At 46.8% G+C, this 57,671-nt stretch carries 42 protein-coding genes and 3 tRNA genes (1 of these 45 cut by a window edge); 26 read left to right on the top strand and 19 right to left on the bottom strand.

Going from position 1 to position 57,671, the window contains the following annotated elements:
• Window positions 1-239 precede the first annotated feature (239 nt).
• Complete coding sequence (locus WBG78_RS04870) at window positions 240-530, bottom strand: HigA family addiction module antitoxin (protein WP_337325253.1); 291 nt, start codon at window positions 528-530, stop codon at window positions 240-242.
• A gap of 6 nt (window positions 531-536) precedes the next feature.
• A complete protein-coding gene (locus WBG78_RS04865) occupies window positions 537-809 on the bottom strand; it encodes a hypothetical protein (RefSeq protein WP_337325252.1) in 273 nt (90 codons plus the stop codon).
• A gap of 285 nt (window positions 810-1,094) precedes the next feature.
• Between WBG78_RS04865 and WBG78_RS04860 the strand changes: the two genes are divergently transcribed.
• The 4 genes from WBG78_RS04860 to WBG78_RS04845 all read left to right on the top strand — a co-directional run bounded on the left by WBG78_RS04860 (window position 1,095) and on the right by WBG78_RS04845 (window position 3,811).
• Window positions 1,095-1,167: transfer RNA gene (locus tag WBG78_RS04860), tRNA-Asn, on the top strand.
• 233 nt (window positions 1,168-1,400) lie between these two features.
• Window positions 1,401-1,473, top strand: a tRNA-Ile gene (locus WBG78_RS04855).
• 6 nt (window positions 1,474-1,479) lie between these two features.
• A tRNA-Val gene (locus WBG78_RS04850) sits at window positions 1,480-1,552 on the top strand.
• A 1,158-nt stretch (window positions 1,553-2,710) separates the two neighbouring features.
• Entirely contained in the window at window positions 2,711-3,811 is a 1,101-nt protein-coding gene (locus tag WBG78_RS04845; protein WP_337325251.1) for a slipin family protein, read from the top strand.
• A gap of 251 nt (window positions 3,812-4,062) precedes the next feature.
• Here the strand turns inward: WBG78_RS04845 and WBG78_RS04840 are convergent, their stop codons facing one another.
• Window positions 4,063-5,418, bottom strand: coding sequence for a S8 family peptidase (locus WBG78_RS04840; protein ID WP_337325250.1), 1,356 nt, complete (start codon window positions 5,416-5,418; stop codon window positions 4,063-4,065).
• Window positions 5,419-5,960: 542 nt separating this feature from the next.
• Here WBG78_RS04840 and WBG78_RS04835 point away from each other — a divergent pair.
• Complete coding sequence (locus WBG78_RS04835) at window positions 5,961-6,380, top strand: hypothetical protein (RefSeq protein WP_337325249.1); 420 nt, start codon at window positions 5,961-5,963, stop codon at window positions 6,378-6,380.
• An 84-nt stretch (window positions 6,381-6,464) separates the two neighbouring features.
• Here the strand turns inward: WBG78_RS04835 and WBG78_RS04830 are convergent, their stop codons facing one another.
• On the bottom strand, window positions 6,465-7,217 hold the full coding sequence (locus tag WBG78_RS04830) for an SDR family NAD(P)-dependent oxidoreductase (protein WP_337325248.1): 753 nt from the start codon (window positions 7,215-7,217) through the stop codon (window positions 6,465-6,467).
• 105 nt (window positions 7,218-7,322) lie between these two features.
• On the opposite strand from WBG78_RS04830, the gene WBG78_RS04825 reads away from it, so the two are divergent.
• From WBG78_RS04825 to WBG78_RS04790, 8 genes are all read left to right on the top strand, one after another.
• Entirely contained in the window at window positions 7,323-7,697 is a 375-nt protein-coding gene (locus WBG78_RS04825; protein WP_337325247.1) for a winged helix-turn-helix transcriptional regulator, read from the top strand.
• 123 nt (window positions 7,698-7,820) lie between these two features.
• Complete coding sequence (locus WBG78_RS04820) at window positions 7,821-10,337, top strand: ABC transporter permease (RefSeq protein WP_337325246.1); 2,517 nt, start codon at window positions 7,821-7,823, stop codon at window positions 10,335-10,337.
• A gap of 405 nt (window positions 10,338-10,742) precedes the next feature.
• Entirely contained in the window at window positions 10,743-11,486 is a 744-nt protein-coding gene (locus WBG78_RS04815; protein ID WP_337325245.1) for a hypothetical protein, read from the top strand.
• 19 nt (window positions 11,487-11,505) lie between these two features.
• The gene (locus tag WBG78_RS04810; protein ID WP_337325244.1) at window positions 11,506-12,759 is read left to right on the top strand and encodes a hypothetical protein; all 1,254 of its coding nucleotides are present in this window, start codon (window positions 11,506-11,508) and stop codon (window positions 12,757-12,759) included.
• Window positions 12,760-12,789: 30 nt separating this feature from the next.
• Window positions 12,790-14,283, top strand: a complete 1,494-nt coding sequence (locus tag WBG78_RS04805; protein WP_337325243.1) for a hypothetical protein — start codon at window positions 12,790-12,792, stop codon at window positions 14,281-14,283.
• 33 nt (window positions 14,284-14,316) lie between these two features.
• Window positions 14,317-15,090 carry a peptidoglycan-binding protein gene (locus tag WBG78_RS04800; RefSeq protein ID WP_337325242.1) on the top strand — a complete coding sequence of 258 codons (774 nt, stop codon included), beginning with the start codon at window positions 14,317-14,319 and terminating at the stop codon, window positions 15,088-15,090.
• A gap of 52 nt (window positions 15,091-15,142) precedes the next feature.
• Window positions 15,143-17,005: a hypothetical protein gene (locus WBG78_RS04795; RefSeq protein WP_337325241.1), complete on the top strand. Its 1,863-nt coding sequence runs from the start codon at window positions 15,143-15,145 to the stop codon at window positions 17,003-17,005.
• Window positions 17,006-17,086: 81 nt separating this feature from the next.
• Entirely contained in the window at window positions 17,087-17,914 is an 828-nt protein-coding gene (locus WBG78_RS04790; protein WP_337325240.1) for an amidohydrolase family protein, read from the top strand.
• A gap of 62 nt (window positions 17,915-17,976) precedes the next feature.
• Here WBG78_RS04790 and WBG78_RS04785 read toward each other — a convergent pair whose 3' ends face one another.
• Complete coding sequence (locus tag WBG78_RS04785; protein WP_337325239.1) at window positions 17,977-19,287, bottom strand: sigma 54-interacting transcriptional regulator; 1,311 nt, start codon at window positions 19,285-19,287, stop codon at window positions 17,977-17,979.
• Window positions 19,288-19,716: 429 nt separating this feature from the next.
• On the opposite strand from WBG78_RS04785, the gene WBG78_RS04780 reads away from it, so the two are divergent.
• On the top strand, window positions 19,717-20,481 hold the full coding sequence (locus WBG78_RS04780; RefSeq protein WP_337325238.1) for an OmpA family protein: 765 nt from the start codon (window positions 19,717-19,719) through the stop codon (window positions 20,479-20,481).
• Between the two features lie 15 nt (window positions 20,482-20,496).
• On the opposite strand, the gene WBG78_RS04775 is transcribed toward WBG78_RS04780, so the two are convergent.
• Window positions 20,497-20,718, bottom strand: coding sequence for a cupin domain-containing protein (locus WBG78_RS04775; RefSeq protein WP_337325237.1), 222 nt, complete (start codon window positions 20,716-20,718; stop codon window positions 20,497-20,499).
• Between the two features lie 159 nt (window positions 20,719-20,877).
• On the opposite strand from WBG78_RS04775, the gene WBG78_RS04770 reads away from it, so the two are divergent.
• The 4 genes from WBG78_RS04770 (at window position 20,878) to WBG78_RS04755 (ending at window position 31,895) form a co-directional block, all read left to right on the top strand.
• Window positions 20,878-23,238: a TonB-dependent receptor gene (locus tag WBG78_RS04770; RefSeq protein ID WP_337325236.1), complete on the top strand. Its 2,361-nt coding sequence runs from the start codon at window positions 20,878-20,880 to the stop codon at window positions 23,236-23,238.
• A 329-nt stretch (window positions 23,239-23,567) separates the two neighbouring features.
• Window positions 23,568-30,305, top strand: a complete 6,738-nt coding sequence (locus tag WBG78_RS04765) for a carboxypeptidase-like regulatory domain-containing protein (protein WP_337325235.1) — start codon at window positions 23,568-23,570, stop codon at window positions 30,303-30,305.
• Between the two features lie 103 nt (window positions 30,306-30,408).
• Window positions 30,409-31,140, top strand: coding sequence for a hypothetical protein (locus WBG78_RS04760; RefSeq protein ID WP_337325234.1), 732 nt, complete (start codon window positions 30,409-30,411; stop codon window positions 31,138-31,140).
• Window positions 31,141-31,223: 83 nt separating this feature from the next.
• Window positions 31,224-31,895, top strand: coding sequence for a hypothetical protein (locus WBG78_RS04755; protein WP_337325233.1), 672 nt, complete (start codon window positions 31,224-31,226; stop codon window positions 31,893-31,895).
• Between the two features lie 172 nt (window positions 31,896-32,067).
• On the opposite strand, the gene WBG78_RS04750 is transcribed toward WBG78_RS04755, so the two are convergent.
• The 4 genes from WBG78_RS04750 to WBG78_RS04735 all read right to left on the bottom strand — a co-directional run bounded on the left by WBG78_RS04750 (window position 32,068) and on the right by WBG78_RS04735 (window position 43,930).
• Entirely contained in the window at window positions 32,068-37,170 is a 5,103-nt protein-coding gene (locus WBG78_RS04750; protein ID WP_337325232.1) for a LamG-like jellyroll fold domain-containing protein, read from the bottom strand.
• A 567-nt stretch (window positions 37,171-37,737) separates the two neighbouring features.
• On the bottom strand, window positions 37,738-38,832 hold the full coding sequence (locus WBG78_RS04745; protein WP_337325231.1) for a phosphatidylinositol-specific phospholipase C1-like protein: 1,095 nt from the start codon (window positions 38,830-38,832) through the stop codon (window positions 37,738-37,740).
• Between the two features lie 191 nt (window positions 38,833-39,023).
• Window positions 39,024-40,769: a RagB/SusD family nutrient uptake outer membrane protein gene (locus tag WBG78_RS04740; protein ID WP_337325230.1), complete on the bottom strand. Its 1,746-nt coding sequence runs from the start codon at window positions 40,767-40,769 to the stop codon at window positions 39,024-39,026.
• Window positions 40,770-40,855: 86 nt separating this feature from the next.
• Window positions 40,856-43,930 (bottom strand): SusC/RagA family TonB-linked outer membrane protein, encoded by a 3,075-nt coding sequence (locus WBG78_RS04735; RefSeq protein WP_337325229.1) that lies wholly within the window; start codon window positions 43,928-43,930, stop codon window positions 40,856-40,858.
• A 395-nt stretch (window positions 43,931-44,325) separates the two neighbouring features.
• Between WBG78_RS04735 and WBG78_RS04730 the strand changes: the two genes are divergently transcribed.
• Entirely contained in the window at window positions 44,326-44,553 is a 228-nt protein-coding gene (locus WBG78_RS04730; protein ID WP_337325228.1) for a hypothetical protein, read from the top strand.
• A 21-nt stretch (window positions 44,554-44,574) separates the two neighbouring features.
• Here the strand turns inward: WBG78_RS04730 and WBG78_RS04725 are convergent, their stop codons facing one another.
• Entirely contained in the window at window positions 44,575-45,000 is a 426-nt protein-coding gene (locus WBG78_RS04725; protein WP_337325227.1) for a hypothetical protein, read from the bottom strand.
• A 69-nt stretch (window positions 45,001-45,069) separates the two neighbouring features.
• Window positions 45,070-45,417, bottom strand: coding sequence for a VOC family protein (locus WBG78_RS04720; RefSeq protein WP_337325226.1), 348 nt, complete (start codon window positions 45,415-45,417; stop codon window positions 45,070-45,072).
• A 370-nt stretch (window positions 45,418-45,787) separates the two neighbouring features.
• On the opposite strand from WBG78_RS04720, the gene WBG78_RS04715 reads away from it, so the two are divergent.
• Window positions 45,788-46,534, top strand: coding sequence for a hypothetical protein (locus WBG78_RS04715; RefSeq protein ID WP_337325225.1), 747 nt, complete (start codon window positions 45,788-45,790; stop codon window positions 46,532-46,534).
• Window positions 46,535-46,807: 273 nt separating this feature from the next.
• Here WBG78_RS04715 and WBG78_RS04710 read toward each other — a convergent pair whose 3' ends face one another.
• From WBG78_RS04710 to WBG78_RS04695, 4 genes are all read right to left on the bottom strand, one after another.
• The gene (locus WBG78_RS04710; RefSeq protein WP_337325224.1) at window positions 46,808-47,362 is read right to left on the bottom strand and encodes a hypothetical protein; all 555 of its coding nucleotides are present in this window, start codon (window positions 47,360-47,362) and stop codon (window positions 46,808-46,810) included.
• A gap of 268 nt (window positions 47,363-47,630) precedes the next feature.
• Window positions 47,631-47,819, bottom strand: coding sequence for a hypothetical protein (locus tag WBG78_RS04705; RefSeq protein WP_337325223.1), 189 nt, complete (start codon window positions 47,817-47,819; stop codon window positions 47,631-47,633).
• Window positions 47,820-48,012: 193 nt separating this feature from the next.
• The gene (locus WBG78_RS04700) at window positions 48,013-48,585 is read right to left on the bottom strand and encodes a hypothetical protein (RefSeq protein WP_337325222.1); all 573 of its coding nucleotides are present in this window, start codon (window positions 48,583-48,585) and stop codon (window positions 48,013-48,015) included.
• A 115-nt stretch (window positions 48,586-48,700) separates the two neighbouring features.
• Window positions 48,701-49,615, bottom strand: coding sequence for an arginase family protein (locus tag WBG78_RS04695; RefSeq protein WP_337325221.1), 915 nt, complete (start codon window positions 49,613-49,615; stop codon window positions 48,701-48,703).
• 222 nt (window positions 49,616-49,837) lie between these two features.
• Here WBG78_RS04695 and WBG78_RS04690 point away from each other — a divergent pair, with 222 nt between their 5' ends.
• From WBG78_RS04690 to WBG78_RS04675, 4 genes are all read left to right on the top strand, one after another.
• Window positions 49,838-51,016 (top strand): MFS transporter, encoded by a 1,179-nt coding sequence (locus WBG78_RS04690; protein ID WP_337325220.1) that lies wholly within the window; start codon window positions 49,838-49,840, stop codon window positions 51,014-51,016.
• A 76-nt stretch (window positions 51,017-51,092) separates the two neighbouring features.
• Window positions 51,093-52,166 carry a sensor histidine kinase gene (locus WBG78_RS04685; protein WP_337325219.1) on the top strand — a complete coding sequence of 358 codons (1,074 nt, stop codon included), beginning with the start codon at window positions 51,093-51,095 and terminating at the stop codon, window positions 52,164-52,166.
• A gap of 6 nt (window positions 52,167-52,172) precedes the next feature.
• On the top strand, window positions 52,173-52,922 hold the full coding sequence (locus WBG78_RS04680; protein WP_337325218.1) for a LytR/AlgR family response regulator transcription factor: 750 nt from the start codon (window positions 52,173-52,175) through the stop codon (window positions 52,920-52,922).
• Between the two features lie 132 nt (window positions 52,923-53,054).
• Window positions 53,055-53,537 carry a cupin domain-containing protein gene (locus WBG78_RS04675; protein WP_337325217.1) on the top strand — a complete coding sequence of 161 codons (483 nt, stop codon included), beginning with the start codon at window positions 53,055-53,057 and terminating at the stop codon, window positions 53,535-53,537.
• A gap of 126 nt (window positions 53,538-53,663) precedes the next feature.
• Here WBG78_RS04675 and WBG78_RS04670 read toward each other — a convergent pair whose 3' ends face one another.
• Both WBG78_RS04670 and WBG78_RS04665 read right to left on the bottom strand, forming a co-directional pair.
• Entirely contained in the window at window positions 53,664-54,203 is a 540-nt protein-coding gene (locus WBG78_RS04670) for a cupin domain-containing protein (protein WP_337325216.1), read from the bottom strand.
• An 18-nt stretch (window positions 54,204-54,221) separates the two neighbouring features.
• Window positions 54,222-55,064, bottom strand: a complete 843-nt coding sequence (locus WBG78_RS04665) for a TapB family protein (RefSeq protein WP_337325215.1) — start codon at window positions 55,062-55,064, stop codon at window positions 54,222-54,224.
• 204 nt (window positions 55,065-55,268) lie between these two features.
• Between WBG78_RS04665 and WBG78_RS04660 the strand changes: the two genes are divergently transcribed.
• Together WBG78_RS04660 and WBG78_RS04655 are read left to right on the top strand one after the other, a co-directional pair.
• Window positions 55,269-56,429, top strand: coding sequence for a glycoside hydrolase family 15 protein (locus tag WBG78_RS04660; RefSeq protein ID WP_337325214.1), 1,161 nt, complete (start codon window positions 55,269-55,271; stop codon window positions 56,427-56,429).
• Entirely contained in the window at window positions 56,426-57,100 is a 675-nt protein-coding gene (locus tag WBG78_RS04655; protein WP_337325213.1) for a glycoside hydrolase family 15 protein, read from the top strand. Before WBG78_RS04660 ends, WBG78_RS04655 begins: the two co-directional genes overlap by 4 nt.
• 16 nt (window positions 57,101-57,116) lie before the next feature.
• On the opposite strand, the gene WBG78_RS04650 is transcribed toward WBG78_RS04655, so the two are convergent.
• Window positions 57,117-57,671: the final stretch of a hypothetical protein gene (locus tag WBG78_RS04650; RefSeq protein ID WP_337325212.1), read on the bottom strand. It continues 642 nt past the right edge of the window; 555 of the gene's 1,197 nt are visible here — the last part of the coding sequence; the start codon falls outside the window, past its right edge — the gene reads right to left on this strand; its stop codon occupies window positions 57,117-57,119.

The raw sequence follows: 57,671 nt of genomic DNA, 5'->3' as shown, positions 1-57,671 counted from the left end.
GGAAGGGAGGCTCGTATGAGTTTAAATGACCTTATTCTATATCATCATTCAGGCATACATAGTTCGTCCTCCCGTTCATTGTGTGACGGTTGTTGGCGATACGAACTGTGTGAATGCACTTTGATCATGACACAAATATACGATTGTCTTTTAGATTTGTTACCTATTAGGTAACAATATATTTCTTTATTCATCTATCGTCATTCAAATAATACCAATGTATATGAACAGGAAGCTGATCAGTCCTTGATCAACCTCTTCACTTTAATCTTACCCGCATCCCTGTACCCTTTCGCCAGGTCATAGTTCATCTGCGCCTGCAACCAGAATTCAGGCGTTGTATCGAATGCCTTGCTAAGTTTAAACGCCATCTCTACGGATATAGAGTAGTCTCCTTTTATTATCGCGTACAAATTCTTACGTGCAACGCCCAGCCCACTCGCTACCTCAGTGATTGTCAGATGATGCGTCTTGATGTACAATTCTTCAAGAATCTGACCGGGGTGCGCTGGACTGTGCATTCGTGGCATAGATACTTAGTTTAATTCCTGTTTGTAATCCAACTGTCGTATCTCTCCATCAATAAAGCGGAACGAAAATGTTCCCACTCCATGCACTTTCAGTCGATAGCTATTCGCACCTTTCTCAAGAATGCTCACATTCTTTATAGAGAGGTCTCGCACGTCCTTCGCTGCATGAATCGCGGAAAGCCATAGCAATAAAAAGTCCTTCAGCTCTTGCGATGCGCCGGCAGCTGTTCCTTTTTCGAAAAGGCTTTTTAGAACGCTATGACGAATTGATACGATCATCTACAACCTGTAACGCATTTTTTGCGTTAGGGATGACAAAGGTAAAAAATATTTGTTACCTGTTGGGTAACAATCGGAAAGTTGATTTACCTTTGTATCACAATAAGACAAAAATGAAAACGAGTATCAACAATATCAATCCTGTTTCACACCAGCACATATGGTTTGTTGTGAAGTTTGATTATTGGGTATACCCGGGAAGTTATATGCATTCATAGAATTGGATTCATTATAAATAGAAGCCCCGGGTAAATCTCCCGGGGCTTTTTGCTTTTATAACTATTCGGACGCATAGCTCAGTCGGTAGAGCAGGGCGCTGTTAACGCCCAGGTCGGTGGATCGTGCCCATCTGTGTCCTCTATTGTGTTTTGGATACTGGGGCTGCTCGGTGTGGCCACTGGATTGTCGCTCCAGAAAATCAGACGGGTTCGATGCCCGTAGTATCCGCATGGTGCCGTCGAAGAATTGTAAGTATATATAAATATGGAATCAGATAAGGAGGCCGCGAAACATTCCCGGCCAAAGCATTAAGGTGATGCTCCCGCCTTTTAAGCAGGAGAACACGGATCGTTACCGTGTGGCCGGACATTCTGTGACATAGCTCAATGGTAAGAGCACCATGCTTATACCATGTAGGTTGATGGTTCAAGTCCATCTGTCACAACGACATTGCACATTAGCGCAGCCGGTAGCGCACGGAGCTTACATCTCCGGGGTCGCAGGTTCGAACCCTGCATGTGCAACATTGGAGACTAAGCTAACTAAGTAGAAGCGTCCCGTTGAAAACGGGAAGGACTGGAGCGTTACCAGTAATCTCCACCAGGGCAAGTCCTGATTAAATAAGAATGAACTTTCTTTTAATGGACAGTGCCGGTAGCGCGATAGCATAGTCGCCGATAAATGCGTGGCGAGTTTCGCGCCAAGATCGAGGTTAAAGCCCTCCGCGCTACAGACATTAAAATAAATAAATTGATCTTTTTCCTAAAAGAATTCAACTACGCAAAAAGGCTGCGCAGCAAGCCTGGTACTTTGATTCATCATTCAAAGGAGTGATAAACACTCGACCCTCTCCGTCAAATTGGACGGAGAGGTTTGAAAAAGGCCTTATAGCGCCTGCCATACTGCCTGTAAAGAAATCTCAGTTCGAATCTGAGTAAGGCCACTTGTTCGTTGATCAAAAATATTGTTCTGGCAACAGGACTAAAAATCTTCCTCCAAGACTATGTCTGGAGTAAGCGCGGAGAAAACTGAAAGTAGAGGACCTGATGAGCGCTTCTGTATGGCGCCATAGTGTTGTACTTCATACTAAGTATAACATGCTGCCTTGCTTGATGTTGTTTTCCATCTTGTGGGTCGAAGGTTCGAATCCTTCTCCCGATTACATCGGGATAGCTCAATTGGGTAGAGCAACAAGCAATGGACTGTAAATCCATTCTTTAGCAGAAGTACATCGCTTCTATAAAAATGATGGCCACCATGAAAGTAGTTTGGGGCATGTCAGATGTAATACTAACTCCTAACCTTCGGGCGAGGAAACCAGGTATTGAACACCAGTCGTTTGAAAACTTGTAAGTGTAAGGATACCGGATAGTAAGTTCGTTTACTTTTCTGCACAAAAATCTTGTCTCTGCCAGGACCTCTCCTGAAGACCAAGTCCTGTGCCGAAAACTAAACCGATGCAACTGTCCTCAATTACACTCCCGTTATCAGATGATGATGTGTCGTGAACTACTTTCTTATTAGACTTAGTATTTAATTTTTAATAAAGATGAAATGCTCACGTGATCAATTAGCAAATGCACCAAGCGTTGCATGAGTATTCCATCGGTACGATAGAACGCTCACACTAAGTATGAGTCATTTTAATAGAAAGGTAAGTTTGAATTTAATTTATAGGATAGATGAAAAGGATCAGAATTAACACTGGCAAAATTGGCTTGGTGTTCAGAAACGGTGACTACAGAAAAGTAGTTACGGAAGGTGCGTATTGGTTGCTCCCTAATGAGGACGCGTACGAGTACGATCAAACAAAGCCTTTCCATCCTTCCATCGATCTGAATATCCTGTTGAAGGATGAGCTGTTGGCAGGCATGTTGACTGTAGTTGAAGTAAAGGATAACGAAATCGCCTTGCAGTATGAGAACGGCAACTTTAGAAACGTCCTGGCTCCCGGAAGATACGCGTACTGGAAAGGTGTGACGGATTACTCCTTCATTAAAGCTGATTTGAGCAAGATCGAGGTTACCGAAAAGATCGATACCAACACAATCACGCGGAAAGAGGTATTGCCATACATCAGAGTGTTTGCTGTCGAATCGTATGAGAAAGGAATCTTGTTGATCGATGGTAAGTTCTCTAAAGTATTGGATACCGGAGTGTATTACTTCTGGAAGAATGCTGTTGTCATTTCTGTATTGAAGGCGGACTTGAGACAATTGCAACTTGAAGTCTCTGGTCAGGAGATCCTGACGAAGGACAAGGCTGCATTGCGGCTCAACTTCTATACTCAATACAAAGTAGTTGATATAATCAAAGCTTTGATCGAGAACAAGGACTATGAGAAACAATTGTATATCCTGATGCAGTTGGCATTGAGGGAATTCATTGGTACGCTTTCACTGGATGAATTGCTGGAGAAAAAAGAATCCATCTCCGTCTACGTGTTGGCTACGCTAAAAGACAAAGCTTACAACCTGGGTGTTGAGGTGCGAGACTGTGGCGTGAGAGATATCATCCTGCCTGGCGAAGTGAAGGAAATCATGAACCAGGTCTTGGTGGCCCAGAAGAAAGCCGAGGCCAACGTCATCATGAGGCGGGAAGAAACTGCTTCCACAAGAAGCTTGTTGAACACTGCCAAACTGATGGAAGAGAACTCCATGCTTTTCAAATTGAAAGAGATGGAGTACGTCGAGAAGATCGCAGATAAGATCAACAGCATTTCGTTGTCCGGTGGCAACCAGATTATTGATCAGCTGAAGGATATCTTCGTACCAAAGAAGTAATGTAAAGGGCGCCGAAAGAGCGCTCTTTTTTTGCATTCAGATCCCGGAGGGATCTTCGGTCTGTAGCACGAATTGTCTTTGATGCCGTAGGCATCTCAGATCAATAGCAAAAAAATTTAATCGATCTTCCGCGCGCGACGTATAACGTTGTAATTGAAATTCAATCCGATCCCCGCGCGCAACGCACGCTTTGAATCGTTCAACATCTGCGCTAAACATTTGAATCCATCTGCCGCCACAAGCCATCATATCTACTGCCGATGAACCCCAAAATCAAAAGTAAATTCTCCAGCTGAATCAGGTTTCTTCTTCGGAATAACTTTACAATGAATCTTGTCCTTCTTCAACGGTCTTGCTTGTCGCAGATACACAACGCCAGACATAATACCGGTAGCTAACGACGTGCCCGATCCAACCATAAATTGCCACTGTGCTCCGTTCTTAAGATACGTCGAGAACACATCGGTACCCACAGCTACATAGTCCACCCTGTTACCATAATTGGAAAAAAGGGCACACTGCCTTCCGCATGTAGCGGCGCCAACCGTTATCATCTTGTTATTGTTGTTGGTAAGCCTAACGCAACCAGGAAAATTCCAGCGCGCATTTCGTCCGTCGTTTCCCGCGGCCATCACGATGAAACATCCTTTGTCGGCAAGACTCTGAAGAATAGCAGTGATTCCCGCTCTGTCTTCACACTCCTGAACTTTATCGTATTCGCCAAAGCTTAGATTGATTACATCCTTGGCCGATGCGAGGGCGTAAATGTGGTTGAGTGCCTGATAAACCGAAATCCAGTATCCCTCTCCTGAGTCATCGAGAACCTTTATGGGCACAACGCGCGCCCCGGGCGCAACGCCGGCGTTGATTTGTCGGACGGTGTCTCTTATAGTCCAGGTGATGGGTCGTGCAGCAGCTACTCCTGCAACCATGGTGCCGTGGCCATTGTTGTCGTCTGTGTTTGTAGTAACATCGCCTGGAACGAAGTTCGCGCCGCGGGTACCGTCAATAAAGAGAGAGGGGTTGCCAGTGGCTATGCCGGTGTCAACAATCCAAATCGACCTGGTCGGATGATCCATCTGAAGTGCGCCACCAGCTTTTGTCACGGCACAACTTGTATAGGTGGTTCGGTTTGTTCTGTCAACACCCCAGTCCTGATAGGCGGCATCCATCATTTCAAATGGATCGCCTTGTTGTATCGGCCTGCCTTGTTGAATGGGCCTGCCCTCGATCTTAGCATCTGCAATGAGAACAGAACCAGCTATTGCCTGACTTACCTGCATCGCAGAGTCGGGCGTTGTGGTGATCGTGCAAGTGGCGGCGGCATCAGCCGTCATATCCATCGAATCTGGTTCAAACCCAAGCGGCTTTAGTTTGTTAAAAATTTTGTCCAACACTTTCTGACGCGCGTCGAGCAGCATCTCGGGTGATTTGGCGTACCACGAAGTGTCAGCTGAAAGCGGCGCTATATCTGAAGGATCAAAGAAGAGGATAAACCTCTGTACGGAGTCCATGTTTGGGTTCACGTCAGAGGGAATCGAAGCCGGATTACTACAGGTGATCAGGCCAATGCCTAGCACGGCCAGAAGGGCAACATACTTTTGCATAACAAGAGGGGTTACTTTAAGTTAAGACTTTCGGTTACGAAAACCTATGAGATCACTAAGACTTATGATCTCGCGAGCTATAGAAGTGCAGATCATTGATCACAGTCATGTTCCCACTCATTCTCATTGTTTCATATTGAAACATCTATGCATCTTCAGACAAGATGGCAAAACTCGTTAACCCGGAATACACTTTTTTAAGCAGGATGGTGGCAAGCCCTACTTAATCATGTAACGAATTTGAACCAGGATGTGAGCCATCATATGCTTTTCAAACACAACAGAGGTCAGACCGTGTGAGCCATTATATGCCGTTCAAACATCACAACAAATATGTCAGACGTTTATATGGTTTGATTTACTCCGGGCCCGGCACTTGACTTCTCACGGTAGGAGAATTATCTTCAATTGGTGAAGCCACTATAAGGTGGGTTTTGGTAGAGTAGCGTTACGGGTAAGCGATCGTTAGCTGAAGAAGTTAAGCGGGCTATTCATCATTTGTCAATTGCCAGAAATTCTATTAATCAATAAACACCAATCCTATGAAATCATTTCCCTTTTGCCGGGCTTTCGTCCTACCCTTCTGCATTCTCCTTTGTCTTGCATCCTCCGAAAGTTTCTCGCAGGCTAAACGGGCAGCAGCTAAAGATACCGTATGGATTTACATCACCAAGGTAAAGCCTGGCAAACAGGCTGACTTTGAAAAATTCGTTCACGAAATCTTCTTCGACAAGGCGAGTAAGTTGAGCGCCAAGGAGCAGCGCGTGTTCAAACAAACCCGGGTACTCCATCCCATCAAGGCAGAGTCAGACGGATCCTATAATTATTGTTTCCTCATGGATCCAACGGTTCCGGGTGGCGACTACGACATTGAAAGTTTGATGAAGAAAATTTATGGTGCTGCTGAAGCCGAAAAATACTTGAAGATGTATAACGATGCTGTTATCAGACCGGTTATCTGATGACGCAATCCAGGCACTAGACATCACCAATCCCCAAGCAACAGTAGCCTCCTGTAGGTTACCGCATGGGGAAGTAGGGTGCTGTCAAAAGGGGAAGTGTCTCATGCCACCATCAACCACAGCAACCGTGCCCGTGATATAGCGGGCACGTTGCGACACCATAAACACAGCCATATTGGCAATATCCTGCGGATCACCAAAATCGCCCAATGGAATTTCCCGGCTGGCAAATGATTTTCTTTCCTCACCGGCGAAGAGAGGACGAATATTGTCGGTATCAATTAATCCTGGTTGAATGCAATTGACTCTGATGTTATGCGCGCCTAGTTGTCCGGCAAGCTGCTTCGCCCAAACCGTGATGCTTGCCTTAGCTACCGCAGAGGCGTTCACTGACCGCAGCTCATACGTACTTATGATATTGAGAATACTACCTTGTTTACGTCCAATAAAGTGTGGCAGGAACCGTTGCGTGAGCTGACGGTGACGATCGAAGTCCAGCGTCATTGCCTCTTTCCATTCATCGTCCGGTCCATCAACATCGAGTGGCCGGGTTCTTCCCGCATTGTTAATAAGTATGTCGATATTTGACAGTTTCGAAAACGCATTCGAGGCAATGTCGTCAGGTCCATTTGAAGCAACAAAGTCTTGCGCAAAGATGATTGGTTCCGGACCGCCCGATTCTATGATTTCATCTTTAAGACTGCTCAGCAGTTCCTCATTCCTTCCAGTGGCAAATACCTTTACGCCTTCCCTGGCCAGCTCTTTAGCGATCGCGCGGCCCATTCCCTTACTGGCTCCGGTAACTACAGCAGTCTTTCCCTTTAAATACAGATCCATACTTCCTTTTATTTGAGGTGATATTAAATTTCGACAAGAGTACCGAACTTCAATTAATTATATGTGTTCTACTATGAATTGTATGGAACTATAAATCCTGTAAGTATGGCCACCGAAAAAAAAGACACGACGTACGCACGCAATGAAAAACACGTTTTTAATTGTGACCTCACATATGTAATCGCAAAGATTGAGGGTAGGTGGAAACTGCAGCTACTGAGTAAGTTGGAAGAAGGTAAACTCAGATTTACCGACTTCAAAAAGGAATTTTCCTTTATCACTGAACGCATGCTTACTCTTCAACTTAAGGCTCTCGAGCAGGATGGACTCATTAAGCGAACCGCATTTGCCGAGGTGCCACTTCGCGTAGAGTATGAGCTCACTGAAATAGCCTCTGAGCTATTCCCGATTTTTAAACAACTGAGTGAGTGGGGAAGCAAACACCGGGAGAAGTACAATCATGCCCTGCGACAAGTATGATGTAATATTCATTATGTCCCGCCATGCCAAAAAGCCTTAACTTCTCACAAATTTCCCGTTCGCCAGCAAACTATTCTCCCAAATTAAACATCTCCCTCAGTAACATCATCGAATCCCTCTGCTATGATCAAATCATACCTTCTCGTCGCCTGGAGAAACCTCCTGAGAAATAAGATCTTCTCCTTCATCAACATCATCGGGCTCGCCATCGGCATGGCCGTCGTGTTCATGATCTATCAGTACATCCAGGCGGAACGTAGCTATGATCTGTTTCATGCAAACGCCTCGCGTCTCTATCGCGTGCCTATTCAATACGGCGGCGCACTCGCAGCCGGACCATCAGCCACCAGCCATCCTTCCATTGGTCCTGCGATGAAAGCCGAGTTTCCTGAGGTTGAAGACTTCGCCAGAGTGATGCGCGGATCACAGTTTTTCTCCGCCGCTACATTCACTTACGAAGGCAATCCCAACGGGCCTATAACCTTTAATGAAGAGGCCGTATTCCTCGCCGATAACTCACTACTATCGATGTTCTCCTTTAAGTTAGTGGAGGGCGATACCGGTGCGTTGAGGGATATGAAGTCAGTGGTGCTTAGGAAGGAGATTGCAAGAAAATATTTCGGTGACAAACCAGCTGTTGGCAATACATTATTATTGAACAGAATGCCAGTGAAAGTCGGGGCCGTGGTCGAAGTGCCTGAGAACTCTCATCTGCAGTTCAATGTGTTGTTGTCAACCAACTTACTGGGACCAAATTGGGGATACGACGAATGGTCGTGGCCCGAGTTCTACAACTATGTGTTGTTGAAACCAGGAACAAGTCGCGATAACCTGGAAGCAAAGTTGCCGGCGTTTATGGAGAAACACTCGGCAAAGATCTGGGAGCAGTACAAATTTAAATCGCACATCTGGCTTCAGCCGATCACGGATATTCATTTAAAATCGAACTTTACCCTGGAACAAAGTTCAAACGGAAGTGAAAGAACAGTTTACTTCTTGTCTCTTTTGGGGATCTTCATTCTCGTGATTGCTTGGATCAATTATATAAATCTTTCTACAGCAAAGGCGCTGGAGCGGTCGAAGGAAGTTGGGCTGCGAAAGGTTTCCGGAGCATCGAAGCTCCAATTGATGACGCAGTTCTTTTTTGATGCATTTTTGGTTAATGTATTCGCCATCGCACTGGCGACCGCCCTTGTCATTGTAGTAACTCCCTATTTTGAGTCGCTTGTGGGACGGAACTTCTTTCAGATGCTGATAGCATCCGGTACTTTTTACAGCCCATCATTCTGGATAACAGTAGTGCTGACGTTGCTCGTCGGTATCGCAGTTGTTGGGTTTTATCCCGCGCTGGTATTATCATCATTCAACCCAGCCATTGTTTTGAAGGGAAAGTTTATCAGGTCGGGCAAAGGATCAATGCTGCGTAAAGGTATGGTTGTTTTTCAATATGTGTTGTCAATGTTCCTGGTAGCAGGAACAGTTACAATGACGACGCAAATGAACTTTATGCAAAACCAGGATCTCGGATATGACAAGGAACAAATGCTTATCGTTCGCGCCTCTCCTTTTGGTGACTCAACTTATCGCACGCGTGTAAATGAATTTTTGAATTCCGTGCGACAATTGCCGCAGGTAAAACAGCTAGCCGGATCTACTGACGTTCCCGGTCATGTTATTAATGAACGGAACAACGTCCGTCGCGTTACACAAGATGAATCCGGTAACGTCGGCACTTTCTTTCTGAATACGGATGAGCATTTTTTCTCTACGTACGGGATGAAGATCCTGGCGGGAAGAAATCTGACAGATCAGGACAAGTTTATCTATGTCCCGAGGGATGTCGACCCGAATCAACCAAAGATTATCACTGACGATGGATACCTTATATCAGGCGCGCCGAACAGGATTATGATCAACGAAGAACTGGCACAAAGCCTCGGCTTTAAGAACCCGGACGATGCGATCCATGAAAAGGTTGTGTTTGAGCAGGGCAGAAAATTCGTTGGGGAGATCACGGCGGTAATCAGCAATCACAATCAGCTATCACTTCGCGAGAAATATCAACCTGTTATATATTACTATCCTGAGAATGACTTTTGGCCTTACTATTCCATAAAAATGAATGTAAGGGAATCGGAAGCGTCGGCGACGGTCAGTCAGGTTGGTAAACTATTCTCAGATGTCTTCCCCGACAGTGCCTTTGAATATTTTTTCCTCAATGATCACTTCAACAACCAATACAGGAACGACGTGCAGTTCACCAGCATATTTGGTGTGTTCACGATTCTCGCCATCATCATTTCTTCATTGGGATTGTTAGGCCTTGGAATATTCAGTGTATCACAACGAATAAAAGAGATCGGCATCAGAAGAGTGCTTGGCTCTTCGATCGGCGGCATTCTATTTCTGTTTTCAAAGGATTCGTTGTGGTTGCTGGTCATTGCATATGGAATATCGCTTCCTGTGATCATCCTGGGCATAAGCAAGTGGCTCGACAATTTTGCCTTTCACGTCGGATACGAATGGCAGATGTTCATATTTCCGCCAATGCTGTTGCTGGTGATTTCGCTCGTGACAATCATTTTCGTCACGCTGAAGTCTGCGGCAACAAGTCCGGCGGTTTCGTTAAAAACGGAATAATTGCATTTGGAGCCGTTTGCATTTCATTTCGATGCCATAGGCATCAAAGATCAATAGCAAAAGAAGTAGCATTTCGATGCCGTAGGCATCACAGATCAATAGCAAAAGAAAATCAATCGATATTCCGCGTGCGACGGGCAGCGTTATAAATGCAACGATTCTTTCGCCGCGCGCAACGCACACAACCAAAATCGATCGCCGTCTTTCCCGATCAATCCTATCCGCCCCACGCTAAACGAACCCGCGAAAAAAACTTCTTCCTACTCTACTTCACCGCTGCATAAACGAATTTTTCTTCGCCAGCTATGATCAAAATCCTCGAAATCAACGCGGATTCAACATGGCACGAAGTTTAGAACATAGAGAACAACACGCTTATGTTCTAAACACCAAAACGTTTTACGCATGCACAATCTACACAACCAATTCACTCAATCAGAGTTTGAATTAACTCCTGAGTATGTTAATGAATACGATCAGGAATATGGCTATGCCAATGAGTTCGAGGCTGAAATAACAAGTCAGGAAGGAACGTTTGGCGAAGCAAGCCAAATGGAACTTGCTTCCGAGTTGCTTTCCATCTCCAACGAGTTTGAGCTCGATCAGTTTCTTGGGAGCCTCTTCAAAAAGGCAAAGGGACTTATTAAGTCTGGAACAGGACGCGCGCTCGGAGGGCTGCTGAAGAGTGTGGCGAAGAAGGCTTTGCCCATTGCCGGAGGTGCTATCGGTACGGCATTGTTGCCGGGAGTGGGAACGGCTGTTGGCGGCGCGCTGGGAAATGCTGCAACCAATCTGTTTGAACTCGAGATGGAAGGCCTCAGTCAGGAAGACCGCGAGTTCGAAATGGCGCGCGCTTTCATCAGACTTGCCGGCAATGCCATTAAACACGCCGCGTCAATGCCGCAGAATGAATCCGATCAGGAGATCGCGCGTAAGGCGTTGGCGAAGTCAGCAAAACGTTATGCACCCGGATTACTAAGACGAAGAGGAAGGTCGGGCATATATTCCGGAAGAGGTTTTGGCGAGCTCGCAGACAGAATAAGCAGGCTGGAACATGTTATTCGTGACCTCTCCGAGCAGATCCAGGCAAGAGGCGGAAGCAGCACTGACACCGCTTCGTCGTCCGACCAGGAGTATTACAACTACTAGTCGATAGCCCTCACGTTGGATGCTGAATCGCAGACCATATCCATTGGCATTCCTGTTATCGGAATCCTATGCACTCCTGAGTCGTATGGAGCAGATGAAACCCTTTGAACTGACAATGCCGATGGTAAAAGGCGCATCCGTATCAACGGAAGCTTTAAAGCTTATCGGACAGTTGTTGCTGCACGGAAAGACCGAGCTGGGCAGAGGAATAAATCGCTTCATCAACTTACTCAGGTCTCGCAAAGCCGAGGAACAGTCTGCAGAAAATCTCCAGGGTGAGTTCACGGTCCTTAAACTCCGATACAACCAGATACTGGATCAGCTGGACATTTTTGCTGATGTCCTTTCACAGCGAAGTGAACATGAGGTTGGCATTTGGCTATCGGGGCTGGATGCATTAGCGGAGAATGGATTGGAGGTGGGCAGGAAGTATTACGAGATGCCCTCGTTGATGGTCTATCTTGATCGTGGGCACGGTGCAGCTATACGTCGCGCCCGTACACGACTACCTGGTGGAGATGAAAATCCCATTGCCGTTATTCAGATTCCGCGCGAGCGGATGGTCGGCAACGGAATAGCCTCATCACTGATTCATGAAGTCGGACACCAGGCCGCAGCATTGCTCGACCTTGTAACGTCCCTTCGCCACGATATCAACATGGTGAAACAGGACGCAGGTGATGCGCAGGATGCGTGGCTTTGCTTTGATCTGTGGATCTCCGAAATCATTGCCGACTTCTGGGCGGTTGCTCAACTCGGAGTGAGTGCTACCCTGGGGCTCATGAGTGTGGTGACACTTCCGGACTATTTCCAATTCCGCATGAGCATGACCGATCCACATCCTGTTCCCTACATCCGGGTACAGCTGAGTTGCAGAATGGGTGCACGGCTTTTTCCCGATAGTCAGTGGGATCGGTTATGGAAACTTTGGGAAACGTTCTATCCGACGAACAAACTACCACAGGAGAAAAGGATCATCCTTCAAAAACTTGATGATGAAATGGATCGCTTCATTGACCTTGTGCTAACGCATATGCCCGAAGCATTAAAGGGGAAACAACTCATTGATGTATTTGAGATTCAGCAAAGACAACCTCAAATACTACGGGAGACCTTCCAGCAGTGGAAGAAAACTCCGGCCTTGATCAGTCAAACGGAACCGCTATTGGTCTTCGCCATTCTGGGCCAGGCCAAAGCCGATCACTCCATCACTACAAAAGAGGAAAGTCAATTAATCAAACACCAGCTCAACCGTTGGGCGATGAACAGGTAAACAATTTAGAAAACCAAAATACGAAATACCATGGCAGACAAATCAAAGCCAACACCATTGGCAGATCCCTTGAACATTCAGACAAAATCCGGCAGTGCTGAGTCATCGGCGTGCAAATCGCCAGGGATGGATGTCAAATTTGGAAGAGAATATCCCGATCAGGACACAAAGCCTGCTGCCGTGCAAATCATGAAGCTGGCACCTCGCGATGAAATCGATCCTGAAATGAAACAATTCTATTGCTCAGTGGTTGCATCACAGCCGGACTTCCGTGAGTATCGGAAGGTTGTTGAAAGCATCTTCGATTGCAACCCGCTCAACGGTGACAAACTGAATACAGGAGCGAACCCTAAGTTCAGCAATCCCGGCTCTCCTGAGACGGAAAAATTCGTCGCCAAAAACAAAATACCACTTACCTCTTCCAACGCATTCAGCCTGTTGCAATACGTGACTGAAAAATACATCCACGCTCACAGCAACAACTATGGCGATGACGATGGCACACCCGTAATGAACGATTGGACGACCCTGCCGGGTGTAAACACATCTTACCTGCAGATCATCGGAGAACAGTTTCAATACTGGAGGAGACATCGATTCAACAACGGCGATCATGTCCTTGCTGGAAATACCGGCTCCTTCAATGACTGGAGGTCCCTGATGCCTCTCGAACTTATCTGGAGTTACTGGATGGAAGAAGGCATGCTGGTTCAAAGTATGAATGCCATCTCGAAGCGATTTCAGAATATTCGCAATGCGCATAGGGATCCGTTGGCAAACCTTACGATTGACCCGCTGAGACCTTTGAACAACTTGCTTTGGGGATACATTCAAACTTCTCAATTCCGTTTAACGATCGCCAGGAGAAATTATGAATACGAACACGAATACGGACTCCGCTTAATCGGAAAGGCTGTTCCTGATCATCAGCCAGCAGATCGGAGATCCAAATTCCTGGAGGCTTTTAACAACCTGCTTTATCAATGCACCATTTACTATAACGAGTTCAACGACCTCGATCGCCTACCTGAACCGTTCCCGCTGTTGGTTTCTCTCCAGGAAGTTCACCTTGTGATGACAGAAGGATCTCAAAACCAATTTGGCGATCTGCCAACCACGGCGAGGGTGGAGATGTTCGCCGAGCAACTCATTTTGTCAAACCCTGTTATGCAGCAATTCCTTGGAGGACGCCCGATGGTTGCCTACAGGCAACCCTGGATGGGAATTGTTGATACGATGAAAACCCTGCAAGGCTGGAACCCGACCAGTGTCACCTACTTTGATGACCTGGCAACAAATGGTGAGCGCATTCTGGTGTCGATCAGAAATCGTCCGTGGGGCAGCGTAACCAATGCCAACATCGCTGGCAACTGGGCGCAGGTGTTTCGAATGGAGATTCAAACCTACATTCACAGTTATCGTATTGTGACTGGCGTTGATTTGTCGTTCAAATCGACTACAGATGCGAGGACAAAAAATACGCTCCCATCTCTGTTAATTCAGAGCAAGCTGCAACAGGACTAATCTCTTTTGTCGTCACTCCAAATGTAAATCAACATGAAATTAAATTTCAATTCAGAACCGTCAGAAGAGCTCGAGCTGGATCCGGAGTTCTTCACCGAAGCAGAGTTCGAAGGAGGTGAATTCGAAACAGATGAATTCGAGGCAGACACTGAGTTAGATGGTGAAGTAGATCGGTCATCAATTCAGTATGGTATGTGGATACAAACATCCCTTAATAAAATCCTTGGACTGCGTCTGGACGTCGATGGGATTATTGGATCACAAACACGAAGCGCCATTCGCAGTTTTCAGCAAAAGCAGGGGCTGAGTGCCGATGGCATTGTGGGGCCGATCACCGAAGATGCATTGATTCGCTCCGGTGCCGGTCAGCCTCCTGAGAGTTCAGGTCCTTCGCCAACGCCGTCCACCGGCACACCTGATATTGTAAGTGTGAAGGGCATCCGCGTAGCTCGGCAAATAGCACCCCAGATAGACGCATTGCTAACAGCAGCAGCTAGGGAAGGTGTTTCGTTAAGTGGCGGCGGGTACCGCTCCGGTGATGAGCAAATTCGATTGAGAATAGCTCACTGCGGCGGCAACACGCAGTACAATATTTATGAGAAGCCTTCTTCTCAATGCACGCCTCCCACTGCTCCACCCGGACGATCGATGCATGAGCAGGGCCTTGCCATTGACTTCACTTACAATGGAGGAGGGATTAAAGACCATAGCAATCCCGGTTATATATGGCTTGCAAAAAATGCCGCGCGATTCGGACTATATAATCTCCCCAGCGAAGCCTGGCACTGGTCCGTTAACGGCAGATAGTGCAACATGTGAAACAAATCAAGTTTTAATATCACCATTAACCCGAATAACTATGTGCCGATGTGGATGCCAGGGACATGGCGAAGTTGAAGAACTGGAATTAGCTCCCGAACTATTCGAATTTAATTCGGAAGTTCCAGGAGGAAGCAAAACGAACAACAAACGTGGAGCAACGAGCGGACCAACAAATACAGGTACCGTTGTGACAGGTGGTGCCTTAGGCATCCTGGCGCCATCCGAACTTAAGGCGGTAAGAATTACCAGCACATTTGAAACAGGACGCGCAGGTAGCTTCGGCGGCCTGACCGGAAACTTCGATGGACAGGGCCTTTCATTCGGATTGATGAACTTTACAATCAAAGCCGGAAGTCTCATTCCTCTTCTGCAGGAATTTATCACGAGGCATCAGGCTCGGTATGCAGCTATCTTTGGAAAGGATGCGGAGCGATTCAGACAAATGGTCTTTGCCACTAAAGCTGATCCTGAAAAGCCATCTAAACGAATCCGCGACATCAGTGCGCAGATGAATTTCGTCACCAAACAGATGAACTCCTCTAACAGGATTATTGATCCATGGAAGACATATTTCAAAGGCCTTGAGAACGATCCGGAGTTTCAGAAAATACAGGTGAAGGCTGTTCGCAAAGCGCTCGATCGCGCACGGTACTGGTTCAACCATTTTGCTTTTAAGACAGAGCGAGGATTCGCATTTATGTTCGACCTGGTTTCCTCACATGGCGGGGCGTGGTTGAACGCGCCGAAGTTCAAAGGCAGGCGCATGGCGCTTATGCACAAGATGATGGAAGCCAGGAAAGCTAAAGTCGGTCGTGAACTTACAGAGCTCGAGAAAATGGAAGTGATTGCAAACATGATTGCCGATGTGTCACTTCAAAGTTGGCGGGAAAAAGTTCGTGTGCGAAAGCTGTGGTTTGTTCGCGGTAAGGGTAAGGTTCACGGCAGCGAGTTCGATATTGCAAAAAACTTTGGTGTCAGCGACAATGCTCCTGACTTCGGTGCTTCTTCAAGCACTTCCACCAACTTTTCTGCAGGCACTTCGATCAGCACTTCAAACAACAACACTTCTATCAACAACGCTTCTACAATTAACACTTCCACGAGTAGAGAGTTCGAGACATCCATCAAACCCGCTTCAATAACTACTGCTCCCCGGTTGATTCGGAAAGAATCAGTTCCTCCCGCGCAAACACTTTACGTTGGCATTCGTCTTGGAGCTGAAGCTCCTGCAGTGCCGATGACGGGCGTCTACATACCGGAGGGTTTTGTTCCAGGTGCAACTGTCGACGTCATTTTATACCTGCACGGTATTAAGACTAGTCCAACGCTGAACATCGCACAGTACTGGAATAAAAAATCAAACTCACACTTTGCATTTCGCGAACGCATGAATGAAAGCAAAGTCAACGCCATACTGGTCGCACCAACACTTGGACCACGCTCACAATGGCAAACAGGTTGGCTAACAAAACCAGGTGGTCTCGACAAGTATCTTGATCAGGTGCTAACGGCGTTGTCGCAGCATGGGCCGTATAGAGGTAACAAGCCTTCGCTTGGTAATATCGTCCTGGCGTGCCACTCGGGTGGTGGTCATCCGATGCGCGAACTGGCATTGGCTGCTAACAAATGCGCGTCCAGGATTAAAGAATGTTGGGGCTTTGACTGCACTTACTTTAAAGCCGATCCAACAGGTTGGCCACAGTGGGCAAGATCGCGCAACGACGCAAAGCTTTTTCTGTACTACAGGCCGAAGTCAGGCACCGCTGTATTTGCTGAAAAGATTCAAAAGGCGACGTTACCCAATGTCTTTGTATTGACTTCTGCAGTCGAACACAATTGGGTTCCCATAAAACATTGGTCGGAGCGATTGCAGGGAAGTTTTCTTACCAAAAGAACTTAGGTGACAACTTCTCACTTCTCAAGCAGAGACTACTAGCTTGCATTGGATTGTTGGTTTCCGGAGTAGCTAAAACATCATCTGATGATTATCGATGCACATTGCCACGCTGGAAAAGGCGACGGCCTTACGGGACCCTGGGACACGAACGCGGCGATCAGGGATTATCTGAAATGGGCCAGCGAGTATGGAATTTCCAAAACGGTCTTCTTCGCGGCTTTTCATTCGGACTATGCATTGGCAAATCGTGAGGTGGCCAAAATTGTGTTGGCAAATCCCGCGCGTTTCTATGGGTTTGCTTTCGTGCACGCCTCCAGAGACGCAGGACGAATCTCGTCGATGATACAGGAAGCAGTCTCCAGCTTCGGATTTTGCGGGATAAAACTTCATCGATATGATGCGCGCATCACACGGGAAGTCTGTGAAACGGCAAGGCTATACGCGTTGCCTGTATTGTATGACGTGATGGGCGAAATAGCGTCCGTCCATCTTTTGGCCAGAGAGTATCCCGACGTAAACTTTATCATACCGCACCTCGGTTCATTTGCCGACGACTGGAAAGCGCAACAAGCATTCATTGATCCATTGAGTCGTTTCCCGAATATCTATACGGATTCCTCCGGAGTTAGGCGATTCGATCTATTGAAAGAAGCCTTTTGCCGCGCGGGAGCAAACAAGATACTGTTCGGCTCTGATGGTCCGTGGCTTCACCCTGGTGTAGAACTTGAAAAGATATTTGCACTTCGGTCGGGTGAGAACGCACAGCGGCGCATGCTTTCCGAAAACTTCCTGGAACTCATTAGTCAGGTTAAGCTCCCAAAAACGAAAACAACGCGGTTGGTTACAAGGCGTACGAGCGGGCACGCATTAAAGGCACTTGTCCTCGAGCAACGTGACCCCTGGCTGCTCTGAATCGTTGCTCCGTTGCAAGACAGTCTTTGGCTACAGCACGCAACGTCATTCACGTCCGACAGTCATTCATGTACGGCAAAGTTCCTCTTCAGGTGCTGCTGCACCGCTCTTACCGTAACACTAAGGCGTTGCGCTGCCTTCTGCTTATCGCCTTGCTCAAGGTCGATGGCAACTTTGATGGCCAGATAGGCCGCGATGTTCTTAATGTCCATCAGACTTTCTCCCGAAATGATTGCCCTCTTGATTGAATCTTCCCATCCATCAATAACGTTTCCAAAGTCGTTCACACGATCGCTTGCAGGCCGCTCTGTAACAGGAATGCTTCCGAGACTGATGTAGGCACCGCCTGCATGACGCATGGCGGTTCGTCGTATGAATTGGCGCAGTTCACGAATGTTGCCTACGTATTCTTTGTGAACAATGAAATCGATAACAGCATCATCAAAACGCGGGACTTCCCTGATATTTCGTTCCTCAAAGAACTGCGTCAGAAAATGAGTAGCAAGTAATTCGATATCTGCGGAATGATCACGAAGTGCCGGAACCGAAAGCTGGACACCCGAAATCCGGTAATACAAATCCTGCCTGAATTCTCCTTTAGCAACAAGTTTCTCCAGGTCCTTGTTGGTTGCACATACCAAACGAAAATCAGTTTCTTTCCAAGTATTGCTTCCAACCCGCTTATAACTTTTCTCCTGGATCACGCGTAGTAACTCCGCCTGCAATGTCAACGGTAATTCGCTAACCTCATCCAGGAACAATGTACCCTTATCCGCAAGTGCGAACGCACCATCCCTTGTCGTAACGGAGCCGGTATACGATCCCTTCTCGTGACCAAAAAATTCGCTGCCCGATAATTCCGGAACCACTGTCGTGCAATCGAGAAGAACAAGTTTTCCCTTTTGTTCACGCTCATCGAGTGTATGGATCAATCGCGACACAAGTTCTTTCCCCGTTCCTGATTCTCCGTACACCAACACATTTGACTGTGAATAGATCGCGGCTTCAATAACATCGACAAGAAAACTATTCCATATCCGGCTCGCACCAACGAGGTTGTCTTTCACGACAGAAGAATTTAAAATTTCAGTGATCTTTCTCCACCGATTTTCATTGGCGTCAATCATGCGCATCAGCGGCTCAAGACCTTCCCATATAACAACATCGGAAAGACCGCGCGACATGAGCGCCCAGCACAAACCAGCCTGTCTGGGACTTTCAGCCAGGACAAGTATTGCGCGTGTCCCTTCTTCAATGAGGTTCCAGATAATACCAGGGACTTCCGTTTCCGTGGGGACAAAATCAGAAAAGATCAATACCATTCGGAAGGAGGCATCTGCGGATTTTACCTGACTTGCAGATAAGAGCTCCACAAGGGCTGAACTGCGGCAATGTTTTTTTATCCATTGCTTTCTCGAAATGTCTACAAAAAAGCAGCGAGACATAACTGATAACGGTGAGGAGATGTTCTAAACGAATTTAGAAAACGCACCTGAACAAGTCCACAAAAATACCAGCCAGAATACAGTTAGACGTCTACCATCTAACCATCGCACTCAAATCGCCTTTCCATCATCAAGGTATACTGAACGGAAAACGCGACCGCAGGTCGTGGCACCCAATTCTTAACTCTTAATTCTCAATTCAATTATCACCTTTTGCGTCTGGAGAATATCCCAGTAACAATATTATTCGCATCTTCCCGTTGAAATTTCTCGAGGTATAAAAGTGTCCTGGTTGGAAATTCGCGAGTGATCTGCACGGGCGTACCTGACGTAGTTGGTTAGCATCACTCCCATTCCATGAAAGCGCTCTTAGTCTCCATTCTTCTCTTCGGTTTCATTTGTGCCAGCGCACAAGAGGTCGGCCCCCCAAATAATGTAGGTCGTGAGTACGGCAATCCTAAGATGCCATTGATGGTGTCTCACCTCGCAGGTGCAAACAAGGAAAGATTGAAGCGAGCGAACAAAAACTCGCACCATTCAATCTTCGGCAAGGTATTGTGCTTTCGGAAATTGTGTCGGATCCAGTCAGGGCACTCGTCGTCGCTGCATGCGGTAAGTTTCAAAAAGCACCGGAAGAACGTAGCGAAGAATGCAAAGAAAGGCGCCTATCACAAACCGCTAAGCACACCATCCAAGCCTGTTACACCTGACACAGTACCCGCTGTTGTCGAACCCGTAACCAACAAGCCAGTTCCCGTCACTAAAGCAGCAGACAGTCTCATTGTGCTGGGTGCAGAATTGTTGTTTGAAACAAACAAGGCAACGCTGCGAAGTGAGCATTTCGCAACCCTTAAATCAATTGTGGACTATCTTCATCAGCATCCTGAACGATCTGTAAAGATCTCGGGGCATACGGATAACATCGGTGATGAAACTCAAAATCTGACCTTATCCAGGAAACGTGCCGACGTAGTGGCTGACTACCTGGTTAAGAATGGAGTCAACACCAATCGTGTCGAGACTTTCGGACTCGGCAGTGCAAAACCTATAGACGCAAACACCACCGACGCAGGACGAAAGAAGAACAGACGGGTAGAGTTATTGATCTACGACAGGGAATAGCAATGCAACCCATCGTTAAAATCTAACGGTCTCTATACTGGCGCGTTCAAAAGTGAGATTGACCGACCGTCCTTCTTTTGGACGCGTACGATGCTTTACATTTGCCGGGATCGTAAAGAGCTGTCCTGCTGCCAACTCGATGGTGTGATCCTCAAGATCGATGCAAAGCACACCATCAGTCACTAAAAAGGTCTCATCGCTGTTGGGGTGGTAGTGCCAGAAGAAAGGATCCGTCATGACGCTGAGCCGGAATTGCCCATGCCTCCTTCACTTGCACTTCGGTTTCTCAAACTCCTCATCTAAAAACAAGCCATTTGAAAAAAAATTACACTCGAGTAAGGGTATGTCGTCTCTGAGTTGTCATGGCAGTGTTAAAATCATAAAACCCTACCAAAAATGTTATCCCCCACAAGACGTTATCTCATTTTGTTTAGCCTTGTGCTCGCATTTGGCTACGCACCAATAGTATTCTCACAAGCAATTACGCAAACCGTAAGAGGTCGTATTATAGATGAAGATACGCGGATGCCATTACCCGGTGCAAACATTCTCGTGGTCGGTAACGACAAGTTTGGGACCACTTCAGATGCAGATGGATATTTTCGTTTGCAAAACATACCCGTTGGACGAATCTCGCTCATCCTAACCTTTATCGGATACGAGACTCGTACGATGCAAAACATACTCGTTACTAGCGGTAAGGAGGCGGTCGTTGAAGTGACCTTAAAGGAATCTCTGATGATGATGGATGCTATAGAAATCAAAGCAGACAAGTCGGAAATCGCAAATGAAATGGCTTTAACAAGCGCTCGTGGATTCAGTGTAGAGGAAACAAAACGGTACGCCGGTTCCTTTAATGATCCGGCGCGCATGGTGTCGGCCTATGCGGGAGTTGATGCCGACGTGAGCGGAAACAATTCGATTATCGTACGTGGGAACTCGCCCCGAGGAATCCAATGGAGACTTGAAGGGATCGACATCCCCAACCCAAATCACTTCGCTGACGAAGGCTCAACGGGCGGTCCCATCAACGCACTGAATAGTCAGATGCTGGCGAACTCCGAGTTCTATACAGGCGCATTTGCACCTGAGTTCGGCAACGCGCTCTCGGGAGTGTTCGACATGAATCTGAGAAAAGGCAATAACGAAAAAAGAGAGTATAGCTTCTCCGTTGGCGTTCTCGGAACCGATATCTCCGCAGAGGGACCATTCATAAAAGGTGGCAAGGCCTCCTACCTCGTCAACTACAGGTATTCAACGCTAAGCATTCTAAACGACCTGGGCCTCGTGGACTTCGATGGCGTACCCAAGTATCAGGATCTCTCTTATAAAATCTATCTTCCCACAAAAAAAATGGGGACGTTCTCCCTCTTTGGATTGGGCGGTAAGAGCAAGATCACAGAAGAAGAATTTGCCGAAGAAAATGAAGACCTGCTGTTACAGCGCGGCTATTACAACGCCGACATGGGCATAACCGGCATCACGCAGTACTGGCCTCTGTCCGATAAGACTTATCTGCAGAATAGCTTCACGCTATCCACCAATGGCAGCGGGTACGATGGATTTAAACCCAATGACAATAATAACTTGCAACAGGTAGACGACTTCTCGATGGACAAGAACTCGATCAAGGCCGCATCCTCGATCAATCACAAGTTCAACGCACGGCATACTGTACAGGCTGGATTCATCTTCACACGGCATTCGTTCGATTTCTACAGTAACTCCTATGAAACCGAAAGTGATTCATATGTAACCAGCCAGGATACGAAGGGAAAGGCAGATCAGTATCAGGGATATATTAGCTGGCGCTTCAGGCCGACGAATGATATTTCCCTTGTAAGCGGATTACATGTTCAGAAAGTAAGCCTCAACAGTGAGGTATCTGTTGAACCGCGGATAAGTGCAAGATGGCAGTTCCATCCGACGCAGGCGATCACTGCAGGCTTCGGTATTCATGGAAAAATGGAATCATTACCCAACTATTTTGCTATCGTCGACGACGGCAACGGAGGGACTACTATGCCGAACACCGATATGAAAATGAACAAGGCAAGGCACTTCGTAGTAGGATACGAGAACAAACTCTCAGACAACCTCTTCTTTAAAGTCGAAGGTTACTATCAGCAGCTATATCATCTACCAGTGGAAAACAATCCTTCCAGCTCCTATTCACTGGTCAACCAGGTTGAAGGATTTACGGACAGAGCACTCGTGAATAAAGGAACTGGCAGGAACATCGGCATGGAGCTAACGCTTGAACGCTACTTCGCCAACGACTACTATTTTCTCGTTTCTACCTCGATATTCGACTCCAAATACAAAGCTCTTGATGGTGTAGAGCGCAACACCCGCTTCAATAGCAACGTCATTGCCAATGTACTCGTCGGAAAAGAATTTCATCTGAACAGTAAAAAAGGTAAAAACAAAGTTATTGGCATCAATGCCAAAATCGCGAGTTTGGGCGCACGACGTTATACACCGATTGACGTCGAACAGTCTACATTAAAAAATGAGACGGTGTACTTCGAAGATCAGGCCTTTTCACTAAAGGGTGACAACGTGTTTCTTGCAAACCTCGCGATCTCTTACCGGATTGACAACCGAAGAATCGGCCAGGAGCTGAAGCTCGACATTCAAAATGTCACCAACAATGATGCTAAGCTTGGTTATTACTATAATGATAACACCCATGAAGTCGAGTCATCAAACCAGTTGCCGCTATTGCCGGTGCTCAGCTATACGATCCATTTTTGAAAAGAGACGAGCGTATTGCATCTAATCCTGGAGGCATGTTAGATCTTTAGAAATATTCGAACATTATTCTGCGCGCTGCGCAACGTGTTATGTGAAAGACAATTGATTGTATTGAGCGCAATGCACCGCAATACAATCAACTGTCTTTCTCGCACGGATTTCCCCTTGTCCGTCCCGGTGCGCAACGTACGCGACATCCGCCAACCTTATTTTGGAGACATTCTCCAAAACCCAAACGCCGTTTACCTCAACCCTGCCGTCAAAAAAATAATAACCAAACGTTATGGAATCCCTCTCCCGGCCGCATCTCAGCACAAACGGCCTAACTTATGAGATCAGCTCCCTTCCCATACTTCCTCGCTCTCACTCTCACTTTCACTCTTTGCATCATCCACTCTGCCTCCGCCCAGAAAGATTTTTACTCCAGGAATTGGAGTGACGTCTACAACAACGAAGTCAAAGACTTGCCCGCTTCCGCCCTGAAGATCGTTGACACAATCTACTATAATGCCAAAAAGGAAAAGAACATCACTGAAATCACCAAGTGCCTTTTATATCAATCAAAGTTCGCCCTTAACCTGCAAGAGGACGCAGAGCTCATCATCGTCCAAAAATTCAAGAAGGAGATAGCAGCAACCGAGGCACCACTGAAGAACCTACTCGAATCCATGCTCGCCCAGATATACTGGCAATACTTTCAGGCACATAGTTGGGTGTATTATGGCCGCTCAACGGTCACCCTAACTGCCAATCCCGCCGACTTCCGTACGTGGGACGCACCAGCCATGCTTGGCGAAATTGACCTGCATTTCCAGCGTTCGATGTTAAATCAAAACGTGCTTCAAAATACCCGACTGGAAACATTTGATGACATTCTTGCACTCGCCGAACAATCAAAGCGATATCGCCCTACGTTGTATGACTTTATCCTGAATTTCGCCCTCGACTTCTATGCGGCCGATGCAGAGGGACTGCAGGCGCCATCATTAGGGAAAGCTTTCATGGACAAAGAACTCTTCTCTCCGATCGACGATCTTCAGCTTGTCGATACCATCGTCACCGGAAAGTACGAAGCACTGAAGCTATTCCGCGACCTCCTCCTGTTTCATCGTCAAAGGCGCGATACGAATGCATATGTCAATCTGGAAATTGAACGGTTGAAGTTTATTCAGCAGCATTCATCGCTATCAAATAGCTACGAATTATATACAACGGCGTTGCGAAATCTCAAGCAGGCAAATCAACAACACCCCGCTTCTACGCTTATTGATTTTGAGCTGGCATCAGAACTTCTCAAAACAGGATCGGGCCACAGCAGAGACATTGCGCACAGGCTGGACAAAAACATAGCTATTACCATATGCAATGCCGCTATGTCAAAATTTCCCGACAGTGACGGAGCCAAACGGTGCAAAGGTCTGAAAGAATTTATCGTTCTTAAAAAACTTTCTCTTATGGCCGAAAGCTACCTGCCCATCGCTCGGCCATCGCGATTAATGGTGAATTATGCCAACATTTCAAACCTTCATTTCCAGGTCTATAGAGTTGCCCTTGATGCTGAAAGCGAATTCAGAAATCTGAATGACTCTTCCAAAGCACTATTTCTCCTCCGTCTGCAGCATCAAACAACCTGGCAGTCTGCATTGCCTGAAACTGATGATCATGACAGCCACAGTACGGAATTGATTTTGCCTGCTATGTCTTCTGGAAACTACCTGATAGTTGCTACTGAAGGCGAGTTCGTTTCATTAAGCGAAGCAATCTATGCATATACGACTGTCATGGTTACCGATTTGGTATTGCTGAAAGCAAACAGCAACAATTTCAACCAGTTCCAGGTAGTGGATCGGAACAACGGCAAGCCTATTGCTGGTGCCGGTGTGCATTTAAAGTCGACCAATATCGAACCTGGATACGTAGCGATTGATAAGCATTATTCAACAGACAGGCAAGGCTTCGTGAATCCCGATGCTCGCGACAATGTGAAGGTTGATGTCACTGTGACCAATGCTGGCGATACACTGTTCGTCTCCGACTATTACCATTACAGTCACCGCTATTATCGTGAACCTAACGACGCCATCACAGCGAAGGCATTCCTTTTTACAGACCGAAGTATCTATCGACCGGGGCAAACTATTTTCTTCAAAGGAATTCTTATTCAGCAGCGAGATCGGAAGTCGAGTATCGTCAAAAATGAGTTTGTCGAAGTATTTCTCGAAAGTCCAAACGGCGATGACGTGGGCTCATTAAGAGTGAAGACAAACGCCTATGGATCGTTTAGTGGAGAATTCAAATTACCTGCATCAGGGCTCACGGGAGAATATACGCTTTATGCAGACGAAGACTACGAAGAAGACAGCCGGTTCTACGACAATATCGAAAACTTCGAATACAGTGAAGCAGAAATTTCTGTTGAAGAATATAAAAGGCCAACTTTCGAAGTAAGCATCAGACCGCTTACCGGTACCGTGAAAGTAAATGACACGATAAAGGTGGCCGGCAATGCCATAGCGTACGCCGGATCTAAAATTTCAAAAGCGAAAGTTACTTATAAAGTAACGCGTAACGTACGATTCCCACGCTGGCACTATTGGGCCTTCGATCACAATTCATCCCCCGCCGAGATTATCGACGGCGAGGTAAAAACAAATGAGAAAGGTGAATTCATCATTCCCTTTAGAGCAACACCAGACGATAATGTAAAACCTGAATCCAAACCGGTGTACGCGTTTACCATCTCGGTCGACGTCACCGATATCAACGGCGAAACCCGAAGTTCTGAGTCCACGGTCAAGGTAGGCTACCACAGCTTGGAGGCAACGATTACAGCGCCACTGCAGATCGATGTTCAACAGCCAATCACTGAAATATCACTCACCACTGAAAATCTGAATGGACAATTCTTGCCTGCAAAAGGAACGGTCAAAGTATTCAAGCTGAAAGGCCCTGGTAAGCCTGTGAGAAAACGTCCATGGCCCGCTCCTGAAATACTATCTATTCAAAAAGCTGAGTTCGAAAAGCTATTTCCAAATGATCCATACGGTAACGATGCTGGCAACCCGATAACCTGGGAGAAAGGTCGACTTGTCAGCGACCTAAAGTTCGATACCAAAGTCTCGAAAGAGCTAAACCTTTTGGTTGCTAAGACATGGGATATCGGTTTGTACCTGATCGAGCTGAACACGACTGATTCGCTTGGCCAGATAGTGGAAGACAAAACAACCTTCGAACTAATTGACGCAAATGGAAAAGCAGTACCTGATAATTCGCTGTTCATCTTTCAGCCTGATAAAGCAACTTATAAGTCCGGTGATGTGGCCAGGATCAAGGTAGGCTCATCATTAAAGGATGTTTACCTCACGATAGCCATTGAGAAGGATCACAAGATCGTAAAAACAATGGTGGAGCGGGTGTCCAATGGTATACATGAAATAACGGTACCGGTGAGCGACGAATACGAAAATGGAATTTCAATTCATTGCAGCGCTCCAATGCTCAATAGTTTTATCCAGTATCACAAGACGCTCGTTATCGAGTCGCATAAAAGGGAGCTATTCATCGAAACCGGGACCTTCAAGGACAAACTTCAGCCGGGAGCAAAGCAAACGTGGAGCTTTACCATCAACGGAGAAGAGGGGCCGATGAAAGAAGCCGAGGTAGTTGCCTCGATGTACGATGCTTCACTAGATGCGTTCAAGCCTCACGAATGGAATTTCAATCCGATCGGGCAGCAATACCAGTACTCGCAGTACTATATCAGTGACATACATTGCTTCGGCACTGTTGACTTTGTTGTAAAAAATCTACAGCCCAACCGAATGAACGTTTCCCTGCAAAATTATGACGATCTCGACTGGTTCGGATTCAGTCTTACAAATCCCGAAGCAACAAAAAGGAAGTATCTGCAAAGAATGTATTACGGTACCATATCAACAGGCAAGCCGTCGAAAGTCACGCAGGCGCTCAGTAAAAACGGCCGCAAGGGTTTTGTCTATGGACGGATCACCGACGATACAGGAGCTCCGCTGCCGGGTGTTAATGTTTTGGTAGAAGGTACCACCAGAGGAACAACAACGAACGAAGACGGATTCTACAGTTTAGAGGCAGCCAAAGACGATGTGTTGGTGTACAGCTTCATCGGTTATATGAGCGCCAATGTGAAGGTCGCGCGAAAGAACATGATTGATGTAGCGATGGAGCCGGACGTAACTCAACTCTCCGAAGTAGTTGTGGTGGGCTACGGTGTTCAGGAGAAAAAAATGCTGGTCGGATCAGTGTCAGTTGTTACAAACGCAACAACGTCCGACGAAATCACTCTGGTGCAGGCGTTGCAGGGCAAGGTAGCTGGTGTTCAGGTGCGTACTTCAGATCAAACGTATAATATCACCATAAGAGGTTATTCTTCCATAGCAGCAGGCGCCCATCCGTTGTATGTCGTTGATGGCGTAGTGGTAGCAACTTCAACTATCGATCAGGACGATCTGGCAAGTGCCCAGGTACTCAAGGGCGACGCTGCAGTTGCATTGTACGGTGCCAGGGCAGCAAACGGGGTTATCATCATTACAACAAAATCAGGACAACAGAAACTCGATAACGCACTGGCTAAGGTAAATGCCCGAAAGAATTTCAACGAAACTGCCTTCTTCTATCCTCACCTCTCAACAGACGACAATGGAAGAATCAAATTCTCATTCACGACACCCGAATCTCTGACGCGCTGGAAGGTTCAACTGTTGGCCCACACGAAGGAGTTGCTCACATCAAGCCGGACTTTACAGACTGTTACTCAAAAGGAACTGATGATCACACCTAACGTGCCCCGCTTTGTGCGTGTCGGGGACGAGCTCATCATCTCTGTTAAAATTGTAAATCTGTCAGGTCGCAAACTCGATGGGAAAATTGCTCTTCAACTGACAAATCCGGCCACCAACGAATCGGTCGATCAGTTCCTCTCCAATATTGTAAAAAATCAAACGTTCAGGGTGACTTCGAAAGGTAACGCCGAGGTGTCGTGGAGCATCAAAGTGCCCAATGGCATAGACGCGATTCAATACAAGGTCGTCGCTAAGGCAGGTAACTTCAGTGACGGTGAACAGAACGTTCTGCCCGTTCTGCAGAATCATGTTCTTGTTACTGAAACAATGCCACTATACATCAGGTCAAATCAAACGAAGACCTTCAAATTAACAAAGCTCGAAAATCAGTCGTCACCTACGTTACAACATCATCAGCTCACACTTGAAATAACTTCCAATCCTGCGTGGTACGCCATCCAGTCGATGCCCTACCTCATGGAATTTCCCCACGAATGCGCTGAGCAGCTCTTCTCGCGTTTTTATGCCAACAGCATTGCGAGTCATGTTATTAACAGCAATCCGAAGATAAAAGCAGTGTTCGACAAATGGTCTGCCACAGGAGGACTAGTCAGCAACCTTGAGAACAACAATGAGCTTAAGTCGATGATAGTTGAGGAAACGCCCTGGCTACGCGACGCCGAAAGCGAAACTGAAACCAAAAAGCGTGTAGCCCTCCTGTTTGACCTAAATGCTATGAGCACACAGTTGAAAGATGCCGCCGGAAAATTAAAAGACATGCAATTTGGTTCGGGAGGATTTCCCTGGTTCGCCGGCGCGCAGGAGCCAAACAGATTCATCACTCAACACGTCGCATCGGGGTATGGTCATCTTATAAAAATGGGCATCACTACGGACCCCGGCATGAAAGAAATGATGACCCAGGCAGTTCAATACCTCGACGCTGAAAATGTTAAAGATTTTGAGTACCTCATGAAGGAAGCTGAAGCGTCAGCGGCAATTGCGAAAAGCGATGAGAAACAACAGCTCGCCAGGCAAAAATCCGGGAAACAGCAACCTGCGACACAACAATCGGTGAAGCAACAACTCATAGACCGTTACCTCGAAGATCACATCCCTTCAAGTACTGACGTGCATTATCTGTATATGCGTAGTTTCTATCCTGACATTTTTCCATCAGCAAAATCAAAGGAAGCGATCGATTACCTCCTAAAGCAGACCGCCTCGAAATGGCTTGAATATTCCTTATACGAGAAATGCCTGATCGCTCTGGCTCAGCAGCGAGATGGGAACAACGCTCTTGCTCGGGCTATCATCGCCTCACTTAAAGAAAATGCCATTGTCAGTGATGAGCTCGGCATGTACTGGAAAGAAAACGCAGGAGGATTTCGCTGGAATGAAGGGGCAGTTGAAACACAGGCCTTAATGATTGAGGCATTCGTGGAAATCGGCGAAAATGACCCGACACACAATGCCGAACAAAAGCAACATACGATCGACGAGTTGAGAATGTGGCTGCTGAAAAACAAGCAGACAAATTCATGGAAAACCACGAAGGCCACTACGGAGGCTATATACGCTTTGTTACTGAACGGCTCCGACTGGCTATCTCTCGACAACTCTGTTGATGTTTCAATTGCCAACGCGCCGGTCAATATTACGTCAACTGAACTCGAGGCCGGCACCGGATACTTTAAAACAACGTGGAACGGCGATAACGTTACACGCAACATGGCAACGGTGACGCTATCCAAAAAGGATGCAGGCATTGCCTGGGGCGGACTGTACTGGCAGTACTTCGAAGATCTTGACAAGATCACACCGGCAGAAACACCGCTCAAACTGAAGAAGAATGTCTACAAGGTGATCCGCACAGGCGGTGTTGAACAGCTCGATCTTATTGGCGATCAAATGTTGAAGCCCGGAGACCTTGTGCGAATCAGGATCGAATTAACGGCAGACCGTGCCATGGAATATCTCCACATGAAGGACATGCGCGCCGCTGGCTTCGAACCCGTTGACGTCCTGTCGGATTACCGCTGGCAGGAAGGGCTCGGCTACTACCAAAGCACACGCGACGCGGCAACTAACTTCTTTTTCGATCGTATAGCGAAGGGCGTATACGTTTTTGAGTACGATCTTCGGGTTAATGTGAAAGGGAACTTCTCCAACGGAATCACGACTATCCAAAGCATGTACGCGCCAGAATTTAGCAGTCATAGTGAAGGGATAAGGGTAAAGGTTGAATAAGCGCTCGTCAGACCGCCGCTAAAGCAGCCGAACCGATCTGCAACACCCTCCATTAATGCCGATCTTGTAAAACATTTCGCCCCCAAAATCAGTGGCACGCCAAATGACAAGTCTGGAGTTGATAGCACAGGGCCTGCTGCGTGCAGGCGACGTCAGGGAGAGGATTCACTACCTTCGTGTAACAGGGTTGACAACAATTGTCCCCGACTATCCCAAAAACGACGTGAAGCTTGCAAGCATTTTACGCAAGTTCGTAACCAACTCGATGGACGACGTTGAAGAAGTTCAATTCGAATCGTTCCTCAAGTCTTATCTCCGAAGCGACCACTTCCGCGAGTTTAAGGAAAACGGAGACTTTGAACGAGTGCAGCGCTCCATAGAGGAATGGAGGACGGCACGTGATTCCTACTTCGCCGAGGTAGAACCCGACGACCGAACGCTGACGCCAATCGTACCTGTTTACGACAGCGAAGACTCGCACGATCTTCGTTTTGAGAAACTTGCCAACTGCTTTCTTCGCCGCAGTTCAATGACTGCTGAAGAACGCTTTCAGTTTATTCACTTTCTTGGCTATGAGTATCTCGGAAAGGTAAACTTGTTTGTTGGCTTCAGGCTCGAGTTCATTGACCTACTGTACAGCCAGGACAATCTACAGTTGGAGCGCCTTGTAATGAGTTTCTTAAACCGCCAAATGAACCAGAAGAAATGGCATGCATTTGCTACCTATCTCGGCTATGATCCGGAGCATCCTGGTTGTTATGAGAACGTCGTACAAACACGCCGCATTATCGGCTCCGTTAAATATTGGAGGGAGCAGTACAGATCAGAACTCTGATTGTTCGATGCGGTAGGTATCTTCGACGATAGCTCACAAAATGTCGCATCTTTAGGCTCATGCCTTATTCAACCCTGAGCTTCATGAAACTCCACACGTTCCTGATTTCAATTCTACTCTACACTTCCAGTTGTTCCCGCGACGTCAGTACAAATGAAAGCTGTGTAAAGAAGATCATAGAAACAACCGAGTACCTGGTGCTTGACAGTGACTTCAACAAGCCCGATACAACACGCCACCAAAAGAACATTAAGAAGGTGGACGAGAACAATAACGTATTGGAAGAGGCAGACTTTTGGGGTGCTGATGAAGCACCTAGCGGAGGCCTGATTTTCAAGTATAACAATGAAAACAGGAAAGTCGCACAGTATCTCCTGAATGCCCGAAAGGAAGTAACGACAGAATACGCATTCGACTATTCAGAAAATACAGCGGTTCGATTTGAAGTGTCCGAACACAACGATAGAATAAAAAGAGGCATCGACTACCTCGACGAAAATGCCAATGTGATCAGAGAGACATCCCTTTATGGCGATGGTCGAATAATGACAGATTTCCATTACAAATACAATGCTGCCAACCAACAAACGGAGCGGGGAGGCAACATGGATGGAAAAAGTATCGGAACGAATTATATGATCTACGACAGTATCGGAAATCTGATACAACAACGCTCCACTGATTCGACGGGAGTTGTGTTGTCGGTCGAAAAATTCACTACACGAAAGTTGACAAGAACGGCGAATGGGAAGTGAGAGAAAGCACCATGGATGGACAGCCGCACTCAATTGCGTACCGGAAGGTGCACTTGAGGTAGACTGCTCATCTGGCTTGAACGCAACCTAACAATCGGCACAAAAAAGAGGTCGAAGCAAAATGCCTCGACCTCCATTCAAACCGAACTTACATTTTCTTCACTGCCTCACACTACTTCCTTACCATCATCCTCTTATATCCGACAACCTTTCCATCTGTCAACAGCGTGTAGATATAAACTCCAGAGTTCATTCCGTCCGATGACACTGCCACGCTCGTAGGTCCACGTCCCTCGATGTCGATGTTTTGCATCGTCCGACCCGTGAGATCAGCTATTGTAAGTTTTGCAACCCTCACGCTATGCGGTATGTTGACTTCGATGTTCGTTCCTGAGGCAAATGGATTAGGATAGTTCTGCGTCAAAGCAGGCTCGTCAATCGTCTCGTCCTGAATGAGTGGTTCGGGGGTCATGGCCAGGCGTGCATCACCGACCCCACCAAACCCTTGAATGTCTATAATCTGTTGCTTGGATAGTACAGAGCCGAATACGCGAATGTCATCGATCATGCCTCTGAATACACGGTCGAATGCAGGAAGATTGTTCCGCGTTGCATCGTTGAAGTTACCGATCGCAAGCTTGCCGGTATTAGTTCCGACAGCGCCACGACCAGGGTAACCAATTGCAACATCCAAATAGGCGACTATCGATGTAGTTCCAAAATAAAACTCAACAGTGCCGGCCTGGGTATACGTTACCGCAAAGAACACCCAGTTCGAACCTGGGGCACTTCCATTGGTGGTTACCTTATTCGCAGAGCTGGTAGCTGGAGAGGAGTCGGGCCATTGGTCAACGCCAAGCTGCAGGCTGCCATTGTTTTTATACACAAGATCAACACCTTCACCACCATTGTTGATCCATGACACGATGCGGTTTCCACCACTACCCATTACGTTGGATCTGTTGTTTACCCAACCAGTAATAGTAAAACCTGTCAAACCTTTTAAATCAGTGACCGATGTCGTGCTTTCAATGTAAGCATTGGCACTCGATGTCCCGTAGTCGGCCGACTTGACACTGGAAATTCCTGTTGGCACATTGTCACTTGCTGCCGGCACACCCGACGACCTTACGAATGAAGCCGCAGACGATCCCGAATTGCCTGCCACGGTACCTGTGTTCTCATCTAGTTTCAACCATACCAGCGGGATAGGCGAAACATCCGAAGTAGTCACCGTAACGGTGTTGGTAGGTGCAGAGTAATTACCTCGTGAGTCCCGGGCCTTCACGTATAGGTTATACGTGGTACCAGGAGTTAGACCGACGACAGTGTGATCCTGATAGTCATAGCCTTTAGGATATACCACCTCACGCGCGACAATAGTAGAGCCGTTAAAAATATCGTAACTCGTAACACCGATATTGTCAGTTGACAGCTCTGACCAATGTAATGCTATGGAGGTAGAAGTCACATTTGTAGTAGTTAGAAGACCTGGTGAAGTTGGAGCAATATTGTCTTCTGGACCATATTGAAAAGAACGGATGTCTTGAAGAGACAACGCTGAGTTGAATACTCTCACCTCATCCATGATGCCTCCCGCAGGCGCATTGAGATAGAACGACGATATGTTCGCACCTGTGGTACCAGGGCCTGGATAGTTAACAGTCACATCCAGGGAAGCGCTGACGTTGTTATTTCCGAAATAGAATTGCGTCTGTCCGTTCGCCTGATACGTTACAGCAAAAAACGTCCAGTTATTTGGTGATGCAGATGCGTCAACAGTGACTTTCCCGGCACTGCTGACTGCCGGTGAACTTTCGGCTACGCCATCGACCCCAAGCCTGAGTCTTCCATCAGCCTGAAGAAGGAGTTCAGCACCATCGCCGCCTCCGGTGGGCATCCAACCAACAATGCGATCTCCACCGCTGGCCGACGTTCTATTGACCCAGCCCATTACGGTGAATGCACTTAGGCTTTTGAGCTCATCACTAATATCCTCTGCGTTCAGTTTGGTCGCGGCTCCTGCCAAGGCAAATGCCCCTCCACCATTTGGTGTATTGGTGCTGGTCTCCAACGCAAGAAAGCTTCCTCCGATTGATCCGCGGTTAGGCATCATTGAAGATGGCTCATAGCTGAACGGTAAATAAATTAGCGGTACTGGTGGCGTATAAACATTAATAATACCGGCCGGCGACAGATTACCTGCCGCATCTCGTGCCTTAATATTGAATTGATAGTTTTGACCTGGTGTAAGTCCTGAGAGTATTTGACTACCATACAGGCCCTGGGTCGTAGCAATTAGTGTTGTGCCATTGTATATGTTATAAGCAACAACACCGACGTTATCCGTGGACTCAGTCCAATTCAACCAGACGGAGGTTCCAGTGTTTTCACTTGCCGTGAGATTTGTAGGAGCAGTCGGAGCCGTCACATCAGAATAAATGCCTCGCTGCACTGACCGGATATCGGTAAGACTCAAAACAGACCCATGAATCTTAAAGTTATCAATTAGCCCGCGGAACATGTTCGCATAGTTTGCGTCTGTCCGACTTGCATCGTTAAATGCTCCGAAGGCCAGGTCACCAATAACACTTCCAACGGCTCCCCTACCTGTGTAGTTTACTGTCGCGTCGAGTGAAGCATCGGTTGCATTATTTCCAAAGTAGAACTGAACCTGACCTGCAGATTGATATGTAACGGCAAAGAATACCCAATTCGATGCTCCCGCATTTGGATCAGTAGTAATTTTACCAATGGAGCTGACCGCCGGAGAAGCATCTGCCAGTTGGTCGACACCCAGCCTTAAACTGCCGTTACTCTGATAGACGAGGTCAACACCATCACCACCGTTGTTCGTCCATGACATAATCCTGTTGCCGCCGGTTCCCGTTGTATTGGATCGTGTATTCACCCATCCGGTCAACGTAAACGAACTTAGATTAGCCAGGTCTCCAATCAGGTAATTACTGGATATAGCGAAGTTTCCTGGGGTCGTACCGAAATCCACCGACCTCAGATCGTTCGGAACGTTAGGCACATTTGTAGATGATGCTGGCGTCTCGGGAGTTCTGGTAAGTGAGTAAGAATGAATACCTTCGCTAAGCGCATACGATCCGGTGACTTCTTCAAATTTTGTATCGATAATCGGGATCGGTACTCCTGTTGCATCCGTAGTTGCTGTGACGAGATTGCTGGCCGCGGAAAGATTGCCTGCGCCATCTACGGCTTTAAGCGTGAGATTATACGATGTTGACGGCGCAAGACCGGTCAGCACAAAGCTGTTATACTCGTTGACATTTGCGATAATGTTTCCATTGTTAAACAACTTGTAACCGTGTGTTACGTCAAGACCCACGTTATCAGTCGATGGCGTCCACGAGAGGGAAATGGTCGAAACAGATTTGCCAGTCACCATAAGGTTTCCTGGGACAGTAGGCGGTGTCACATCTGTTAAGTTCTTGCCCTGCACCTTGATGATGTCAGTCAATGGGAGCACAGATCCAAATACCTTGACGTCGTCGATTACTCCTCGGAACATCCTGTCATACGTGCCCGCATTTCGCGTCGCACTGTTGAAGGCACCGATTGCAAGCTTCCCGATATTACTTCCAGTAACACCAGGACCAGGGTAATTTCTCGTCGCATCAAGCGTTGCCTTGGCGGTATTTGTTCCAAAATAATACTGAACCTGACCATTCGATTGATAGGTCACTGCGAAAAACACCCAGTTGTTCTGCTGTCCGCTGGGATCAGTTGTTACCTTTCCCGCATTACTAAATGCCGGAGAGCTGTCGGGCCATCCATCCACACCCAACCGAAGACTACCATTATTTTGATACACAAGATCGACACCTTCTCCACCATTGTTGATCCACGACACGATTCGGTTTCCTCCGGAGCCCGCTGTATTTGATTTACAATTCAGCCAGCCAGTGATGGTAAATGAACTTAAGTTCTTGAGTTCATTGATCGGATTTTGACTTTCCACAAAGGCATTTGTCGGTGTCGTTCCATAATCAACTGACAAGTTTCCACCAACAAAGGGAGGCGTTTCCAGGCTAACACCGGGCAGAGTTGCTCCCGATGGTGCTGTTCCTGTTGTGAAAGTCAGTCCTGCAACGGTCCCACTACTGGTAGGAGGACCGTTGACCATATCGTCAAAAGACAACGAAACCAATGGATAGCCGGACACTAAGCCCGTGATATTTACTAACGATGGTGCCGAGAATGTTGAGAAGTTTCCAGCAGCATCCCTGGCACGGACCATGAATTTATAAGTTTTGTTCCTGTTAACGTCGGTCAGCGTATGACTGGTCACATTGCCAACAGTAGCAAGCCACTCCACGTCGTCAAAGATTTCATACCCAACAACGCCCACGTTGTCGCTTCCTGCATCCCACATGAGATTAATGGCAGTGTTATCGTTAACAACAGTAGCTCTCAAATTTGACGGCGGCGTCGGATTCGTTGTGTCTGTTGTGCCCGCCCTCTGCACATTCACAATATCAGTCGCACTTAGAGCCGATCCGTATACTCTCACATCATCGACCACACCACGAAACATCCTGTCATAAGTGCCAGAATTTCGAGTAGCATCATTGAACGCCCCGATAGCAAGTTTGCCAATGTTGCTTCCCGTAACACCCGGTGCTACATAACTTCTGCTCACATCAAGTACCGCATTGTTTGCAGTGTTGCCAAAATAAAAATTCACCTGCCCGTTCGACTGATACGTCACAGCGAAGAACACCCAGTTTGCAGCCGCTGCCGACGCGTTGGCAGTCACCTTGCCCGCTGAGCTGACAGCCGGAGAAGCATCGGGCCAGGCATCAACACCCAAGCGCATGCTTCCATTATTTTGAAGCACGAGGTCCACACCATCGCCTCCATTGTTAATCCATGAAATAATTCTGTTGCCACCGCTCCCAGCAGTTAGTGACTTCGCATTTAACCATCCGGTAAGGGTGAAGGCAGAAAGACTCTTCAGTCCATCCAGGGGAACGGTGCTTTGAACATAGTAGTTACCCGTAGTTGTTCCGAAGTCAAACGCGCTCTCACCCGCACCAGCATTCGGCGCCACGTTCGTGGTAACTGTGGGTATAGTGGTCGACCTGGTAAATGTAATTGGCAATGATCCTCCATTGCTTACAGATGTTGTGGATTCCGAGGTGACCTTCACTAGCGGCGTCCCCTGACCAAGGGCAGGTATCGATGTGAGTATGTATATACCCGGCGCCAGCATCCATGTTAAAAATCTTGATAAAAGTGTCTTCATGTGTGAGTTGGTTTTTTTATGGCTCTGGTTTAGTCCATTCGGCGTTGTTGAGTAATTAAAAGTTTGTTGTGTAACTGGTACACTAGGACGGTTCCCGTTGAAATTCTTCGGCGTTAAAATGTTATTCTCTTAACGTGCATGTCAATGGTCGTGGTTCTTATTTACGCATAAACATCGTGTAGCAAAATGCTCCGTTGAAATCGATGCTTGCCACGATTCGGCCATGTGACAGTTGCTGTATAGTCACAACAATTCAACTGTAATTCCATGGTAGCCGCTCTCCTTACTAATGTGGGTAATAAGAATTATCGGACTTATAAAAAAATAACGAGTCCCGACAAAGACTTCGCGCTGAACAAAAGCAGTACCCTGTATAACCTAAAATAAAAGCGTAACGACAGTTCTTTACCAGGCCTAACGCATTAACGCCAGCAGAAAGTGATAACCAAAGTATAGTGCATACCGATTTATGGTGATGACTAACGTCATCGATCACGCATGATTGATCTCATTAACATTGAATTTATGATGAACGGCATTGGATAGCGCGAATGCAAAATCTCCCGCCTATCTCAACTCACATCTTTCTGACTTCGCATTCACCGGATTGCACTCGCTATACTTACCATTAAAGGTGATTTCAAAATCCTTGTTCGGACTTAACGCTTTCAAATAATAGTCAGTTGTGATTACCTGCGCCCCCGAACGAATAGCGGCCTCAAACCTCGTCCTGTCTCCCGTTCTGGCTTCCTTCGTATCAGCATCCGAACGTGTGCGTATCATAAAGCCCTGCGAAACTAGTGCAGCAATTTCCTTTTCCTGCCTGACTGGATCGTTCATGATCAGGAATGCAGCATGCGTATGATCCGATGTAGTGTTGGCAAACATCGGCCTGGCATAATCATCATCGTTAGCTATGTACAACTCTGTAAGCTCCTTTCCCGCGTCAAACACGAAAAGCACTTTTCCTCGCGCACTGGTAAGTGACGGCCATCCCTTATCAACCACCGCGCTTCGAAGGGTTTTCAGCTTTCCTTTTACAGCCTTTGGAGTGATCAGTTCATCAGCGTTAAAAACTTCTAAAATCTCGTTATCCAGCGCATCCAACACATTTTTATCAAACGGAAGAACCTTTGCAAACCCCGGCCTGTCTAATCCCGATGTCTTGGGATTAATTGTAATGACAACTGGCAGATGATCACCATGCGCCTTCGACCATTCTTTGACATCGAACAAACATGCTTTGAATGTAGCGCAATGACTCCTGAAGTCTATATCTGGCGCATGAAGCACCTTAAAACCAGGCTTCAGCATAGCCTCAGCGTTGTAAGGCTTCGCTTCTACGCCTTTCGCGGCGAGCATTTCCAGTCCCTTTGGATGCGCAAACCGTCCCCCTTTAGGATCATACAACACATCTATCTCCAGTCCCCTGAGGCCCAGGTCCAACTGCTCCGCTATCGGCAGATGCATATAATCCAGCGCCGCTGCTTCAGGGCGATCCGCGATGATCATTTCCATCAACGGTCTTTCAATTCCGCTCTTATAGCTATTATGACTTCCAATGACCTGGGTCTGGTTCATCTTCAGATCCTGACCACAAACTGCACCAAATAGAAAACAAAGAACTACTGTTAGTGCACGATGGTTATTACTGAGATTCATTGTGTATCAATAGTGTTAAGGAATTTTCAATTGGAAATATAAAAGCTCTTCACAATGCCAACCAAAAAAGGTCGAAGGATTACTTATCCCCCGACCTTTTATCATAAGTTGCTTAAGTTGAACATTCAGGTTATTTGAACATTTTAACCGAAAAAATGTAAAACTCTAAATATAAAATGCAAACCAGAGTGTTAATATCCAGGGTTTTGCTCCAGGAAGCCAGGCATGCTAGACGCTCCATCCATAGCCCTTTGCGGGATCGGGAACAAACGCTTGTGAACATCAGCATCCGTCTTACCCGTCCAGCCTCCTTCGTACTTTCCAAACCTGATCTGATAAGTTCTGCGGAGTCCTTCCCAATAAAGCTCGAATCCACTCTCGCGGAAGAGAATATCCAAATCAATATTAGCCAGCGCAGGAGGAATCTGATTCACGCGGGCATTTCTTGAAGTTCTCAGTGTATTGACATCAGCCAACGCACCAGCAATATCACCATTTCTCAACTTCGCTTCAGCGCGCATCAGATAGATCTCACCCAAACGAAGCAATACAACGTCAACGCTACTGTACGAGCAGCAGTTCGTAGCGGTATGGCTGAATTGATATTTGGAAAATCTGTGACCTGTGTTGTGCAGACTACCCGCAGCGCTAAAATCAACTTGGAGAGTGTGATCAACATACTTCAGGTTTGCTCCACTTGTTCTTCTGTTGATAACAGGATAAATCTTTACAGATCCATCGTCGCACTTCATGATGTTACCAGCAGGATCCTTTCGGGGACCCCAGATGATACCACGTTGTATTCCACGGTCGATTTCGAAATCAGTAGCCTTAACGCAATAGTAGTGATTCACATCATTTGTGGGATTTATACCTGTGAGATCTTTGAGGTCCTCAGGTATTACGGTATTTCTCTTGAAAAAGCGTGCATCCGCTTCGGCAGCGTCAACACTTCCATAGGCATCGCTCCAGGTTGCAATCCAGTCGGGAGTAGCGGCCGTTGCGTCCGTACCTCTCGTGCTTGGGAACTCCGGTCTTGGAACCTGATCTCCGGAGATTGGCCAATATGCCCATCTGCTGTTCTCACTTTCAAGCACACCTCTTTGATCGAGTGCGAAAATTAGTTCTGTGTTGGTGTGATTGTTATCGCTGAAAATATCGAAGTATTCAGGAGACAACGCGTGATTTCCGCCAATAATGTTGTTAGTATACTGAATCACCTTATCCATATCTTCCTTCTTAAAGCTAGGAGTGCCATACGGATCGCGCCAAACGGCAGCGTTCAGATAAAGACGGGCGAGTAAACCACTCACAGCATCTTTAGTGAGCCGGCCTGGGTTGATGTTGTTGCTCATCACATCAACTACTGACAACAGCTTTTGCTCAATATAACTAACCGCTTCCTGTCCTCTCAAAATTTCAGATACTTCATCTGAACGTTCTTTCTTGAAAACGAGTCCCCAGTTGTCGAGTGCCAGCATGTTGAGGTAAGCATTCATGGCAATCATTTCATAAAGTGCATCCTGCGCATCAGGAGTGCCTTTCTCAGCTTCTACTCTAAGTCTTTCTTCAGCCAGAACCGCTCTTGACAGGCACAAGGTGATGTTCGTCCATGTATCAGATACAAGCGCATTGCTGGGAGTCATGAGATGCTGGTGAACAGCGATGAACTTACCTCCATCATACCAATCGGTACCGCCGCGATAGGGAAGGATGGCTTCATCCGAAGCAACTTCCTGAAGTCCGAAATTCACGGTATGAAACCATACGTTACGAAGAAGTCCATAAACAGGCGCGATCGAACCACTGACCACTTCCGCCTGACCGGTACCTGTCAGTGACTCATCGAGTATTTCCTCCTCCAGTGACGTACAGCCGACAAACGCTAGCAACACCATGGCTATGGGTAGTGCTCTATTGAATCTTATATTTTTCATATTAAACTATGTAATTGTTGGTTTTAGAAAAGTTGAGCATGTCATTCATCCTGGTAATCCGTGATGGGTGGATGCTCATCTCTGTTCTAGAATGTTACATTCAGGCTGACCAAAAATGTTTGCGCCTTAGGGTAGGTGAAGTAGTCTATCCCGAATGTAGAAATTCCGGATATAGCTGATCCTGTGTTGATCTCAGGATCAAAGCCGGAATAGTCTGTAACGGTAAACAGATTCTGGCCCGTCACTGCTACACGCACGCTTTGGAACACATTCGACAATCCGATCTTATCAGCAGATAGATTGTAACCAAGTGTCGCGTTGTTCAATCTCATGAAAGAGCCGTTCTCCAGGTAGCGCGTGGAAACCGTGTTGGAGTTTGAAGTAGACTCGTTCGGATACTGAATAGCAAAGTCAGTCGTGTTATTAGACTTGGCCAATTGCGCTTTGGTGAAAAGGCTCATAGCCGTATGGTTGTAGATTTTGTTTCCGGCTACGCCATTGAAGTTAATACCGAGATCAAAGTTCCTGTACTTGAAATTCAGGTGATAGGCATACATGAACTTAGGAATAGCGCTGCCTACAACGCTCCGGTCGTTATCGAGAATGGCGCCATCTCCGTTGATGTCCTTGAAGGCGTTGAGTCCATTGGCGCCAATGCCGTCGAACTGAAGCATATAGAATGCACCAATAGGCTCACCGTTAACATACCCGTTGATGGTTGCACCAGTCTGGCCGGCACCTTGCGCAGCACCCGTTGCCAGCACCTTGTAGGGCGAGTCCTTTACTTCGTTCTGTATGTAAGTAATATTACCACCTATATTATAGGAGAAGCTACCACCAGCAGTCCCGTTATAATCGAGGCCCAATTCGATACCATTGTTTTGGATCTTCATGTTGGGAATATTTCTCCAGTATGTGGCCGTTGGCTGAACAGGATCGGCAGGCGTAACTTCCAAAAGGATATTTGAAGATTCCTTATTGAAGTAATCCACACTACCACTCAGGCGATTCTCAAGGATTGCGAAATCAAAACCGACGTTGAACTGTGTCGACACTTCCCATTTCAGATTGGGGTTTGCCAAACGGGTGAATACAATTCCGTATGGGTAGCCAGAAATGGAAGTCGCGGTTGGATTAATCGGATAGGTATTGAAACTTTGATTACCCGTGATGAGTCTATCTTCCGAATAGCTCGCCTTGGTGATCTTGGCAGGAATGTCCTGGTTACCGGTCTGCCCCCAGCTTCCGCGCAACTTCAGGTTGTTGAAGAATGAGCCGCTGCTCATGAAATCTTCATTGGTGATGTTCCAGCCCACAGCAACCGAAGGAAAATAACCGTACTTGTTGTTCTCACCAAACTTGGAAGATCCGTCAGCACGCAGCGTTGCCGTAAGCAGATACCTGTCGTTAAAGGAATAATTCACACGTCCGAAATACGATTGCAGCTCGTTCTTAACCGCCGACGCATTCACCGAGGTTGGATACGTAGTTGAGCTGGTCTGGTCCTGATATTTAGGCTCGATATTGTTATTAGCGAATCCTGCGTAGTTAAAGGTTCTGTTCTCCTCAAGGAAGCTCTGGTACGAATGTCCGGCCAATAGGGTCACGTTGTGAACGTCCTTGTGCCAGTTGTAGGTAAGTGTGTTTTCTACCAGCTTATTGGTATTCGCGGCCAGAATTGTAGTCAATGCACCATTTGAAACGTTTGACTCGTTCACAACAGCCGGATAAGGCTCATACTGCTGATCCCGTGTTGTTGTTGAATAGTCGACACCAAGGTTGAGCTTATAAACAAGGCCGTCGAGAATCTCAATTGAAGGAGAAATGGCTGCAAGAATGCGGTTGTTGAGCGCCTTATCGCTGTAGATCTCGTACCGCTTCAACGGGTTGAGAGCGTTTGTTGTCAGCAGGGTAGGCTCACCGTTAGTATATGCCGGAATTGTTGGATTCAACGCAAGCATGTCGCTGATAGTCGAATTAATATTCGGCCGCAGGTTTTCAGTATGAGAGGCCACGAGATTGTAGTCGATGCTCAGGCGACCATTGAATGCCTTCTGATTCATGTTCAGCTTACCTGAATAACGTTTCAGATCGCTCGTCTTCAGAATACCTTCCTGGTCCTGAACGCCAACCGAAGCATAATAAGAGAACTTTTCAGTGGCTGCCCCGCCAATGGAGAAATCGATTTGGCTCGATACTCCTGTTTGAGTCAATTCCTTCTGCCAGTCAGTATCACCACCGAGGTCAACCAGGTTTCCGCCTTCCGCTGGAACAACGGTGCGGAACTCATCCGAAGAGAACACGGGAATTTTCTTTGACACAGAAGACCACGCAGTTGATGCCGACAAGTTCATTTGCGTCTTGCCTGACTTACCTTTCTTCGTCGTTATCACCACTACACCATTCGACGCTCTTGATCCGTACACGGCGGTAGCGCTGGCATCCTTCAACACGTCCATGCTTTCAATGTCGCTTGGGTTGAGAAAGTTAAGTGGGTTGGTGTCGAAGCCCTGCGATGCGTTGTCTAGCAGGAAGCCATCGATCACATAAAGCGGCTGTGTTCCTGAACGCAAACTGCCCACACCACGGATGATCACGTTTTGTGCAGAACCAGGCTCGCCACTTGCAGTGGTAACGTTTACGCCAGCAACTTTTCCCTGCAAAAGCTGACCTGGGTTTGTAACAACACCCTGATTGAAGCTTTCACTCTTTAAAGAAGAGATGGCGCCCGTCACATCTGATCTCTTCTGCGTACCATAACCAATAACAACGACCTCCGACAAAGACAACGCACTGGCAGGCAACGTCACAGAGATCTCCGACTGATCACCCACAACAACTTCCTTTGTTTCAGCACCAACGAAGCTGAAAACCAAAACAGCATTCGATGATGCCACATTCAGCTTGTAGTCACCGTTTGCATCACTCACTGTTCCATTCGTAGTGCCCTTTTCAAGAACGTTCACTCCTGGCATCGCTACACCCTGTTCATCGATAATTCTTCCGGTCACAATTTTTGACTGAAGATACACGGAGGCTTTCGCCATCACGCCCTGCGATGGCAGGATGAGAACGAGGAGCAGTCCAACTACCAATGAGGATGTTAACCCAAATGGCGGTAGTGGTCGGCATGCACAAAGCAGCTTGTACAATTTTTTCATACTAAAGTTTTAAAGGTTTGATTGGATGTATTCCCGTTACGCCGAACGACGGCTAAACGAGGCCCAAAACTAAAGAGGAGGAGAGTATGGAAATGACTATCTCTGTTAAGCTTAGGTTAGCAGAGCACTAAGTTTTCACGAGATAAGTTAACAATCAATCAAATCCCTTTAGGATCATAGGTGAATAGCATCTAACGTTTATAAGATTCAATAGGAATCTTCAATCAATTACACAAGATTCGATTACACGCCATGCGTGTGCCGTATGCAGCACTAATAAATCCAACCTTTCATCATGCGCAACCCATACACAATTGAAGAATCACGAATTCACAGGACCCGAATTCCTTTCCTCTCTATGCCAAAACATCTACCTTCGTTCAAACTTTTCTCTAATGGCACCAGCAAAGAAAACTTCGCGTAAATCAAGGAAGTCAGCAAAGCCAAAAAGATCATCCACAAAATCGGCTGCCACGAAGAAAAACAAACTCGGTGTAAAGAACTCGCTGGTCAACAATATCAATGCGAAAAAGAAAAGCGGAACTTCGAAAAGTAAAAAGAAGTCTACGGTCTCAAAGGCCGCTTACAAAAAGATGGAGAGCAACTGGGGTAAGAAAAAATGAGAGTGACATCAAACTCACCATCTATGTCAAATCCTCCTCCTTTGCAAAAAGCAAGCTCAACAGATATCCAATTTGCGATAACGCATACAGGACTACAAATCCCGCGACCGACCCGGACTCAAATTCAGTCCAGATGTAGTAAGACTTGCCGCTGAACTGCGCGTAACTTTGAAATACTTTAAATGCAATCCCGGCAACTGAAATTATTGTACCCGCCAAATAAAACAGGGCTAGATATTTATTAGGAGATCTCTTTGTGCTTATTGCTCTGGTATAGACAATTCCCTGCGCCAATAATAAGATCATCGCGGGAATTGTCAGAAACCTAAGGTACACTACATAATATGCTTCATTTAACTGAATGTCAACATTGATTTGTCCGTATATCAAAGTCAAACCAAGGAACAACCCCGACAAGATATAAATGACCATTGGAAGTTGCTTCATAGATGGCTGATGAACATTACGTCGCCAAAATTCAATCCCGCCTTCATAGAATTCATTTAGCCTCGCATTTCACATTGGCCCTGGTCTGGCGTGTCTTGGTTGATAAACGCCAAGCTTACCACCGCCCGGCAATGTGAGCTCAGTCAACAGTCCCCACCCTTCGTCTCTCACTTCACTACAAGCAACTTTGTGATCGTTCATTTGCCGAACGAAGGCGTTTACATCCTCACACATCAAATAAATCTCATGGTGCTGGCTGCCTTCTGATGGATGCACGGCAAGCTCTGAAGGCGGAAGTCCGAAAATGAGCCATCCGTGACCAACATCAACATTTGTCAGTTTCAAAACTTCGCGGAAAAACGCTTTGTCGGCTTCTGCGTTTTTCGAATAAATGATTGTATGAACCCCTGATATCATAATGTTAATACTTTTGATCCTTCGAATGAAATTACAGAAGAATTGATACTTATCACCAAAACCGCCACCAGGATTCTTTCTGTAGCCAGCAAAGTTTGTATTATACGCAAGTCCTCTGCGGTATCTAACGTTTCTCCTAAGTATCTTTTACAGATCTCAATACAAAATTTCAGGACTAGTTCCAAATAACATCCCTGTATCCCGCTATTGATAATAAGTTCAAAGGCTGTCCATTGGCAAGAGTTGCAAATGATCCGGAAAAGAAAAGGGCCTCTGGCAAAAACTGCAAAAGTCTCATCCGGCCCCTTGCGTTGATCAAGACCCTCCGTCGCCTTAACGCGACTGATATTTGGGCAACAAAGACAGACCTATGCCTCCTAAGTTTCTGCATGTCGTTTGGGTAGCCCCCCTGTTGTTGACATCTTGCACGCCGGCATTTTATTCAACCGTTGGTCAGAACGTACCGTTGTTCCACAATAAAGGTGAGGTCGTCGTGAACGGCGGCTTGATGTCCGCTGGCAGCACCTCAGAGGCATTCGTTCCCACCGAAATTCCAAACCCTGGTGTTGCCTTTCAGACGGCAGTAGCGATTGATTCCAATGTAGCACTCTTTGCGAACTACTATCACGTGGACAGCGAAGGCGATTGGAATGTCAACGCGAACTACTTTGAGGTTGGCGGCGGTCTGTTTACGTACAATCCCGTTTCACACTTTGCCGCCGAACTCTTTGCAGGTATTGGCTATGGCGCGATCGACAACGAAGCAACGTATGAGACGATCGATGCAAAATTCATGAAGTATTTTCTACAGCCTTCCATAGGATTCAGTGGTAGGGTTGTCGAAGCGGCATTCACGCCCCGGCTTGGTGTAGTGGACTACCTTTCCAACACTGCATCATATCGCGACGATGTGCGCAACTACTTCAATGAAATGGCCACCACGTTTGTTTTTGAGCCCGGAATAACGCTGCGGGTAGGATTCAAGAATTTCAAGGCGCAATATCAAATGAACTATTCCACGTTTCAGTCTGATCAACTAACAGAGTTTGATGCCGTCATGAAATACTATGGATCGATAAGCTTCTTCGCCGCGATTGGCCGTCAATGGAGCCGGTAAACGACAACACTTTTTAAAAAATAGAACCTACCAACTATGAATGTTAACAGAAGACAACTGGAAATAATAACGTCTCGTGGGCCGTTCGTGGTAACAGTAGCTAGTGTTTCAATTAAAATTCCGTTCAATCGAAAGAAAGCGGCAATCTCATTCTCCTTGTACACGTTTCAATCTGGCCTCAGTCAAACACACAGTCGAAAATATATGTCCTGCCTACTGACTGCACAGTATCGATCAAAAAATGTCTCTCACATCTAAGCGAGCATGATCCAATTATTTCTCTACACTTACTCTTACGAACGTTCCTCCATAAAAAAATCCAGTTGGATTGCCGTTCGCATCGTACTGAACAGACATCAAATCGTATTCATTTTCGGATATCCACTTGTAGGTATATAGCCGGTACGTCCCGTCCGGTTCGTCGGCAAAAGTGATCTTTAATGATACATCGCCATTTTCATTCACTGATCCCTTGCCAACTCCTGCCCTGCTGGTCCCGAAGCTTGATAAATGATCCACTTCCTTTTTAACAGGATTATATGACCAAAAGATATGGCCGTAGGGAGGCGTTCCATCGATGACCGCCAGAAGACTGTTCGTCGTATTTAGTTCTTTACAAATGGTGTGGTGATGAGGAATCTTTATTTTTTCTGTTCCATTGCCCCAGTTTTGAGACCAGTCGTCATTCTTTAAAGTCCATTCCCCAATGAATTTCCGGAACGGATTCTCCAACGTTGCTGAGGTGGGGGTTTTCTTCTGCGAATATCCTGAGATAAATATCAAACTTAACATCAGGAAAAGGGTGTTCTTGCTGTATACGTGCTTCATAAAATTCTCCTAGCACATATTACGCGATTGTCACCCCGAACTATGTGTGCTACCGACAGACAGTGAATAGAGGCTGCTATAACACCTTTCGTGGATTTTCAAGCATATGTTTCAATCGTTTCATTGGTCCCGGCACAAACCAGGGCGCACCTTAACGCAGCACATTAATGCCTACAACCTACAAAACTTACAAATTGACAAGGTCAAGCACGCCAGCCTGTATTTCGGCAATTGAAACGCTTCCGGATCTCGATAGGCTCTGCCTGATCTATCGCCGCAATGAAGCTGTATCTGCGTGTTGTCCTATTGAGTCGGCCTTTAGACTATCGGCAACATCGTTAGGTACCACCTGATCTTCGGGCGATGTTGGGGAAGTTGCCTGTTCACTGTTCCGTGATGTGCAGGCGGCGCAAAAGCTGATCATCAATACCAGCACACCTGATGCAAGAGTTTTCATCGTTGATAAAAGTTTGGTTGAACAAATCTCTCTCAACAGATCACAAAATCGTACCAGTGTCCAGGTCTACTCCCAATTGCGCGCGATCCTAAATATTCATCGCAATAGACAATGGATCGTACGTCGGACCGTGGTAAATACTACACAGTGGAGTCCAAATCGTCACGGTGCCTGACTCATGTCAAAAAATTGGCTAGTTTGTTTGGTATCTCCTCATACACCGATACAACATCTCTCCCAGCTCTTCCTTAGACCAAACCAAATCGCTAATCAATACCTGATGCTCATACTCATTTTTTAGCTTCTCTACCAGATAAGTACCGACAAATTCTCCCTCCCCATTATACTCAGTTTTGAAATACAGAAACTCTATATCCGGCCATTTATTGAAAATGTAGTCATCAATAGTAAGACCTTCAGACGAAATCTCCAGTATCAATTTGTTCTCAAAAAATTGCCGAAAAAGAGTGATCGTTGCTATCAGGACCAGTACCAATATTATCCAGGACCACCAGGAGTTGAAGTTGAATCCATATTTAAACATGGAGTATATGAAAAAGCAACCGAACAACGCCAACCAGAGGTAGTTGGCGGCTTTCTTTCGCCACGAATTTCTCAGTAGGATTGGTTCCTCTAATTCAAATGTATCGGAATCAGGGACGGAGTTAATCAAAAACTCGAGTCGATCCAAATTACTTTTGGGATCCCGCCTTTTCTGATCAATGTTTTCAATAATTGCCTTCTTAACTGAATTTCTCTCTCGCATTGGCTGAGGTTCTTTCCAACGTACTAAGTTACTCCAAATCTATACTCACTGATTTAAAGTCGGCGTGTGTAATAGCATCTTGTCAGAATGAAGTGGTTTTGAAAACCGAAAAAAATCATGGATGCTGTTTTTGGCCACTGCTGCTGATCATCGCGGCACTCAGGCAGGCACAAATGCGTTTTGCTATACTACCGGATAAATCCAGAGTTGGATTAAAAATCGTTACGCTGATTCCGACAATCTTCCCGGTCTGCATCAGTACTTTCAATATTTGCTCTGCTTCCAAAAAGGATAGCCCGCCCGGTAGTCTGTAATCTACTGCCGGATTCTCCTCGTCGGATATAACATCAGTATCAAAATGTAACCAGCATCGAAGCGGCGACGGACTCATGATCGCCAAAATACCTGCCAGTATGTTATCAAGTTCATTTGTCCTTATACTTTCAAGGTCGAAACACTTCATGGCTGTCCGCCTGATGTCTTGAGAACCATATTTCTCTACCTCGGCGCCATCACGCTGGCCAATATGTATGACGTTCTCCAACTTCACATAAGGTTTTAACCCATTGATGTTGGTGAGCAGATCTGGACCTCGTCCGGTCGCGATGGCAAGATCCATATCAGCTACCTCACCCGTAGGAGATTCGGATGGGAGATAGTAGTCCGCATGTGCGTCTAAAAAGACTAACCCGTACTCCCCGTGACTTTTCAGGGCAAGCATGTTGCCCAACAATATGCTGCAGTCGCCGCCGAAGACAATCGGCAACTTTCCTATTTTAATCTGTTCTGAAATGGCATCCGCAAGAATAATGGAATATTCACGGAGAAAGAAGGCATTGAGACATTGTGTCTCCCCATCCCGCACTGTACTGTAGCGATCATTTGGAGTAGGTATCTCGATAATAGGTGAACGCGATTCCAATGCTTGGACGAGACCTGCATTAATCAAGCTTGCAGCCAGTAGTTCAACTCCAGTCGGCTTTAGACCAAGAATGGAAGGAGCAAGTACGATTTGAATGCTTTGATTCACGATTTTGGTTGCAATATACTTTAACGAGAAAAGTATGAAGGATGAACTAACTATTCCCCTGTTAGCCTCAACAATAGATCAATTTCGGAGTTCCCTAAACTTAACCAGTAGTAGATGTGATGAGACTGCCTTGAAAGATAAACACTTTATGAACGCTCCAATTCTAAGATTAAAGGAAAGAAATGTTTGATCTTAACTTTATTATCCTTCATTTTATCATCAATGGCAGAACAGACTACCGGTAAAAGCTCAACTTCAGGATCAGTCTTCCTGATCGTTGTTACCTATCTGGCCTTTGTGAGCCTCGGGCTACCTGATGGCCTGCTGGGTATTGCATGGCCGTTCATGAGTGCACGGAGCAATGTCCCTCTCGAGGCATTAGGAACATTACTGATCAGTTTCACCAGCGGGTACCTTGTAACGAGCAGCACCAGCGGAAAGATCATGCAGCTGATATCGCTCGGCGCGCTGCTAACGGTCAGTTGCCTGATCACTGCACTCAGCTTGCTGACTTATGCATTTACTGACTACTGGTATCTAATGATTATCGCCGCCTTTTTCCTCGGATCAGGTGGCGGCGCGATCGACTCATCAATTAATTCTTTTGCTGCTTCGAGATTCAGTGCGAGCACCGTCAACTGGCTGCATGCTTTTTACGGCGTTGGTGCAACGGCCGGGCCACTGTTAGTCACCTTCATGCTCGCCAATGACATGCAATGGTATCAGGGCTACATTGCTGTGGCAACCATTCAAATTGGTCTGGCTGTATTATTCGGTGCAACACAACGTCGGTGGGGCACGGTATCAGCGCATGAAGAAGCACATTCGAGATCTGAGTATTTCGAAACATTGAAACTCTCACGCGTATGGATATTCATGTTCATATTCTTCCTTTATACCGGAGTAGAGCAGGGTTTTGGTCAGTGGCTGTTCACGGTCTTAACACAGTCGCGCGCACTTGATGAACAGCAGGCCGGTCTATGGACAAGCCTGTACTGGGGATCTCTAACAATCGGACGAATCGTCTTCGGTATAGTATTGACAGCTATTCCCGTGAACAAAGTCCTGAACGGTGCGATTATGGGCATCCTGGCGGGCATTATACTATTCACACTTAACATTTCGACAGCAACAAGTCTTCTTGGTGTTGTGACATTGGGATTTGCAAATGCTCCCGTGTTCCCCAGTCTTATTTCCGTAACGCCTGCACAAATTGGAAAGGAACACACCGCGACCGCCATTGGAGTGCAAATTTCAATGGCGATGTTAGGGGCAGCGTTGCTTCCAGGGTTGGCGGGCATCCTTTCTGATAATTTTGGCCTGGAGGTAATCGCCAAGGTGTTCTCCATCGCGGCGTTGTCACTCGCTGGTTTGTACTTCATTTCGATCAGAAGACGGTAAATATCGCACTCGTCGACGAAACCGGTTTTCTGTCTACGGTAACTATCCGGCCTGTGACCTCGCCTATCTTTGCAGGATGGCCTCGTCCGCTATTGCCCTAATTGATCGACCACTTGTTAAACATATTCTATTTTGGGTATGTGCAGGAGCGTTGCTTACGCTAATATACGGCACGGCGTATGGCCACTACGGCTTAGGATTGCTCGTAATTCTGATGTTGCTGCCCGTGCACATGGGATATTTCTATGTGATGGTTCGGTGGATCTTACCGCGTTTCCTGCTTACCGGAAAGTATATCCCCGCCGTTGCCGCAACACTCGCCATCATGTTTCTCGTGGTCATTGCTTACCGGTTAGCAGAGATATTCATCGTCAACCCGTTCATATTCGACTTCTACCAACAGAGAAACTTTAAAATCACATGGCCGGAGATCAACCTTCCATGGTGGCAACAATTCATGCTTTCGACGGATTTCGTAAACGCCCTTGAGCGCAGCAACGTGGTGGTATGGATTGGCATAAGTCTGAAATTTGTGTCGCTGTGGTTCGAACGTCGTCAGGCCGCGCTTCGCGCCGAGCTCGATGCCTTAAAGGCGCAACTGCATCCGCATTTTCTGTTTAATTCACTGAATAATGTATACGCGTTCGCGCTCGACAATTCGCCTCGCACACCCGAAACGATCCTGAGAATTTCATCGATTCTTCGGTATGTATTATATGAAGGTTCCGCTGCCAACGTATCGTTGAAAAAGGAAATAGAAGTTCTTCAATCATACATAGAGTTGGAAAAGATCCGCTATGAAGAGCGACTCGAGCTAAACCTAAATGTTAGGGGTACCGTTAATAGTCAGGAAATCGCGCCGCTGCTGATGCTGCCTCTGATCGAAAATGCATTCAAACACGGAGCTAGCGAAACCATAGGCACTCCGTGGATCAACATCGACTTGCTCCTGAACGGAAGCGACTTTACCTTCAAAGTAAGCAATAGTAAGCCCGATACTCAGTCGAGCGCTTTAAAACCCTCAGGTACGCACATAGGGCTCGCCAACGTGCGCAAGCGGCTTCAGCTATTGTATCCGGGCCGGCACAGCTTTCGCGTGCACGATGAGGAGGATGTATTTGTGGTGGAATTAAAACTCACGCTAAGCTGAACTTGAATGAAGATCCGGACACTCATCGTGGATGACGAACCACATGCCATCGAAATCATCAGAAAATATGCAGAGCAAATATCAACCCTGGAGGTTGTAGGCACGTGCCATAATGCCATTGAGGCTTTTCACATTATTCAGCAGGAAGAAGTTGATTTACTGTTTCTGGACGTGAAAATGCCAGGACTTTCGGGTACCGACCTCGCCAGAAGTTTAAAGCACCCACCCTGGATCGTATTCACAACGGCCTTTCAGGAATATGCTGTAGAAGGGTTCGACCTGAACGCAGTTGACTACTTGATGAAACCTGTAGCATTTGATCGTTTCCTGCGCGCAGTTGATAAAGTAATCGCTCTGGAACGATCTGAACAACTGCCAACGCAGTCACTACCTGCTATTCAAACTGGTTCCGAGTCCAACAGCATGTCGATGGATCACTTTCTTTACCTTCGAATAGAGCGACGCCTGGTAAAGCTGAACACGAAGGAAATTAAGTGGATCGAAAGTGTGAGAGATTATGTGAAGGTCGTCACCGACGGTAAGATACACACCACGAAACAAAAAATCAGTGTCACGGAAGAGCTACTGCCGTCTGGCGAATTCCTCCGCGTCCACCGGTCTTACATTGTCCCCTTGAACCGGATCGAAAGTTATCATCCCAACTATGTCGTGATTGAAGGCAACAACATTCCGATTGGCAGGAACTACAAAAGCACCGTCTCAAAGTACTTGTCGCCGCCAGGGCAACCGCAGTAATTGATTTCAACGGTTGTAATGCATTGCAAAAAGCAGCGTACAGCAACGCCTCTGCCGACAAAAGCCGACGTCCGTCTCCAATCATTGTAAACAAACTCCGAACCCGGGATCATTGCAGAAAAAATAACTGTGATGAACGAACTCGAAAAAAAATCAATTGCTCAGACGGAACGGCATGCTTTTAGAAACTATCAGGGCGGCTATTTCAAAACGCTCATTTCTCCGGAACAAAGTGGTGGATCCCTGGCAATCCTTGACTTAGTGCTGCCGGCTGGCGCCGAGCCTCCTCCACACATTCACACGCAGGAAGATGAGACGTTTGTCGTGCTGGAAGGAAAGATGGAAGTGCGCATAGGTAACGCGTCGGTCAAACTGGAGGCCGGCGAATCCATTTTCGCTCCCCGAAATGTTCCCCATTCTTTCAAAATTCTGGGCGAGAAGGCAAGGCTCCTCAATTTGATCACACCGGGTACGATGTGGGCGTATTTCATGGCATTTAGTGAACCGTGTGTAGGTGAACCTAAGGTGACAAAGTCACTTCAACCACCTTCTCCCGAACAGATTCAGTCGATGATTAGCGTCCTTACAAATCTCTATCAGTTGAAATTTGTTTAAAGATCATTGCTAAGGCCAGAAAAATATAGCCGGGAACAATATGGTTCACCGGCTATTCCTCGTCTTACTTGAGAGCAATGTGCTCGCATCACTCGCGCGGGCGACTCCGCTATCTGAAAAATGTCACTATCTGCAATAAGTGTTTACAAGCTGCTCGTCAATGCGTTTAAAGCGGCCAACGATTGACAACAAAATCATCAACGGTGACATCATCGCCGCCATGCCGGTAAGACGCATGTCACTCATCCTGGCGATGACCGCCAGTTCAATAAGGCTTGAAGGAGTTCCATCCGGACGTGTCCTGCGATCACGCGCAAGTCCGTAGAGTATGCACAAAGCATTTTCAAATCCTGTCGATCCAGGACGAATAACAGTACTGAACTCAACAGGTTGATTGGAAACATTTCCGAATTTATGTGCCTGATTCCTTTTCACCGTGAACTCCTCTCCAGCGCGAAGCGTAATCGTTGCTTTCTTCAGAGTAATCGTCAGTTCACCTTCGAGGACAATAAACGTCTCCTCGAAGTCGCGGTGCCGATGCATCGGCGGACCGCCACCGGGCATAAGCCTGACATTAAGTGTCGTGATACGGCCATCCGTTTGCATTGCACGCTGTGTAAATGTTACCTCATCCTTTAGTATCGGATTGACTATCGTCTGTTTCATTGGCTTGGGTTCCGTTGCCTACTTTATGTTGTGTAACGTTGTTGTAGATGATGAGCTCGTCTTCACCAGTTTTACGCCACCTGTAGCGGTGGGCATCAGAATAGCGGACTCTTCGCTACTCTCCTGCTTCACCATCCCAATTCCGTGAGCTACCCAAAGTGTGATGTCCTCAACACCATCCATTGTATCGGTCTTGCCATCGACGGTAATCGTGATCGTCTTCGCGACTTTGTAGGTAAACTTGCTGCAGACAAAACTTCCCGATGCCAGACTAAGCGTTTCAACGGTCGCGGCACCCGCATGTGTAAGAAGCACCTGCGCCATACTGCCAGCCTTCCCATGATCAGTGTACTCTACGTGCTGTTCCTGCTGAAGAGGCCCGTCAATTTCCAATTTGCTACCTTCCTTGATAACATTGTCTATTGTCAGATACGCGGGGTATCCTAAGGTCGTCGAGCTCACAATTTCGATGTCAGGAAGAGCATCGAGCATTTGAATGCTCTGATACCATGCGTCGGGCAATTTGATCTGCGTGTAGGTCTTTCCCTTGATTGAAAAGATGGCGTCGTTGATTACAATTGCTTGGCCGAATGCGGAGATTTCAGTCAACATATTCGATACATTGATCCCCACAGAATCGGTTTCGGCAGAAATCCAACGCGTCGCCTCGGCTGACCCACCTTCGCTTTCAACTTTGTACACATACTTGTGTCCTTTGGCGGGAATAAAATCCGCTGATCCGGTTGACGGCTTTGGGTCTGGTTCGGCGTCGTCCGTTACGCATGCGTTCATTACCAGAATCGCAGAAACCAAAAGTCCACGGTGCAAGAAAGATTGCCATGTCATACTTCTTATTTTCATCACTATCGTTGTTTTATGCAACAATAGGTTATCAGAATCCGGTCGGAAAATAAGAGCGACAAACAACGTCAACGGCATACATATGTTGACCTGGATCGACGAATCAGATTCGGGGAATGGCCGATGAATAGCAGAGAGGTATAGCAATTCGTGCGAGCGGCTCATGGCACACACATTGCTGCGCTCTGCTAAAGGTCAACCTCAATGCAACCGCGCTCCAGCTACCAGCCAATTGAAAACTATGGAATCATCGGAGACCTGAACACAATTGCCCTGGTGGGCCTTAACGGCTCCATCGACTTCATGTGTTTCCCCGATTTCGACTCTCCCTCTGTATTCGCCTCGCTCATCGACGCCTCTAAGGGCGGGTTCTTCCGGATCTCACCAAAGGAAAACGGTTTAAAGAACAAACAACTCTATCTACCCGACACCAATGTGTTGCTTACGCGCTTCCTTGGCAAAGGTGGCATCGCTGAAATCACCGACTTCATGCCGGTCGAATCAATGAACGTGGGTAAGGAATTGGTCAGAACGGTGTCATGTGTCCGTGGCAACATCGACATCAATGCGGAATGTTGTCCACGCTTCGACTATGGTCGCGCCGCCCACACCGCCGATCAAATAAGCGACTATCAAGTTACTTTTCACAGTAAAGAAGGAAACATCAAACTACGGCTGACGTCCACTGTGAAAGTCTCATTAAGTGATCAAGATGCAACAGCTAGCTTCAAATTAAAGACCGGCGAGAAGGCAACGTTCATGCTGGAGTATGTTGAAGACGACGAGAAGAAAGAGTTCGATTTGAACCAATTTGCTCATGACAGCCTATACGCAACAATCAACTTCTGGAAAGACTGGATCAACGGAAACACATACCGCGGCCGATGGATGGAAACGGTAAACCGATCTGCCCTGGTGCTTAAACTGATGATCTCGCAGAAGTACGGGTCCATGGTAGCCTCGCCAACGTTCGGACTACCCGAAGAAGTCGGCGGCGTCAGGAATTGGGATTATCGGTACACCTGGATCCGAGATGCATCGTTCACTGTGTATACACTTTTGAAACTTGGCTACAAGAAGGAAGCACGCGAATTCATCGCCTGGGTTGAAAAGCGTTGTAATGATATCGGCGAGGCCGGCAACTTACGCTTGATGTATTCACTCGATGGCCAGAAGGACCTTTTTGAAACTGAACTCAAAAATCTCGAAGGCTACAAACAATCTGCACCCGTTAGAATTGGCAATGGAGCATACAATCAGGTGCAACTCGACATTTATGGTGAATTGCTGGATGCTGTCTATCTCTTCGACAAACACGCTGAACCTATATCATACGACTTCTGGCTTAACATTAACGTCAGGTGAATTGGGTGTGTAAGAACTGGCAGGCGAAAGACGAGGGCATATGGGAGGTACGCGGCGGAAAGAAAGAATTTCTCTATTCTCGTCTCATGTGCTGGGTAGCCCTGGACCGTGCGATCCGAATCGCAGACAGTCACTCCTATCCGATACCAAATGAATGGAGAGAAGAACGAGACAAACTCTTCAATTCGATTCATGCAGACTTCTGGAATGAAAAGCTTCAAACATTCGTTCAGTACAAAGGGGCCGACACCGTCGATGCCGCTACACTGCTAATGCCATTGATAAGGTTCATCAGCCCAAAAGATCCGCGATGGCTTTCCACCTTAAATAGAATCGAAAGCGAACTCGTATCAGATTCACTTGTTTATCGCTATAGAAACAACGACAAGCTCGATGGTTTATCCGGTGCTGAAGGGACATTTTCAATGTGTACATTCTGGTACGTCGAGTGTATATGCAAGGCAGGTCACTTGACTAAGTCCAGGCTGTACTTTGAAAAGATGTTGGGATACGCAAATCACCTCGGACTTTATTCTGAAATGCTGGGACTGCAGGGTGAGCACCTGGGCAACTTTCCCCAGGCTTTCACACATCTGGGATTGATCAGTGCTGCGCTTGCGTTGAACTGGCAGTTCAGTGATGAAAGGAACAAGGATATAGTGGAAGACTAGTCAGTCAAACTCTGCGCTATCGTGCCGCAGGCTCAACGAAGACTTCCAACAAAACTGCTTCTCTCCTATTGAGTCGATTGGTCTGTTCGAGATCAATATCGAAAGAATTGTTGAAGTTATTTCCGGCAACATCCTCCAACAGCGGATCCACCCTAACAAAATACTTACCGGACTCCCATGGTAGATATGGTGTAAACTTCAAAATCTTGTCACGCTCCAAGGTAAGCTCTCCGTTGATAGCATTCCCTAAAACATCGCTAACAGTTAAATACTTCAATGCCAGCATTTGATCCAGGACTTGGTCAAAACGAATCACCAATGGTCCGCGCGTATCCGCCGCAGGGGCGAATAGTTTTATGTTATCAACGGACAGTCTGCTACGCTCCGATTCCGCTACGCGAAACTGCTTCACTACATTTCTTTGAAGGTGATTTCCGTTTACATCCGTCCACGATGAATCGATCATCAACGAATACTGCTCACCCTCTCTAAGCGGCGAGCCCATTTCCAGGTTCGCCTTTAGTCCGCGCTTGATCCTTCCCGGGTCGAACAGAAGCGTGAAACGCTTTCG

Origin of the sequence: Chryseolinea sp. T2 (assembly GCF_037203685.1) — a bacterium.
Taxonomy (GTDB): Bacteria; Bacteroidota; Bacteroidia; order Cytophagales; family Cyclobacteriaceae; genus Chryseolinea.
Note: the sequence above shows the minus strand (reverse complement) of the source record. Positions and strands in the feature narration are given on the sequence as shown.

Excerpts from the sequence above, each read along its gene's own strand:
- WBG78_RS04835 (WP_337325249.1), top strand. The coding sequence starts at position 5,961 with ATGAAATCATTTCCCTTTTGCCGGGCTTTCGTCCTACCCTTCTGCATT.
- WBG78_RS04865 (WP_337325252.1), bottom strand. The coding sequence starts at position 809 with ATGATCGTATCAATTCGTCATAGCGTTCTAAAAAGCCTTTTCGAAAAA.
- WBG78_RS04675 (WP_337325217.1), top strand. The coding sequence starts at position 53,055 with ATGAACGAACTCGAAAAAAAATCAATTGCTCAGACGGAACGGCATGCT.
- WBG78_RS04790 (WP_337325240.1), top strand. The coding sequence starts at position 17,087 with ATGATTATCGATGCACATTGCCACGCTGGAAAAGGCGACGGCCTTACG.
- WBG78_RS04735 (WP_337325229.1), bottom strand. The coding sequence starts at position 43,930 with ATGAAAAAATTGTACAAGCTGCTTTGTGCATGCCGACCACTACCGCCA.
- WBG78_RS04720 (WP_337325226.1), bottom strand. The coding sequence starts at position 45,417 with ATGATATCAGGGGTTCATACAATCATTTATTCGAAAAACGCAGAAGCC.
- WBG78_RS04700 (WP_337325222.1), bottom strand. The coding sequence starts at position 48,585 with ATGCGAGAGAGAAATTCAGTTAAGAAGGCAATTATTGAAAACATTGAT.
- WBG78_RS04755 (WP_337325233.1), top strand. The coding sequence starts at position 31,224 with ATGAAACTCCACACGTTCCTGATTTCAATTCTACTCTACACTTCCAGT.
- WBG78_RS04690 (WP_337325220.1), top strand. The coding sequence starts at position 49,838 with ATGGCAGAACAGACTACCGGTAAAAGCTCAACTTCAGGATCAGTCTTC.
- WBG78_RS04750 (WP_337325232.1), bottom strand. The coding sequence starts at position 37,170 with ATGAAGACACTTTTATCAAGATTTTTAACATGGATGCTGGCGCCGGGT.
- WBG78_RS04745 (WP_337325231.1), bottom strand. The coding sequence starts at position 38,832 with ATGAATCTCAGTAATAACCATCGTGCACTAACAGTAGTTCTTTGTTTT.
- WBG78_RS04780 (WP_337325238.1), top strand. The coding sequence starts at position 19,717 with ATGAAAGCGCTCTTAGTCTCCATTCTTCTCTTCGGTTTCATTTGTGCC.
- WBG78_RS04830 (WP_337325248.1), bottom strand. The coding sequence starts at position 7,217 with ATGGATCTGTATTTAAAGGGAAAGACTGCTGTAGTTACCGGAGCCAGT.
- WBG78_RS04660 (WP_337325214.1), top strand. The coding sequence starts at position 55,269 with ATGCAACCGCGCTCCAGCTACCAGCCAATTGAAAACTATGGAATCATC.
- WBG78_RS04775 (WP_337325237.1), bottom strand. The coding sequence starts at position 20,718 with ATGACGGATCCTTTCTTCTGGCACTACCACCCCAACAGCGATGAGACC.
- WBG78_RS04710 (WP_337325224.1), bottom strand. The coding sequence starts at position 47,362 with ATGAAGCACGTATACAGCAAGAACACCCTTTTCCTGATGTTAAGTTTG.
- WBG78_RS04840 (WP_337325250.1), bottom strand. The coding sequence starts at position 5,418 with ATGCAAAAGTATGTTGCCCTTCTGGCCGTGCTAGGCATTGGCCTGATC.
- WBG78_RS04770 (WP_337325236.1), top strand. The coding sequence starts at position 20,878 with ATGTTATCCCCCACAAGACGTTATCTCATTTTGTTTAGCCTTGTGCTC.
- WBG78_RS04825 (WP_337325247.1), top strand. The coding sequence starts at position 7,323 with ATGGCCACCGAAAAAAAAGACACGACGTACGCACGCAATGAAAAACAC.
- WBG78_RS04810 (WP_337325244.1), top strand. The coding sequence starts at position 11,506 with ATGCTGAATCGCAGACCATATCCATTGGCATTCCTGTTATCGGAATCC.
- WBG78_RS04870 (WP_337325253.1), bottom strand. The coding sequence starts at position 530 with ATGCCACGAATGCACAGTCCAGCGCACCCCGGTCAGATTCTTGAAGAA.
- WBG78_RS04740 (WP_337325230.1), bottom strand. The coding sequence starts at position 40,769 with ATGAAAAATATAAGATTCAATAGAGCACTACCCATAGCCATGGTGTTG.
- WBG78_RS04685 (WP_337325219.1), top strand. The coding sequence starts at position 51,093 with ATGGCCTCGTCCGCTATTGCCCTAATTGATCGACCACTTGTTAAACAT.
- WBG78_RS04805 (WP_337325243.1), top strand. The coding sequence starts at position 12,790 with ATGGCAGACAAATCAAAGCCAACACCATTGGCAGATCCCTTGAACATT.
- WBG78_RS04715 (WP_337325225.1), top strand. The coding sequence starts at position 45,788 with ATGCCTCCTAAGTTTCTGCATGTCGTTTGGGTAGCCCCCCTGTTGTTG.
- WBG78_RS04815 (WP_337325245.1), top strand. The coding sequence starts at position 10,743 with ATGCACAATCTACACAACCAATTCACTCAATCAGAGTTTGAATTAACT.
- WBG78_RS04845 (WP_337325251.1), top strand. The coding sequence starts at position 2,711 with ATGAAAAGGATCAGAATTAACACTGGCAAAATTGGCTTGGTGTTCAGA.
- WBG78_RS04670 (WP_337325216.1), bottom strand. The coding sequence starts at position 54,203 with ATGAAACAGACGATAGTCAATCCGATACTAAAGGATGAGGTAACATTT.
- WBG78_RS04705 (WP_337325223.1), bottom strand. The coding sequence starts at position 47,819 with ATGAAAACTCTTGCATCAGGTGTGCTGGTATTGATGATCAGCTTTTGC.
- WBG78_RS04725 (WP_337325227.1), bottom strand. The coding sequence starts at position 45,000 with ATGAAGCAACTTCCAATGGTCATTTATATCTTGTCGGGGTTGTTCCTT.
- WBG78_RS04800 (WP_337325242.1), top strand. The coding sequence starts at position 14,317 with ATGAAATTAAATTTCAATTCAGAACCGTCAGAAGAGCTCGAGCTGGAT.
- WBG78_RS04820 (WP_337325246.1), top strand. The coding sequence starts at position 7,821 with ATGATCAAATCATACCTTCTCGTCGCCTGGAGAAACCTCCTGAGAAAT.
- WBG78_RS04665 (WP_337325215.1), bottom strand. The coding sequence starts at position 55,064 with ATGAAAATAAGAAGTATGACATGGCAATCTTTCTTGCACCGTGGACTT.
- WBG78_RS04765 (WP_337325235.1), top strand. The coding sequence starts at position 23,568 with ATGAGATCAGCTCCCTTCCCATACTTCCTCGCTCTCACTCTCACTTTC.
- WBG78_RS04680 (WP_337325218.1), top strand. The coding sequence starts at position 52,173 with ATGAAGATCCGGACACTCATCGTGGATGACGAACCACATGCCATCGAA.
- WBG78_RS04795 (WP_337325241.1), top strand. The coding sequence starts at position 15,143 with ATGTGCCGATGTGGATGCCAGGGACATGGCGAAGTTGAAGAACTGGAA.
- WBG78_RS04730 (WP_337325228.1), top strand. The coding sequence starts at position 44,326 with ATGGCACCAGCAAAGAAAACTTCGCGTAAATCAAGGAAGTCAGCAAAG.
- WBG78_RS04760 (WP_337325234.1), top strand. The coding sequence starts at position 30,409 with ATGACAAGTCTGGAGTTGATAGCACAGGGCCTGCTGCGTGCAGGCGAC.